Source organism: Brachybacterium sp. J144, from assembly GCF_036321705.1.
Classification (GTDB): Bacteria; Actinomycetota; Actinomycetes; order Actinomycetales; family Dermabacteraceae; genus Brachybacterium.
In genome coordinates this window covers 1-54929 of sequence record NZ_JAZDCG010000036.1, presented here as the reverse complement: position 1 = coordinate 54929, position 54929 = coordinate 1, and the positions used below count along the sequence as shown (strand labels likewise).

The window sequence follows — 54929 nt, the reverse complement described above, 5'->3', positions numbered from 1 at the left end:
GGCTCTTCGCGGTTCGTGGTGAATGACCCTGCTGTGGCGGGTATTCACGCTACGGTTTTCGCGGCGCTGGTCAGCAGGATACGCATCCGGTAGTTCTCGGCGTTGCGGAAGCCACGGCCGATGCGTTTGATGTTCTTGATGCCGGTGTTCGCGGCCTCGACTCGAGCGGTGGTCGCGCCGGTGACGATGAGGACCTCGATCGCGTCCCACCAGGTCACGACGGTGTCGTAGAGCTTGGTCGCCTCGGGCATATTCGCGATCTGCACGAAGTAGCCCATCCGCATCCGTTCCTCCCAGGCCTGAGCCAGGGTGTCGGTCGCCAATAGGCGACGGAGCTGCTCCTTGATGCCCCAGGCGGCGGAGAGCTCGTCGGTGGGGTCATCGGTGCGGAACACCCTCTCCAACCGCTCCCACGCCCTCGGGGTGAGGGTGTCAGCGCCGCGCAGCAGGAGCATCCGGTGCGCCCAGGCCGGGTCATCCTTCCGACCCCGGCGACCGTGATGGGTGCGGGCTAGGCGTTGCCGCACGGCGGTGACCATGTCGTTCCCGAGCTTGACGAGGTGGAACTTGTCGACCGAGACCGCAGCGCGGGGCAGGTAGGTCCGCAGTGCTTTGCGGAACGCGGCCGAGGGATCGATGGCGACGATCTCGATCCGCTCCCGCCAGTCCTCAGAGCGCTGGGCAAGCCAGTCCCCGACGGCGGTGGAGTCCCGGCCGTCGACGACGCCGAGGACCTGTCCGGTGGTCAGGTCGACCAGGGTCGTCATCCATGGCTCGAACCGTCTCCAGGCACCTTCATCGGTGCGGAACCAGCGCACCGACCGGTAGCGGTGCTCATCGATGCCCAGGCGCGTCACTGGCACGTCCTCGGCGGCGGGGAGGACCACTGCGGCCGCCGCCAGCGCGGACTGGACCAGCCACCACGAGACGCCATGGGCCCGGGCGACCTCGGAGGCAGCCCGGCCCGAGGTGAGCACCGCGGAGACGACCTGATCCCGCAGCCGGGTCGTCGAACGCGCACGGTAAGGGACCTGATCGGTGGCTTCCCAGAACGTGCGCCGGGCGCAGGCCGGCTCGAGGCAGAACCAGCGCCGCTTGGCCCACACCACCTCCACCGCCCCGGCCACGGGGACGTCGCGCACCTTCTGGGACCGGCGGGAGTGGACCTTGGTCGCGAGCACCCCGCAGGACGGACAGCCCGGCGGCTCGATGGATTCGATCACCACTCGACGGCCTCCGTCGGGCAGGTCGATCGCGTCTGTGACGCGGTAATCGGGCAAGTTGAAGATCGTGCTCGCAGCATCACGCTGCGAACCAGTATTCTCGTGCACAGGCTCGTGGTCCTCTGAGGTGTGGATGTCTTGACAACACCCATCACAGCAGGACCACGGGCCGTTCTACGCCAGCGACGCGACGCTCTCCTTCACCACGAACCTTGAAGAGCCGGGTACGTCGGGCAGTGCGTCGCCTCCAGTTCCCGATCATTGCGAGGGCCGGCACGACGTCCACTTCCCCGGTCGGTGCCGGCGATCGCTGCCGCGGTGGCTGTCGTGTCGTACTGCTGTCGTAATGCTGTTGCCTTGGTCGTTTTAGTCGTTGACCGCAACCGGGTTCGCGTTCACCGAGAGAACGCAGCTGCGTTCTCCAGCCACTTGACGACTCGTTCGCGGGTGGCGGGTTCGTCGGCTTGTGGGTGGGGGGCGGCGGTAGTGAAACGGTCGAAGTACATGCCGGTCACTTCGTGCAGGGCGGTGTCGAGGGCGACCCGCAGGACGGCGAGGGTGCCGTCGTCCAAGGTGGAGGCGACGGGGACTCGACTCTGCCGGACCATGGTGGTTGGCATGGCGTGTGCAGGGTGGACAACGTTGATGTGCAGGCCGCGGGCGGCCAGCTCGCGGGTCGACATGACCAGGGCGAGCTTGCTGCGACAGTACGCTTCGACGCCTTCGTAGTCTCGTTCGAAGTTGAGGTCGTCGAGGGGGAGAGGCGACTGGCCGAAGGAACCAACCTGAACGATCCGGCCAGCAGGGGCCAACGAGGCCGCGAGGGAGCGCGCGATCAGATGCGGTGCGACGGCGTTGACGGCCATGCGCAGCTCCACCCCGGCGGTGTTGGTCTGACGGAGCGACGGGTCGCTGCCGCCGCCGACGGCCGCGCTGTTGATCACCAGGTCCAACGGGCCGGAGTCTGCGGCGGTGTCGCACATGTCGGCGACCTGGGCCGGATCGGCGAGGTCGCACGCAATGACGAGCGGGCCCGGGGCTTCAGCGGCATGTGCGAACCGCTTGAGGTCATCGGCTCGGTCCGTAGATCGGACAGGGAGGATGAGCCGCCAGCCGCGGCGGGTCAGGTCGAGGGCAATCTCACGGCCGATTCCTGAGCCAACGCCGGTCACAAGTGCTGTTCGAGTGTTCATAGCCTGAAGCCTATCAAGTGCTTTACATCATGCAAGGGCGATATGATTGCTGGATGGGCCTGGCTGCGAAGGATCGTCTTGGGGTCGACGTGAAGTCGACGGAGGTTGCGCTCATGGCGGCCAAGGCTGAGGCGCTGCGGCCTTTCGGTCTCTCGGTGGCGCAGTACGCGGTGCTGCTCACACTGAGGGACCATCCGGGGATCAGCGGTGCCGGCATCGCGCGGGCGTGCCTGGTCACACCGCAGGCCACAGCGGCGACGCTGAAGGTCCTGGAAGAGAAGTCCTTGTTGACCAGAGCCCTCGACGACTGGAACCGGGCCAGTCGCCCGGCGCGGCTCACCGCTGAAGGGGAACGTGTGGTTGCGGCCGCGGATGCTGCGGCCAGCGCCATCGAGCAGCGTGTGCACGACGCACTCACCTCACAGCAGCGGGCCGCCCTTCGCCACCTGCTCGGCCGTTGCCGGGAGGCGATCGAGCGCTGACCCGCTTGGCTTGCTTGCCATCCTCAATGCCACGACCGCACTGGGTGAGTTCCTGGAGGCTCATGATCGAGCCCAACAGGAGGCGCAGCAGCACAAGGAGATTGCAGCGTCGGCCCTGACCATGACCTACGGGGAGGAGCCTGAGTCAGCCTGTCGATACTGCCTGCGAAGAACTCAGCATGACCGCCCAAGCCATCGAGAGCATCGCCGCCCACCGCCGCTAGCGCCCTCTTGCGACGCGCACGTCAGCATCAGTGACGACTCTTGGTGAGCCGTCGCCCGGGTCCAGATCGGGAAGCATCGAACCATCCAGAGCCGGAAGCTCACCGGGCCCGACGACGCGCTCGGACAACGGCATCATCACGATGACGACCGCCGACGGCGGTTCCAATGACCCATCACCTCGCCCAGACGGCTCCCCGTCGCCACTCGCGTCCGCCGTCAATCGTCCGCATCCCTGCAAGCGGCCGGTGCGGATTCGCGCAAGGCGGTGAGCGCCTCGTCCAGGTGGGCTCGCCAGTCGCCTTCGGTGCCGGCCTCGTGCCAGTTCTTGAGCGCGGCGATGACCGGCCACACGATGGCGCTGGCGATCACTCGGGCTTGGGCGAAGTTCCATCGGTCGGTGCCGGCCATCACTGCAGCGATCTCGCCCTACCGATCAGACGCTCGTCACCCCGTCCCTGCCGCACTTCCGGGGTGATGTCGAAACTCACCAACACCTGACCTGCTCCAGAACTGAGCAGTGTCAAGACCGACCCCCATTCGGTGTCGGGCGAGACCTCCATAGCCAGGCCGCGATGGAACGCGCGGATCCCCTCGCGGAGCACCTCCGAGCCACGTGGGCCCAGCAGCTCCTCGAACGTCGAGGGAAGATCCTCGCGCGCGAGCTCCGCCCGCACAGATGAGCCCGATGCCAGCTTCCATCGCGAGAACGCGGGGGCCGGCGTGTGGTGGTGCTCGAACTGCAAGCTCCCGGACCACGACGAGCCGCGCGCAGGGATCGAGCCGCTCGCTGCGCCGTAGAGATCCCCGGCCGACGGCGAGATGATCCCCTCCGCGTACAGGCCGTGGAGGACCTCTCCCAGCGCGAACTGGAGCCGCTGTGCCCGGATCGCCGGGTGAGAGTCGCCCTGCACGGTCGCAGATCTCCCCTGACCATCGACCGGAACAGCCTCTCTGAGGCTCTCGGTGGTGAGGTCGTTCGCGGCGAACACGGCAGCCTCGAGCTCCCGGACCGACAGGGACGGCATCTGGCCGAGCCGCTCGAGGACGAGCGCACGCACCTCGGCAACGTCACGACCTCGGGGAGCGACAAGCTCTGCGGCCACCGGCGAGAGATTCATTCACGCAGGCTACCTCGCAGGTCAGACGGGGCGAGGCTCCGATCGGGAGCCCTTCGTGCGCAGCACGCCGACGGACTTCTGCTTGCCCTCGCGGCGCACCTTCACAACCACGTCCGACCCCGCTCGGACCGCCTTCGCCGAGATCGGAACCCCCGCCAACGCCTTCTTGGTCCCGAGGTTGATCTCGTAGGCGAGATTGTGAGCGGCCGACTTCCGGCCCTCGCTGTACCGGGCGACCTCGCGACTCTGCCCGACAGGCAGAGCGGCCAGCAGACCACGGACGTCACCGCCGGCGATGGGGCGGTCGCCCTCCGCCGTGCGGAGACCGAGCTCGGCGCTGGTGCGCTTGTCCTCCGGCGGCTGCGCCTTGAGGTCACGCAGCTCCCGGCCGCTGTACCCGCGGCCGTCCATCTTCTTGACCTCGGCGATCAGAGCCGGCACCTCGGCGGGGGGCACCTCGGTCGCCGTCCAGTCCGCGTCGTTTGTGTCCAGCTGCACCTCGAGGTCCCGCGAGTGGTGCCAGAGCTTGGTGTTGCCGAGGTAGAAGTAGACGCGATCCTCGTGGTCGACCGCCACGATCGGCCGGCTGTCCGGCTCGCAGTCCTTGGTGAACGTGTAGAACGTCGTCATCTCGCACCTCCTTCACTCCGAGTATATGCCTTTTTCCTGATCGACACATCCCCCACCAGTCCCGTTGCATCACTGTCATCCGACCGTCCTGCGGGATAGAACTCTGCGAGACCCGCGGGAGACGAGACCTTCCGTGACGCCTCGATGCACCGCCGAGCAGCTGCACGGGTGTCCGCACGGGATCGGTTGCGATCGCGCGCGATCTCGTAGTCCTCGTGGATGGATTCCTTGATCCGGACCGACTCCTCGGAGTGGAGCTGCACCTCGACGACTCGATGCTCGGGCGTGCGGGCGATGAGGTGCAGCCCCTTGTAGGAGTTGCCACTGAGGTAGGAGTCCTTGACCTCGATCGGCTCCCATCCCTTGGCTCGCAGGCTGCCGATCATGCGCTCCAGGCCCGCCGGCAGGGCCTCGTGGTGCTCGAGGGCGATCGTGTACCTCAGTGCGTCATCGGATTCGCCTCGCGCGATCGCTTCCACGTCGAGCGGGTGCCCGCTCTGCTGCCGGCTCGCCTTCCCCATTTCGTTGTCGAGCTTGCGAGCCAGGGAGTCCGGCGACTTCATGCGGAACGCGAGGCCGTGGCAGCTTCCCCCGACGTCGGCAGCTGCCGACTGCACCGCAGCAGTGACGGCCGGCTCTTCGGTGCGGACCTCCTCAAGGATCGTCATCGACCAACAGGCGGCCTCCTTGCGGTACCCGGTCGTGCGTTCCATCGTGCCCTCGTCGTCTCGCCAGACGACGTCGTCGATCCCGTCCGCCGGCGCCGGCGCGAAGTGGGCCGCCTCGTGGGAGGTGAGTCGATCGAAGTCCAAGCATCGTCGGCCCCCCTCGGCAAGGGACTTACACATCGCCCGCCCCGAGCAAGAGCTGCATGGACCGGGCGTACTTCCCGCTCAGCCGATCCCGTGTCTCGCTGTCCAGTTTCCTGATCCGCGCCGGGTCGGTGTTGTCCATGAGGTCGGCGAGCTTCACCACGCGCGCGACGGCATGACCACGGATCCGTGCGAAGTACTGCTCGACCGACATCCCCTCAACCTTCGTCACCAGCTCGACCGCCTCCAGCACCCGGGTCGGCATGCCGGCGGCAGCGAGCTCGTCGAGCGTGATCGAGGTGTCCTCGACGACGTCATGCAGCCACGCCGCAGCCACAGCATCCGCCCGCACCTCGGGGCCGGCGATCACCTCGGCCCTCTCGGCGACGCGCCTGGGGTGGTCGATGTAGGCAGCTCCCGCCTTATCGACCTGACCATCATGGGCCCGACGCGCGATCGCCTCGGCCGTCTCCACCAGCTCACTATCCACAGCAGCCTCTCCGTCCTTGTACCCAGCATTCCTGATTGATAGACCTTCTCGGATGACCGACCACGACCCGACACCTCCCGCGGCGAGCCGGCGGCGATTCATCCCTCTCGAGGAGGTCGCCGAGATGTTCTCCATCTCCCGGTCGCAGGCCTACGCCCTGGTCCGCTCCGGAGATCTCCGGGCCATCAAGGTCGGCGGCCGCGGACAGTGGCGCATCGAGCTGGCGGAGATCGACGCGTTCATCGCGCGAGCCTACGAAGAGACCGACCACGAGGCCGAAACTGTTGACACTCCGTACGATACGCTCTAGCCTGTCAACAGTAAGACGAAACCGGCAGGAAGGAGCCACCTCGCTGCCACCCCGACCAACATCTGCTGAACCAATCCCCCGCGCGGTGTCACAACAGGCGCTCTCCGCACCGGTATAGAGGTGACCACTCCCCCAACGAAGGGAACACCTCCCATGGACCCGATCCTGACCATCTACGGCAGGAAGGACTGCCGACTCCGGTGCCCGGCCGTCGTTCGTCGCGCGATCCGCAAGGGGGTCCCGTACAAGTACGTGGACCTCGACGAGCATCCCGAGGACGCCGAGCAGCTGCGGAAGCGTCTGAACGGGGAGGCCGAGCTGCCGATCTGCACCTACGGCGACGACCTCTGGACCGGAGTGCGCTTCGACAAGATCGATGCGATCTCCCCCGCCGACTCCCGACTGAAGACTGCTTCCTGACCTGTACTCTTGAAGGGCCCACTCTCCCCGGTCTTCGTTCTGACAGATGGATTCCTCTGGGAGGGTGGGCTTCTTCGTGCCATCGAGGAGATGACCATGGACCAGCTCACCCTGAGCGAGATCGGCGCCCGTCTCGGCGCCGACCCCCAGGTGCTGCGCAAGCACGCCCGTCAGCCCGGATTCCCTGAACCCACTGGGCGGCGGGGCAACGCACGCCTCTATGACCTCGACGCCGTCCAGCAGTGGGAGGACGCGCGCAAGTCCCCCGCAGGGACTTCGCAGGGCGACGAGGACCGCCTGGTGACGCTCCAGGAGGCTGCCGAGGAGCTCGGGATCTCCTACGGCTCGATCCGCACCTACCTGGGTCGCCACGAGTCGTTCCCCAAGCCCGTCCAGCGGATCTCGAACCGGCCGTACTTCCGACTCGGAGAGGTCCGCGCCTGGAACGCGCGGCGTGCCCGGCAACTGCCCACCCCCTCCGACACCGTGGTCACGGAGATCGATGGGTTGCTGACTCGAGCAGGGGTCGCCGCCGAGCTCGGCATCGAGCCCAAGTCGGTGACGAGGTACGTGGTCGGCGGCATCCCGCAGCTCCGCCCGTTCCCCGAGCCGGCGCGCACGATCGGCCGCACCCGGCTCTGGGACCGCAAGGCGATCCGCGAGTGGGGCTCTCACCGATCCTGACCGGAGCGCTTGACGGCTCCCCAGACCACGGACGCGGCGATCACCACGACGCCCACACCGATCACGATGCGAGCCATGTCCAGGCCGATGCCCGTCGACGGGATCTGGACGATCGCGTCCGAGGCGGGGACCACCACCTCGTAGGCGAGCAGCTTCTCCACGATCCAGTCCCGGACCCGCGGAAGCACGATCGGCAGCGCCACCACCGCCACGAAGGGGGCCGCCAAGATCAGGATGAGCCGATCCCACTCGCTGTCCATCACTCCGCGCTCCCTTCGCATGCCTCGAGCTCGTTCTCGAGGACGTTCTTCTCCGCCGCGGTGACCGCGAGCTCATAGGTGGACTTCACGTCGATCCACTGGACGACGTACATGCAGCGCCCCGCCTCGGGAAGCCACTCCTCCGGGCCGCTGTCTCCCTTTGACCGGTTCGCCGAGGCGTCGACGGCGACCAGGTTCGCGGGGGTGTTCGCGAACTCTTCGCGCCGGTCTTCGTCCCACTGAGCGGCGCCCTGCTGCCAGGCACGGGACAAGGGGACGATGTGGTCGATGTCGACCGTGTTCTCGCCCTTGACGAACGCGATCTCGCGGCCGGTGTAGGGATCCGCGATCCTCGCCTCCAGGACGACACAGCCGTGGGTCCCCGGCTTCGTGGTCACCTCGCCCTCCCTCGCGCCGGCGCGCAGCGTGTCGTTGCGCTGATCGCACCCGTTGCGGTCGATGTCGGCCCAGCGCTGGCCGAACGCCTCGCGCTCGTACCCAGGAGCGGCCTCGAGCTCGGCGACATCGAGTCGCGCCAGCTGCGTCGTCCCTGTCTCGAGATCAGCGGCGTCCACCTGGTCGCGCGTGACCGCAGTCGTCGACGGGCTGCCGGTGGGGAGGTCCTCGAGCAGTGCATCGACATCTCCGCCGGAGACGACGTACGCGCCGACGGCGATCGCCACGACAGCGAGGCTCCCCATCACCTTCGCGCTCGCCCGGCTCATCGCCCGGCTCCCATCAGGCTGTCCCACCAGCGCACGGTCCACAGCGCATCGCCCATCGCCGTGTGCGCGTCATGCTCACGCGGCGGTTCAGCCCCGGCACGCCGCGAGAGGTCGTAGGACGAGGACGGGATCTGCACGTGCTCGCCCCGCGCGTGCAGCACGGGGTAGCTCAGGGTGACGAGGTTGATCGTGTGATGGCGCCAGCGCGGGCGCAGACCGTGCTGGCGCAGCAGCCAGTCCATCGCGCGGGCATCGAAGTCCGGGTTGGAGCCGACGAGCTGCGTGCCCGCCGTGAACAGTTCCACGGCCGCCGCCGCGTCGTGAGCATCCATCAGGGCCAGACCGGACTGATCTGCCGCCGAGTTCCACAGCGGGTGGCGCTCGTAGAACCGGTTCACGCGCAGCGCGTCCGGCGATGCCTTGGAGAGGTCCGGCTGCCGCAGCATGATGTGCAGCCGCTCCTCCCCTGCTTCTCCACCCCGTTTGATCAGAGCGATCTCCCACGGCGTCGGAAGCGGCTCCAGCTGCGTCGTCTCGGTGTCGACGAACACCAGCGGGTGCGTGAGCTCGTAGGTCATGAGTCCTCCTCGTCGGGGTGCTCCGCAGCGCGGCGCACCATCAGTGTCTCGTCGGCATCCAGGGCGATCTCGCCAGCATCGTCGTCGTCCGTGCGCCAGGAGATCGAGATCATGCCTTCGTCCTCGAGGTCGGCGATCGCCGACTCGACGACGACCCACTCGTCATCCAGCAGGACCAGGTCGCCCTCCTGGAGGCGGTCAGAGGCCGTCGGGGTGGCCGGCTCATATCCGTCGTCCTCATCCTCGTCATCGTCGGTGACCAGGCGCAGGTGGCGATCCGGCCGCGGTACGGGCGGTGCCTCCTCTGCGTCTTCCCAGCCCATTTCCTGATCGTCGGGAACGGAGTCAAGGTCGATCACCTCGTCGGCATCAGCGGACGTTCGGAAGTGGGCCTCGACGATGGCGGCCCAGGCGGTGTAGGTCGACTTCCCGTTCTCGTCGATCCAGGTGGCGGCGTCCTCGTCGTCGATGACGATGTCGAACCGCGGGTGGGTGATCTTCGCAGGGAGGAGGCTGCGGAGGATGTCCAGGTCCCCCTTCTTCCGGTCACGTAGGGCGCGGCGCGGGTCCGGGGTCCAGTAGGACTGGGACTCCACCGGGTCGCCGTCGGCGTCCATCGCGATGCCGCGGCCGGGGATCTTCCGGGGGACGCTGGCGCCGATGTAGGGCGCGCCCCACATCATGCGGGCCCCCTCCGGGGAGAGTCGGCCGAGGCTGTGGCGGAAGCCGAGGTTGTCTCGGACCTCGCCGGAGAGGATCTCGGCATCTGGTCGCTGGAGGCCGAACAGGAGATGGATCTTCGCGCTGCGGGCCTTGCGGGCGAGGGAGCCGATCATCCCGAAGATGGGGCACTTGGACGGGCCGCCCTTGGGCTTGTTCTCAGCCCACCAGTGGGTGATGGCGCTGCGCAGGTCCGTGTACTCGTCGAGGACCAGGAGCAGCGGCTCGAAGTCACGCTCGTCCTGCCCGGCGACGATCTGGGCGTAGCGCTTCTCCATCAGGTCCCAGGCGCGCACGATGAGCGCCATCTGCTCCTCGACCGTGACGGCGATCGCCTGCACGTTGGGCCACTTCCGCATCCCGATGAACTCGATCTGCTTGGGGTCGGCGATCCAGGCAGCCCAGTCGCGCTTCGTCCATTCTGTGACGATCCCCAAGATGTCGACGGTCTTTCCTGTTCCCGTCTTACCCGTCGTGAGTCCGTGAGGAACCGTTGATTTCAGATCCCAGACGGTGGTGACGCCATCCTCGGTCACGCCTGTCGGAATCAGATACCGATTTGCATCGGTGATCACTGGGGCAGGATGCACGACGCCTCCCTCGGGGATTGAGGGTCGGATCTCGAAGTGGGCGCGTGCGGGAGTGCTCTCAATGTCCCACCGTGCACGCCACCGCCCCGGAAGCATCGCGGTGATGACTCTCTCGATCTGCTGGCGCTTCATTCTGCTGTGGAGCTTCACAGCGATCTCATCGGGAATCGTGACATCGATCCCCTCCAGATCCTCCCCGCTCCACTGGTATGTGGCCTTCGACTGCTTCCCGAGCATCTCGGTCACCGTCACAGCTGCACGCTGGTGGAGCTGAGCCCTCGGAGAGTCGTCGAGCTCGTCCTCCTCCTGCTCCTTGATGCCGAGCACGATCACCTTGCGCTCACTGCGGTGCGACTCCATGGCGTATTCGACCCCGACACGCGAGTCCACGGTTGCCAGGAGCTGCTGGAGCCACTTGGGGTCGAAGTCCCGGGCGCCGGCGGAGTAGGTGATCTTGATGCGTCCGGGGCGGGGATGGATGAATGCCTTGGGCGCCCATCGCGTGCACTTCACGGCCAGGGTCGGCCCGAGGAGGGGTGCCAGGGCCTCGGTGAGGTCTTCGCGGACGGCGCGGTGCTTGGCCGATCGCCATCGGGCGAACCCGACGAGGGCCAGGGGCGGGATGGCGCAGGCGACGATGCTGGCCGTCGGGACGTCTGTGAGCATGAGGGCGCCGCCGCCGATGATCCCTCCCCCGGCGATCACCCCCGGAGGGATCCCGGGACGTGCGGGGGCTGAGCCGCGCCGCTGTGCGACAGCTGCTTGTGCCATGAGAGGCCTCTCCGTTCGCGATCGGTACTCACCCCTATATCGGTGCCCGGAGGGCGCCGTTGTGACACCGCGGAGCTCACGGGAGCTCCTGAGGGGCGCCCGGGGTCGAGGATCCGGGGTCTCGGTCTTCCGGGTTCTCGTGCTGCCGTGCTTCCGCGTTCCCGTGCTCTCGGGTTCTCGTGCTGCCGTGCTCTCGGCCTCTCGGGTTCTCGTAGATTCGTACTTTCGTTTGGTCGTACGTGATAGGCTCAGCGCGCGACGCCCGACGAAGGAGGGAAGGAGCGCGCTGGACCTCCCACGACTCCCTCACTCCAGCTGGTTTTCCGTCGACGGACAACCTCCATGGGCCCCGCCTCCTGGCGGGTGCAGCGGGTGGGGCGGGCGCCACAGCACACGAAGGGCCCTGCCCGTCTGTGGCGACGGGCAGGGCCCAGGATGCAGCGCTGCGGCGCAGCCGTTCAGTCCTCCGAGATGGCTGTGGTCGCCCACGAGCTATCCCCGCTGCTGCGCGTCACCGTCAGCGTGAGGGAGCCGGCATCGGTGGGGATCTGGACAGTCGCGGTGGTCATGGTCGCCTGCGCGATGCTCGGCTCACCGGTCACTGCGGTCGCCTCGACGCGGTATCCCCAGGTGCGGCCGTCGTAGGCCGGGTGAGCGACAGGAGCCATCGTGTCGAGGAGCTGCTCGTTCCATTCCCCCTGGTCGAGGGTCTTGCCCTGTACCCAGATCTCGGCGGTGGCGAGGGCAGCGGCGGCGGCGCCGTCCTTCGCCTTCTGGTCCGCGGCTGCATTCTCGAGCGAGTCGTCATGCCCTGCTTCTTGCCCTGCTTCTTCTCCCTGGTCAGAAGGGGTGGCGTAGAGCTCAGGCTCCTTCGTGGGGGTAGCGGAGGAGGCCGCGGCCGCGGGGGTCTCCCGAGACGTTGACCCGAGCTCTCGTTCTCCGCCGTTGCGCCCCGCGAACAGGGCGAAGCCGATAATCGCGGCCATCACCAGGAGGACGGCGACCCCGCGCCGGCTCATGCTCCCGCCCCTGCCGCGGCGGCCGTGGGCCGGGCGATGCCGACGAGCTGCGCGCCCTCGAGGCGGGCGCTGCTGATCGTCGGTCCGTTCTTCGAGCGGGAGGACTCGATCATCTGACCGTCACCGATGTACATCCCCACGTGGGAGACAGCGTTGGGGTCCCCCTTGGGCCCCCGTCTGCCCCAGGCCTCGAAGATGAGGTCCCCTGGCTGGATCTGGTCCACACTCACCCGGGAGGCGGCGAGGTTGTTCCACTGGTCCTGTGCGCTGCGGCCGATGTCGACGTTGGCGCCGCTCTTCCAGGCGTACGAGGTGAATGCCGAGCAGTCGATCGCTCCGCCGGTGGGGCCGTTCTGGTCGCCGGATCCCAGCCCGTAGTTGAGGTCCTGCGAGAGGAGACCCTTCGCCGTCTCGATGACGGTCTCGACGTTGCCGTTCACGGCTCCGCCGTCCGCGCAGCCGCCGGTCGCGTCGGTGGAGGAGAGGTCGACGTCGACTCCGGACAGAGCATTCAGGAGCCGGTTGGCGTCGTCGGTGTGCTTTGCATATTCTCCGCGGTACCGCTCGGCGGGACGCTGCACTTCTGAGGCCGCAATCGTGGGAGCCATCGCCTCCCACCCCTTAATATCCTTCAACCCCGGGATATGACCATAGCCGCTGCCACCTCCGACAGATCCGTAATCTCCCGGGTTTTGCGCTGTCACTCCTTCGAAAAAGACCTTGGCGGAGTACGCGGTGTCGTTGACCATTTCAAGGCTTCCGTACCATCCGTCATATGTCCTCTGCTGGAACACTCCGGCGTCACCATCAACATTTGGGAGCTTCGAACTTGGATCGTCGCCGAGGTCGCTTTCCTGCATCCCCGTGATGATGCCGATGAGCTGAGCCCGCCGATCGAGCCCCGCGTCCTTCGCAGCCTGGGCGATGATCGCCGCGTTCTTCACCTGGTTGCTCGAGAACCCGTCGACGACGGGGAGATCACCGACGGCGATGGCTGGCGCCGCCCCCGAGGAGCATGTCGAAGTCGAGGCCGACGATGATGCCGCCTGGACGGAGATCCCAGTGAAGTGCATGAACATCACCGCCGTCCCTCCGACGACACCGGCGAGCAGCACCAGGCCTACGACGAGGATCGTGGCGATCGTCTTCTTCATCTTGCTGTTCCTTCCTCGACTTCTCGGCGACGGTCAGGCGGCGCCCTTGCCGGCTGTGCGAGCTCGAGCACGGTCCCGCAAGGGGCGTGGGACCGGGCGTGGCCGGTGGGACGCAGTCGCTGCACGGCGGGCGCGCATCTTCGTGTTCAGGCGATCCCTGGCGGTGCTGTTCGTGTTGGCTGCGGTCGGCCCGGTGGGCGCCGGCTGTCGGCCTGCCCCGCTCGGTGCAGGTGCGGTCTTCCCCGACGCCGTCTGCTGCGAAGCGGCCCCCGTCGCGCGGCGAGGTGCTTCGGCGGTGTCGGATCCTGGAGTGCGCGTACGGCGGTCCTGAGACGGCGACGGGCGACGGGAGCTTCTCGGCGAAGGATGCTGCTCCTCCGCAGGGCGGTGGTGCCCATCGCTTCGGCGCTGCGGTCTGCGACCCTGGCGCGGGGTCGCCGCGTCCACCCCGGCGCGGTCAGCGGCACGCAGCTCCGCGTCCCGGGTGGCGCCGCCCCAGGTCCAGAACCTGCCCTGCTGGCGGCGCTCCGCCCGCTGCTCGCGACGCTCGACCCGGCGGGCCTCCTTCTTCCGCCACTTCGCCTCGGCCGACCGATGTGCGATGCCGTGGAGCAGCTTGTGGCTGCTCTTGTCGTGGATCCCGGCGCGGTGGAGCATCCCGCTGCCCAACCGTGCGGCCATGAAGCCCGGACGTGTGACATGCCGAGTCCCGGCGCGGACGGGGGCGGTGGCGACGTTCCCAGCACTCCGCCCCAGTGCGGCGGCACCGTGCTTGACGCGGGATCCCAGCTGACCAGCCCCCTGCGCGAGCTTGCTGCCGGCGCGGGATGCTGCTCCCGCAGCTAGGCCTCCTCCGACGTGATGCCGGGCGCTGAGCTGCTTGGGCACGGGCACGTTCTTCGACTGTGCTCGGGCGCGCTCGCGCATCCGGTTCAGGGCCTTGCGCAGCTTCTTGCGCTGCTGGAAGATCACCGCGATCACGACGATCAGGACGAGGTCGACGATGAGGAAGAGAACGATCATGTTCTCCTCCCACTTGGTGAAGAAGTACTGGACCGTGGCGAGGTAGAGCCCGCTGATCAGCACGACGGCCATCAGCGCGAGGAACGACTCGAGCAGGTTGATCGCGATCCCGAGGAACCCCCGGTAGGAACCGCCGGGGCCGACACCACGGAACAGCTCCCACACCGCCTGCACGCCGGCGATGAGCATGTTGGCGACCTCGTAGATGATGATCATCGAGCAGACGACGGCGATCGTGAGCAGGACCGCGATGCCCACCAGGATGATCAGCGTCGTCACCAGGGTCACGGACGAGGGGTTCTTGATCGTCGCCCCGAAGTCGGGGGAGCAGGCGAGCATCGCGTTGGCCAGGTCCTCGCCCGACTTCGTGAGGTTCTCGTTGTAGGTGGCTTCGCACCCTCCCCCGTCGGCGAGCCCCCCGTAGGCGATGAACTGGTGTGGTGCCCGCACGAAGATCGACACGATCTGCTGTCCCATCGTGCCGGATGCCTCCGAGGCCTCGACCTCGCCGATGGCGGCGTCGGGGTTCATCAGCTGGGCGCTGAACTGCTGCGCGGCCTCCTTCGTTCGCGTGAGGAGCCCGGTCGGTCCGGTCAGCCAGGCGACGGGGTTGGTCACGATCGCCGCGCTGATCCCCCACAGGACGAAGCTGCCGAACATGTCGGTGAGGCCGCGGGCCTGCTGACCGACGTACATGCGGACGATGCCCACGACGCAGGCGAGGAAGATCAGGAGCTCACGAACCATCGGGAGCTGATCGAGAACCCCGTCGAGCACCTCGGCGGTCTGCTCGATGGGGTAGATGAGGTAGGTGATCCACCCGAACCCGAGAGTGAGGTCGATGAGCAGCGCCACCGCCCCGACGCCGTACCGGCATGCGTCCCACAGGAACCCGACGGTCCCCGCGGTCATGGACTGCATCGGGTACTTCGTGTTGAGCAGGTCGAGGAGGAACTCGATGTTGTAGTTGCTGATCGAGTACCCGTTCCCGTCTGCGCGATCCAGCGCCTCGAGCGGGTTCGGCGGGGCTGCCAGCGCCGGCGGGGCCGCCACGAACATCAGCACGTAGGCGATGAACGCGATCTCCAGCCACATCACCAGACGAGGGCGAGCGAGGATCGCGCGCACCAGGTTCGGCAGGTAGCACGGGAAGAACGCGAGCTGGATCCGCGTCTGCACCTCACGCATCGGTGACTCCCGCGTGAGGTGTCGTGCTGGCCGCCTCCCGAGAGGCAGCTCCGGCCGGCATCAGGGTTCGGACTCGTCCGATCGTGCCGGTCGCGTCCCGCATCCACGCCTCGCCCCGGCGCTCCGGGGGCACCTCGTTACCGACCTGCGGCGACGTGTTGGTCTGGAGCTCCTTGACGAGCTCCTCGTCCTCAGCATCCAGACCCAGCCAGCGCAGTGACCGCTTGGCCAGGGCCTCGTCCTCCTGCCGGTGGACGATCCTGATCGGGATCAGCCCTCTCATGGTCTCGTCGCCGAAATCATGTTCGGGATCGTGGCTGCCGAGGATGAGCGCGGCGTTGTGCTTGCGCCCGTCGCGGATGAACAGGGTCAGGTCGGCGACCGAGAGGTCGTTCGAGGTGACCATGTGGGCCTCGTCCTCGAAGTACGCGGCGAACCTGCTCTGATCGTCGAAGCAGATCATCCTGGCCAGGCTCGAGATCAGGGTGTAGATCGCGCGGCCGAACCGCTTCTCGATCCTCATGACCTTGTACAGGTGGGCGTTCTGGAGCTCGGTGGTCTTGGGGACCTCGATCCGGTTGGTGCGGATCACGATCGCCGACGACGTCTTCCAGGGCAGCGGGGGCAGCTCGTCGTCGAACAGCGCCCGCGCGAAGTCCTTCTTGGCGTAGACGGCCATCTGGCCCGACAGCTTCTTGGCCTCGTCCTGATCGTCCTGCTTCCCGAGCTGCGTGAGGTGCGCGAGCAGGGCCCCCAGACCGGTGATGTTGTGGTCGTGGAGGTACTCCGGTGTGAGCACCTCGCCGAGGAGCACGCCTTCACCCGAGGTGGGGTCGAGGTCCAGCAGCGTGATGAGGAAGTTCGATGCGATCGTCGCCCCGCGGGAGGCGTCGAAAGCACGGAGGGGGTCGAGGGAGAAGACGGGCTCGGTCATGTCGATGACGGTGGGGCTCGTCAGGGTCTGCACGAAGGTCACCCACTCCCCGATCTCGGATCGATCGGTGGCGATGATCTGGCCACCGTCGCGATCGACGATCGACTTCATGAGGATCTTCATGGTCATGGACTTCCCGGAGCCGAGCTCTCCGGTGACGCCCACACACGCAGACTTGTTGCGCAGCTTCGGCATGTTCGGAAGGTCCAGGTGGACATAGGAGAGCAGCGCGCTGGTCTGGTTCTCGGCGAAGAGAGCGCCGGTCGCGTCTCCGAGCGTCGAGGCCGTGATCGGGACGAGTCCTGCCAGATCCCGGCTGGTGACGATCTGCGCGTACTCGTTGATCTTCGGTGTCAGGGCGCTCCCGGGGACGAAGGACCACCACATCTCCTGCTGGTATCCCGCGGGGAACCCGACCGAGAACCCCTCGTCCTGGAGGACCTTCACGGCGGTGCGCGAGCGTTGGACGACGTCCGGAGCGCTGTCGGAGCAGACCGCGAAGATGACGATGGGCTGGATCTCGACCTCGTTGGGGTCGGAGGCGAGGGCCTGGTCGTACGCGGTGACGGCCTCCACCGCGGCGTCGAGATCGTGCAGCCCGGTGCCGACCTCGTGCTCTCGTTGGTCGAGCTGGTCGTTGATCCGGCTCATGGCGGTCGCGTTGGCGCGCTTGGCGTTGTCGGAGGATCGGGTGCGCATCCGCATCACCCAGTCGGCGCCCGGGATGTAGTTGTCGACGTCCCCGAGGATCTCCGATCCCGGCCAGAGCAGCCCTCCGTCGGGCATGCCGGTCAACGAGAACATCGCCTGGTAGGAGGCCATCCCCTCGGCGAACATGCCCTCGTCGCCGATCTTGACGTAGCGGTGCGCGAACGGGTTCAGCTTGGCGACGCGTCCCTTCTCGTCGGACTGTCCGCCCTCGTCGATGATCGGCTCCCCGACGTGCCGCACCTGCGTCACGGCCTCGAGGTCCTCCCGGGAGTACGCGGTCGCGTCGAAGCCCCGGTACATCAGGTGATAGTCGAGCCACACCTGCTGCGCCACACTGGCGCGCTGCGGTGCGAAGGTTCGAGGGATCATCGCCTCGATGCGGGCAGCCTGCTCCCCTCGGTACTTCAGCTCGTCCTTGGAGACGCCGTGGTGGGGGAGCCCCAGCTTCACCTTCATCCGCTGCACGCCGGCCTGGGCGGGGAGCGTGAACTTCCGGAGTCCCGAGTTCGGCAGCGGGACGGCGAGGAAGTACAGCCGGTCCCCGGCCTCGGTGCCCTCGAGGTCGTCCAGCCTGGCCTCGGCTTCTACGGCCCATGCCTCTCGGTCCTCGAGGTCGATGCCGTCGATCATGCGCTGCACGACGGAGACGGGATCCTGTGCGACGACGACGCTCAGGAGCATCGATTCTCCGGTGAGGACGCGGAACATGGCCTGGTGGGCCAGCCGCGCGGCGTTCTTCTCCCGGTGAGGGCGCATGCCGTAGCTCATGCCCTGGAGCTGCCAGATCGCCCAGCAGGTGCCCTGCCGGGTCCACATGAGATGCCCTGCTCGGATGGATGCGGGGTGAAGCATCGGATTACCTCCGTTGTGCGGATGCTGCGAGGATCTGCTGCACCTCGGTCAGCTGGTGAGGAGTCGGCTGCTCTCTGGGTACGTCCGGCGCCGGGTCATCACGCTCCGGCGGCAGGACGCCTGCGAGCACCAGGGCCCGGTCCTCGACGACGGCCGGAGAGGTGATCTGCTCGGCGGGGTCCTCGTCGAGGGAGCGGCTGGCGCTGTCCCATGCGGCGTTGGTCGGCGTGGAGCCGCGGTGTCGGATCCTGCGCTTGCCGCCCAGCGCGATGTGGGTGCCGGCCTGCGTACCCCAGGAGGGGGCTGTTCCGTAGCCGATGACGCCGGTCACGAGCATCAGCGGGTTGCGGCCCTTGAAGGGGATGCGGCCCGCTGCCACAGCACAACCGGCCGCGACCGCGACGAGCACCACCCACGCGAAGATCGGGATCCACCCCTGCGCCCAGAGCCACATCGTCTCCTTGCCGATCCAGGCTGCTGCGACGAAGACGACGCCCTGGGTGAGGGTGTAGGGGCCGAAGGGGATCTTGAAGTCACCGAGCTTCCCGAGCATGACGGGGATCTTCCGTGCCCGGGTGTAGAAGCGGACGATGACCTGCTGCTCGGCCATGACGTCAGATCACGAGGTCGTCGGCCGGGGTCTCGATCTCCTGCGAGACGCTGGCGGCGTTGAGGTTCCCGAACTCGTCGCCGAACAGCTCCTTGACCGAGTCCACCTGGCTGAGGAAGCCCAGCGCGACGGCGACCATCAGGATGCTGACCACGAGCGAAGCGGTCGAGAACTTCGACTTGACGTAGTTCCACAGAGCGCCGACGAAGATGATGCCGCTGATCGCGGTGAGTGCCGTCGACTTGGCGTCCGCAGCGAGACCGTCGATGGCGTCGAAGATGCCTGCGGCCTGGAGGGTGCCGTCGGAGTAGACGGTGCCGGCGGCGATGATGAGGTCGTTCATGACTGGTCTCCTTCGGTGGGGGTGGGAGTACTGCTGGTGGGGTTGATCGCTGAGACCTCCCAGCGATCGCGCCAGCGCAGATCGACCGTGTAGCCGAGCTGGGTGACGCTGCCGTCCGCCGTGGTGGCAGAGACGGTGATCTGGGTGCGCAGGATGTCTCCCTCGGCCGGGTCGGCGGGGATCTCCTGACTCGTGCGGATGGAGGGGACCGACGCCTCGGCGTAGGGGACCGGCGTGATAGCGGTGATGGCCGTTCCCGGGGCTGTCAGAGGGGCGGTCTCGCCCTGTCCCGCGAGGTACGCCTGCGCGAACGCGGTGAGGGTGCCTTCGACCGCCGAATCGGAAACTCGATCGCCGGGGGCGACGGCGAGGTCTCCTCGACCCGGGGTGGCCACCATCGAGGGCAGGCCCGCGGCCGCGATCGACCCGGTCTCGTCCGTGATGACCGGCAGCTGCCAGTACTGCTGCGTGGCCGGCTGCTCCGCGGTCGCCGGACGCTCGACGGTGACCGTGACGACCCATGTGCCAGCGTCGACCTGGACGGCTTCCCCGGGGGTCACCTCGCCGATCTCGACCGGCTCAGAGGGCAGCGAGATCGTGGTGTCGACGCCCTGCGCGAGGAGCGCGGCGATCTGATCCTCCTGATCTCGTGAACCGCTGAGGTAGAGATCGACGAAGTTCGATGCGAAAGCGGAAACCCGCTGGGATTGTCCGGCGTCCTGCACCTCGATCGCTGCCACTTCCGGAGCCGCGTCGTTTCCGAGCACGTTCGCACCGAGAGCGAGAACTCCAGCACCACAGAACACCCAGATGATTCCTGTCGCAGCTGCCGATTTGAAGCGGTCCCCCGCTGTCCAGGCGTGGGCGATATCCGGCTCGTCGGTCTTGTTCTTGCGCAGCTTCCGTGAGGGCGTAGGCGTCTCCTCAGCAACCTCCTCCTCAGAGGAGGTCTCGATCGGATCGGCGTCAGCAGGAGCGCGGTGGCGCTTCGGGATAAGGGTCAGCACGGGTCCTCCTCGGGGAAGGGGATGCGGGGGGAGCCACCCAAGCCGACCCCCGCACCCCCGCTCTGGGCCACCGTGGCGAGGAGGGCGATGTCGGATCGCATCGCCTGCTCCTCCTCGGGGCAGACCCCGGCGCGCACCGAGGCCCACGCCGTCTCGTTGAGCGGGTCGGCCAGCAGTACGGACAGCAGGGACCGCAGCTTCTGCCGGCGGCGGTGGACCGCTCCCACGGCACTCACGGCCGCACGAGAGGCATCGAGCTCGAGGGTGGCGGTCATCGGGGTCTCCTCTTCTTCGGTGGTCACCCCTATATCGCTGAGCCGGACCCCGGTTTGTGACAGCACCGGTCGATCTTTTTCTGGTCCCCCCGCACCACCCGAAGCTGTGCGGCCCTGACCTGCACGTTTACCGGGGGCAAGAAACTCGTTGTTCTCGAGTCCCCTGGGGGCAAGATCCAGGGCAAGAGCTCCTCACCAGCGTGAAGCCATCTGATCGCCTCACCGCAGGAGCCACCATGACTGCCGATCCCACGCTCGACGACATCACCGCCGGTCTCGCGGACGACCTCGCCGCCATCCTTGACGAGCCGCTGACGGCTCCGGTCGAGTCAGCCCACACCGTTCGAGGCCTCTTCGAGCTCCTCGCGCGCCGTGAGTACGCGACCAACGACCGGGTGCTGCACACGCTGCTCTCCCGACTCGACGACGACCCCCAGGCCCGTCGGCTGCTGCTGCACGCGATGCGGCCGGCACTGTGCTCCGTGGCCCTCAAGCACTTCCACGCGAGTGCGCTGCCAATGAGCACTGCGGACGCGTTCTGCGCCGTCGTCGACGCGTTCTACGACGTTCTCGACCGCCCCCACATCCGTGCTCGCACGCAGCGGGTCGCCGTCCGGATCGTCAGCCAGCTCAGTGACGAGCTCAAGCGTCCCTCCGCACTCGACTTCCATCGCAGCACCGATTCTTGGGACAACATGGTTGTGCTCGAAGGTGCAATGCATTCCGAGCAGTCCCATGCGCCCGAAATGAAGACCGCCCACCGTAGCCAGCTCGACCTCCTGGAAGGGCTCGCCTGGGCCCGTGACCACGAAGTGATCACGCTCGAGGAAGCTCGATTTCTCATCTCCGTGTATTCACCGGACACGGGTCTTGAGGAGACCGGGAACCGTGCTCCTGCGGCAGTCCGCCAGCGCGCCCGGCGTCTGGCAAAGAGGATCGCCGAGGCCTTCATGCAGGACGCCGATCTCCTGCCCGAGCTCTCCAGCGAGGTGGCCTGATGGCCTCGCACGGGACGAGAGCTCGTTACCAGGCGGGCTGTCCGTGCTCCTCGTGCCGCGCAGCCAACGCGGCCTACGACCGGGCTCTGCGCCGGGGAGAACGCGCTCACGGCACTGCCAAGGCCTACCGCGAGGGCTGCCCCTGCGACGACTGCGCGGCGGCGTACACGCAGTGGGCGCAGCAGGCGCCCGAACCCAAGAGGATCTCGCGCTCCGAGGTCACCCATCGGCTCGACGAGATGGAGCACCTCATCGCCGGCAGCGTCTGGCCTCCTCACGCCGCCCACCGCGTCGGCTGGTCCCTCGAGACCGCCGAGCGCGCCGCCGCTCGACACGGTCGCCACGACCTCGCCGCCCGCCTCGCTGCCGCCCGCCGGCAGCACCTCAGCCCCAGCGCCTAGGAGGAACACCCATGCCGCGCACCTCGACTCCGCAGCAACCTCACGACGACCCACCGCAGATCTCCAACACCGACGCCCCGCCTGACGATTCCCCATCTCCTCACCCCGACCAACTGGACCTGTTCGACCTCCTGGAAGTGATCCCCCGATGACGCCCGAACGCGCGACCTTCACGCCCAACGACACCGACACCGCAGTCCTGATCTCTCCCCCTGGGCAGCGAAGCAGCCCGCGGTGGGCATTCATCACGCGCGGATCCGCCCGCGAAGCGATCGAGCGTGGCCGGCTGCACCGCGAGCAGCTCCAGAGGGCCAGGCACCGCCGCGACATCGGGATCCTCGTCGGCCTCGTCGCTGTCGGCGGCGTCCTGTTCCTGCTGCGCGAGCTCGGGGTGGTCGTCCACGTCATCGCGTGGGTCGCCGCCTTCGTCGGCGGCCTCTTCATGCTCTCCAGGATCGTGACGGACCCCCGACCCAGCCACCCCGCCTCCGAGGACGACGTCCAACAGGAGATCTCCCGGTCCCTCACCGAACGTGATGCGCTCAGCGTCTGCTCCGTCGAGCTCGCTCGCCAGCTGACCGCGGCGCAGCACCACGCCCTCACGACCGCTGACACGTTCGGGCTGACGAGAGAAGTGCTCGAGCTCCTCCAGGAGCAGTTCGAGGCGCGGCGACGCGAGGAGGAGAAGCGCGTCAAGCGCCACCGTCGAGAGCAGGCCCTGGCGATCGTCGACGAGCACTCCGCCCCACACGAGCAGTACCCGCAGATTTCCTGAGATTCGTATTTTCGTCTTCTCGTTCTTCCGGTATGCTCCAGACTGTCAACACCCGACGAAGGAGCCACCCATGCCCTCCAGAGCCACCCGATCCAAGACCCCACCCGACCCACGGGTCATCTCCGTCGTGAACGAGAAGGGCGGCGTCGGCAAGACCACGACCGCCGTCGAGATGGGCGCCGTCCTCGCCTCCACGGGCAAGCGCGTCCTGCTCATCGACACCGACCACCCCCAGCACTCCCTGAGGGACTGGGTCGATCAGGTCGGCCTCGACGACACCCCGTTCGATGTCGCCAGCATCGAGCATCCCGACGAGCTCGCCGCTGTCCAAGAGGTCGCCGCCGAGTACGACTTCGTGCTCATCGACACCCCGGGCACGGTGGCGATGCGGAACCTGGTCGCGCAGTACATCGCCACCAGCGACTTCCTCATCGTGGTCTCCGAGGTCGACGGGATGGCACTTCGCCCCGCCGACCGCTACATCGACGACTTCGTGATCCCCTCCGGCAAGCCGTACGCGGTGCTGCTGACCAAGTGGGATCCTCGCCGCCCCCAGAAGCTCACCCGTGCCCGGGAGTTCTTCGAGAGCGTCGACAAGCCGACCTTCACCTCCGTGATCCGCTCCTACTCGCTGTTCGCCGATGCCTACGAGGACGGCGTCTACGTGACCACCAGCCCCCGCCGCGGCGAGTCCGCTCACAAGGCAGCTGGGGACTACGAGCGCGCGGCGCTCGAGCTGATGTCCACGATCGCCACCCTCTGAGCCCGAGAACAGGAGCCACCCACCATGTCTGCCAAGCAAGTCAACCTCCGCGAGAAGCTCGGCCGCAGCACCACCCCGCAGCAGCCTCTCCGCCCCACCTCCGCCCCGGCATCGGCAGCTCCGATCCCGCCGATCGACGAAGACGACCTCGTGCGCAAGGAGGTCAGGGTCCGTCCCGATCAGGTCACCCGCCTGGCCAACCTCCGGCGTCGGATCAACAAGGCCCGGGCCGCAGCGGAGAAGGGGCTCGACCCCAGCGAGAAGAGCCCGTCGATGACCGACCGCATCCTCGCCCGTGTCGCCCTGGACTACCTCCTCGAGCACGAGGACGACCTCCAGGGGTGGACCGAGCAGGACCTCCTGAACAGCCTGCGCAACGCCAAGGACTGACCCCGAAAGGACCCCTCACATGCCCCTCCTCACCAAGATCAAGAAGAAGGCGGACGACTCCGCCGCGGCGGGACCCGAGCAGCCGGCCATCCCCACCGCCGCGGCCACCACGCCCATCCGCCAGCGTCGACGGCCCGCGTTCATCGCCCTCGGCGTCGCTCTGATCATCGTCTGCGCCCTGGGAGCGTTCTGGCTCGTCGATCGCCTCTCCACCACGACCCAGGTCGTGGTGGCCGCCGCAGACGTCCCGGAGGGGCAGAGGCTCACCGCCGAGGACCTCACGGTCACCGACGTCACCGTGCCCAGTGGTGTCGCCACCATCCCCGGAAGCGACCTCGACACCCTCGTGGGCCAGCGATCCGTCGGGCAGCTCGAGAAGGGCACTCTCCTCGCTCCGAGCGACGTCAGCACCGACCCATTCCCAGCCGCCGGCACCGCCGTCGTCGGCGTCCGCGTCAGCGCCGGGCAGATCCCCACCAACGACGTGGACCCCGGTGACCCGATCCAGATCGTCGGAACCCCCCGGGAGGGCGATGACCCACCCACCGGTGACGCCCCGGTGATCACCGGGACCGTCCAGGCCATCAGCGCCCCCTCCACGGACGGAGTGGTCGTGGTCGACGTCCTCGTCTCCAGCGACCAGTCCGCCACCCTCGCCGCCCTGTCCGCCACGGGCCGCATCAGCGTCGTCCTCGTCCCCGAGGAGGAGTGACATGCTGATCTCCCTCGCCTCCGCCTCCGGATCACCTGGGGTCTCCACGACCGCCCTGGGCCTGGCCCTGGTCTGGCCCCGCGACGTCATCCTCGTCGAGGCCGACACCGTCGGTGCCTCCGCCACCCTCGCGGGCTTCTTCGCCGGATCTCTCCCGCCCCGCTCCACGATCCTCGACATCACACCCGGGGCCGACTTCGAAGAGCAGCTCATGGCGCGGTCCATCGCCCTCACCGACAACCAGTCGCCGATCCGCCGTCTGGTGCCCGGCATCAGCAACCCGCTCCACGGCCCGCAGCTCTCGACGAGATGGGATGCGCTGGCCCTGGCCCTGTCCGACCTGGAGCGCGCCGGCATCGACGTCCTCGTCGACATCGGACGGATCCACTCCCCGCACCTCGCCGGCCCGATCCTCCAGACCTCGGACATCACCGCCCTGGTGCTGCGCCCGACGATCACCGCGACGCTGACTGCTCGCACCACCATCAAGAACCGCCACCTGGCCGAGGAAGCCGGCCTCTCCTCCCCCGCATTCCACCTGGTCACCATCTCCGCGCCCGACACCTACTCGGCCGGGGAGACGAGCAAGGCGCTTCACCAGCCCGTGCTGGGCTCTCTGCCCTGGGCACCGAAGCACGCGAGCGTCTTCGCCCACGGCAAGCCTCGCCCCCGCGGATTCGACACCAGCAGCTACGCCCGCGCCCTGCGCTCCCTGTCCGGAGCGATCAGCTCCGCCGGGCAGAAGCGCCGCGACGCCATCCAGACCCTGCGAGGAGTGACCCGATGACCCCCCAGCAGCCCCATGACCTCCCCGACTTCGAGAGTCTCGCACTCGTCGATCTCGAGGACAGCCCCCTCAGCGCCGCGCCCCTGGCGCCCCTGGCCCGGCAGGCTCCTCCCGCCCGCGACGCTGCGCCAGCAGCCCCCGCAACCGAACCGGCCCCCTCGTCCGCGCCCTCGACGCGATTCACCGACTGGTCAACCATCACGAAGATCCGTGCCGACGTCGCCAACGCACTGGCGGAGGAGACCATGCCGGGCAGCGACGAGGAGGATCGACGCGCTCGCGCAGCCTCCCTCATCGGTGCCTTCATCGACGACGAGGAGTCCCGCCGCCTCGACTCCGGGCTCGTGCAGTGGACAAATGCAGAGCGGCGCGCCATCACCCAGGCCGTCCTGGAGTCCCTGTTCGGGTTCGGACGCCTCCAGCCCCTCCTGGACGACCCGACCATCGAGAACATCGAGATCTACGGCTACGACGACGTGCTCATCCAGCGCACCGGCAACACCTTCGAGCAGGCAGACCCGATCGCCGAGTCCGACGCAGACCTCCTGTCCATGCTGAGCTTCTACGCCGCCCAGCAGTCCAAGTCGTTCGACCCCGCACACCCGCGGCTGCACATGAGCCTTGGCCCCACCGCTCGCCTCTACGCCGCCGGGTGGGTCGTCGCGAGGCCGATCGCCACGATCCGTATCCACCGCCTCGTCGATGTCACCCTCACCGACCTCGTCGACCTCTCCCTCATGCCCAGCGAGCTCGCCCGGTTCCTCCGCGCCGCCGTCCGCGCGAAGAAGAGCATCATGGTCGCCGGGGCGCAGGGCGCAGGGAAGACCACACTCCTGCGAGGACTGATCAACGAGATCGACGCCTGGGAGAAGCTCGCGATCCTCGAGAGCGTCGCCGAGCTCCACCTCGAGCAGCTCGGCAAGGAGCGTCACCGACGTCTCGTCCCCCTCGAAGCAGTCCCCGGCAGCGGCGAGAAGGACGCGAACGGCCGCCCGATCGGCGAGATCACCATGGACGACTGGGCCCGCGACACGTTCCGCATGAACCTCGACCGGATGATCGTCGGCGAGATCCTGGGGCCCGAGGTGATCGCCATGTTCGAGGCGATGCAGACCGGAGCCGGCAGCCTCTCGACCATCCACGCCAAGAACTCGGCCGCGGTCCCCGAGCGCGTCGTCACCCTCGCGCGGAAGGACGGGCGCGTCACCGAGGACTTCGCGCGCAGGCAGGTCGCGGAGAACATCGACCTGGCCGTCTACGTCGACCTCGTGAAGACCCGGAACCCGTGGACCGGGGAGTCCTCCCTCACCCGCCGCATCACCGACGTCACCAGCTACACCCCCGGAGAGGGAGGTCTCGTTGCCTCCACCCAGCTCTGGGGGCTCCAGGACGGGCAGATCACCCCGAAGATGTCCCCGGAGTGGATGGACGACCTCCGCCCCTACCTCGACGAGGAGGCGGCCTGATCATGATCCCGATCCTCGCCGCACTCCTCACCGTTGTCGCCGGTTCGGCCATCTGGCTGCTGATCGCCGGCCTTCGACCGGTGGCGGCGCCGTCCAGCACCCCGCGGCGCAGCCAGCTGACGCGACCCCAGCGCAAGCAGCTCCATCTGATCGCGATCGGCCTGGTCATCGGGCTCCTGCTGTGGATCCTCACCGGGTACATCGCGGCCGTCATCGCCGCTCCCATCCTCGCGCTCCTCGCGCCGCAGCTCATCCCCCGATCCACCGAGAAGTCCACGATCGCCCGGCTGACCGCGATGGAGGAGTGGACCCGGTCGCTGGTCGGCCTGCTAGGAGCCACCGCCTCCATCGAACAGGCGATCATCGCTTCCCGCAGCTCTGCACCCAAGGCGCTCAAGGAGGAGATCGGGATGCTGGCCGCACGCCTCCAGAGCGGCATCCCCATCGAACAGGCCCTCACCCAGTTCGGAGACGACCTCGACGACACCACCGGTGACCTTCTGACCGGATCCCTGATCCTCGGAACCCGACGCCGCGGCGCCGGTCTCGCTCGCCTCCTGGAGGGCACAGCGGAGACGATCGCCGACGACGTCGCAGCCCGACGCCAGATCGAGGCCGACCGCGCCAAGCCGCGCGCCAACGCCCGATTCATCACCGTCATCGCGGTCGTGGTGATCGCCGTCGAGTTCCTCTTCAACCCGGCCTACGTGGAGCCCTACCGCACCGCCCTCGGTCAGATCATCCTCATCGCCCTGGTCGCGCTCTTCCTCGCCGCGCTGTGGTGGATGAACATCGTCGCTCGTGATCCCAAGGGGCAGCGGCTCCTGCGACCCACCGGAGATGCCTCATGACCCCCCTGGTCCTTCTGCTCGGCGGCGGTATCGGCGCCGGCCTGTACCTCATCATCCGAGCCCTCACCCCGGCACAGCCAGCCCTGCCCGCGGCGATCTCGCGCCTCACCGCCACCACCAGCAGCCAAGCCTCCTCCCTGCCGCCCGCAGACCTCCAGGAGCGCCTGGGCGTGTGGGCTGAGCGGGTCGTCACGCAGCTGCCGATGATCGTCACCCCCGACCGGGACCTCGCGCTCATCGGCTGGTCCACCCGCAAGTTCTACGGACAGAAGACCCTCGCCTCCCTGGTCGGATTCGCGTTCCCTGCCGTGATGTCGCTCGCGGCCTACCTCGCGCAGATCACCCTCCCGATCCCCGTGACGCTCGGCGTCATGCTGATCCTCGCCGTCGTCTTCTTCTTCCTCCCCGACATCGAGGTCCGCCAACGTGCTGCGAGCCAGCGCACCCACTACCGGCGCATCATCGCCGCTTACGTCGACTTCGTCGCCCTCGCTCGGATCTCCGGTGCCGCCGCAACCCAAGCCATGAGCGACGCCGCCCGCGTCGGCGACAACGAACTGTTCGTGCGGATCCAGCAGATGATCGAACGATCCCGCCTGCGTGGGACCTCCGCCTGGAACGACCTTCGCGAGCTCGGCGACGAGATCGGTGTGAAGGAGCTCCACGAGATCGCGGACATCGTCCGCCTGTCCGGAGAGGAGGGAGCCTCCATCTGGGAGAACCTCCGCTCCCACGCCCACTCGATGCGCAACGCACAGCTCCGCACCGAGCAGGGAGCTGCCAACGCGCGCTCCGAGTCGATGACGATCCCTCTGACCGTCCTCGTGTTCGCGTTCGTCGGGCTGCTCCTGGCCCCATCCCTGCTGACCCTGGCCACCTCCTGACCCATGGGTCACCGGGTGACCTGGTGCGGGTGCCTAGCGCAGCGCCCCCTGAGAGAATGTTGAATGGGTCATGTCACAAGGGGGCACCCGCACCACCGATATAGGGGTAACACCACGGTCTCACCGAAAGGACCACCATCATGGACACCTTCCTGAAGCTCATCCTCGAGTCCCTGCTCAGCTTCACCCGCGAGCACATCCAGCGCGCCCGCCAGACCGCTTCGGTCGGCGCCAACACCGTCGAGTACATCCTCATCGTCCTCGGCGGCATCGCGATCGCCGGGCTCGTCATCGCCGGGATCACCGCCTTCGTCAACGGGAAGATCGGCGAGCTGGGCTGACCCAGGAATCATGAAGCGGAACGAGGCAGTGCTGCTCGGCCTCGGCGTGCTGCTGCTCGCCGAGGCCATCATCGGCACCCTGACGATGGGGATCCCCCGGACCCTCTGGCTCCTGGCCGGCACGATCGGCGGACTCAACCTCCTCGCCCTCTGCGCCTTCCTCCTCATCGTCGCAGCAGACGCCCTCCGCGTCCGTACGAGGAGGGCGGCGGCGATGTCCCGCTCAGGTCTCGAACGCGGCCAGGCCAGCGAGGCCGTCCTCATCGTCCCCCTGATTCTGGGGGTGATCTTCGTGATCATCCAGGTCGGCATCTGGGCTCACGCCCGCAACGTCGCGGTGTTCTCCGCGCGTGAGGGGGCGACCGCGGCCGCCGCCTACCAGTCCGGCCAGTCCCCGGAAGCAGCCACCCAGGCAGCGCTGGCAGGCAACTCCGACGGCGTCCTGCGGTCCTACTCCGTGACGTCCACGCGCACCGACGACTCGATCACCGTCACCGTCCGTGGGCAGTCCCTCTCGCTGATCCCGATGGTGCAGCTGCCGGCCATCGAGCAGAGCGTGACCGTCCCCGTCGAGACCTACGTTCCCTGAGGGGTTCCCAACCAGCCCGATACGAACTACACTGTCAACAGTTTCGCTTTTGGAGGTGAGGACAGATGACACGCAAGGATCTCGAGCGCGGCGCCTCGAGCGTGGAGGCCGCGATCCTCGCCCCCACCCTGATCCTGCTGCTCGCCCTCGTCGCCGCCGTCGGCAGCGTCGCCCTCGGCGAGCAGAGCGTCACCACCGCCGCACACTCCGCCTCCCGCGCCGCCTCGCTTGCCACCAGCCAGGACGACGCAGCCGCGCGCGTCAGCAGCGCGTTCACCGCCGAGCTGTCCCAGCAGGGAAAGAAGTGCACGGACCTGTCCGTCGACGTCGACGCCGGCGCGTTCACCACCTCCCCCGGCGAGGTGGCCGTCGTCCACGCGACCATCACCTGCACCGTCCCCTACGCACAGCTGATGCCCATCCCGGGCCTGCCCGGCACCAAGACGATCACGGTGAACACCACCAGCCCCCTGGACACCTACCGGGAGCGCTCATGAACACCCTCCGCAGCCGCCTCGAGCGCGGCGAGGTCTCCGAGCTGGTCGCCGTCGTATTCGTGGCCATCGTCCTGGTCATCGGCCTCGTCGTCGACGGTGGCGCCAAGATGACCGCCGCCAGCGAGGCCTCCTCCATCGCGCAGCAAGCCGCTCGCGTCGGCGGACAGCCCCTGGACTCGCTGCCCGCCGACGGCGGGACCGCTCACCTCGACGCCGGCAGCGCCGCGGCCGCCGCACAGTCCTACCTCGACCAGGCCGGCGTCGACGGATCCGTGCGCATCATCAACGACTCGACCATCGAGGTCACCGTCACCAGAACCGAAGGCACCACGTTCCTCGGCCTCATCGGCATCAACACGGTCTCGGCTACGCGCACCGCTCGCGTCGATCTCATCCACGGACAAGCAGAGGTGATCCCATGATCAAGCCGCTCAAGGCCCTCGGAGCGCTCCTCGCCCTGGTCGCCCTGCTCGCCGGGATCCCCGCCGGGCTCCTCGTCTTCTACGGCAACCCGATCCCGACCGCGCTGCCGACCGGCAGCGACATCGCGACGCTGCTCACCAGCCGCGACACCCTCGGGGCGCTGCTGTTCGTCCTCGTGTGGATCGGGTGGATCGCCTGGGGGACCTTCGCCCTGTCCGTGGTCATCGAGCTCGTCGCCCGTGCCCGCCACATCCAGGCCCCGCAGATCCGCGGCCTCGGCGCCCAGCAGGGCGCAGCAGCCCTGCTGATCGCCGCGATCGCCGGGGGCGTCGGCGCCCCCGCCGCGATGGCCGCACCCGCACCGGCCGAGCACGCCCCCGCCGTGCAGACGGAGATCCTCACCATGCCCACCGAGACCCCCGCGACCGAGGACCACGCCGCACCGGAGGCCACGGACAAGGACGCAGCCAGCGGGGACCTCGTCGTCACCGTGCAGCCCGGGGACTCCGCCTGGGGCCTGGCCGAGAAGCATCTCGGCGACGGCCTCCAGTACAAGAAGATCATCACCGCGAACGACGGGCGGGTGCAGTCCGACGGATCCACGATCCACATCGGCAACGACCTCTGGCTCGAAGAGGGGTGGGAGCTGGTGATCCCCGGTGCCGGCACCAGCGAGACCGCGCCCGCAGCGCAGCAGGAGCAGACCATCACCGTGCGCGAGGGCGACACGCTCTCCTCGATCGCTCGCGAGCACCTCGGGGACCCGGAGCGCTGGCCCGAGATCGCCGACGCCTCCGCCGGCATCACCCAGCCGGGCGGCTACACCCTCCAGGACCCCGACCAGATCGACATCGGCTGGACCCTGATCATCCCGGCCACCACCGCCCAGGAAGCCGCTGCGGGCCCGCAGGAGGCCGAGGAGGACCCGACCGAGCCCGTGGACACCTCGGCGCTCGACGAGGCCGTCACCGCCGCCACAGACGCTGCTGAGGGCGCATCCGCCGCCGCGGAAGCGAACACCAGCACCGAACAGGCCGAGAAGACGGGCGCCGCCGAGGAGGCGCCCGTCGAGGGTGCGCCGGCGGCACAGGCCGAAGCGCCCGCCCCCGACGCGGCACCGTCCGCCGAGACGGAGGACACGATCACGGTTCCGTGGACCGGGGTCGGATCGATCCTCGCAGCGAGCATCCTCAGCGCCGTCCTCGCCCGTCGGCTCTACACGCAGCGCAAGCGTCGGGCGGACCAGAAGATCCCCGCGGCCGCGACCGTGGATCTCGACCAGGTCCGCCTGACCCGGATCGAGGATCCCACCGCCCTGGGGTTCGTCGACCGCGCCCTGCGCACCCTCTCCGCGCTCCAGCTGCGCGACGGCCAGACCCTTCCCGACGTGCGCCTGGCGCGGCTGACCGACAGCCATCTCGAGATCTACGCCGCGGCCGGCCACGCCCTGCCCGCCCCGTTCGAGGCGACCGAGGATCCCGCCACGTGGCTGCTGCCCCGCACCGCCCCCCTGGCCGACGACGAGACGATCGGCGACATCGTCGCCCCCTACCCGGCTCTCGTGACCATCGGCACCGATCACGAGGGCCACCAGATCCTCGTCGACCTGGAGCACCTGGCCGCTCTCGGCATTCACGCCAGCGCCCGCACGTCCATGCCCGTCATGCGAGCTCTCACCGTCTCCCTGGCGACCTCCCAGTGGGCCGACGACCTCTCGATCACCACCGTCGGCGTCTGCCCCGAGCTCGAGGATGCCCTCGGCTCCGGTCGCATCACCTACCGCGACACCGTCACCGACCTCCTGGACACCCTCGAGGCGAAGCTCGCCCACGACCAGGCGACCCTGGCCGAGCTCGGCCACGACTCCGCGCAGCACGCGCGCCAAGCCCAGGACGCCACCGACCTGTGGGCACCCGAGATCATCATCATCGGCACCGACCTCTCCCTCACCGAGAAGGGCCGCCTCCAGCGGATCGTGGACGCGCAGCCCCAGATCGCCGTCGCCGTGATCTCCAGCGACCAGCACACCGACCTCTCCGAGTGGCGGATGCACATCGAGTCCCTCGAGGCCGCGCGCCTGGAGCCCCTCGGCCTCGAGCTCACCCCGCAGCACCTCACCGACGACGACTACGAACGTGTGCTGCGAGCCCTGAACACCGCCAGCAGCGTCGAGCCCATCACCCCGGTGGACCAGGCGACCGACGACCTCGCCGAGCCCGCGCCCACGGACGCTCAGGAGCCGCAGCTGCGCGCCGTCCCCTCCGTCCGCCCCGCCGCTTCGATCCTCACCGCCGAGCAGCGCACCGCGGAGCCCGTCCTCCCCACCGACCACCCCTACGTCCGAGTGCTCGGCCCCGTCGAGGTACTCGGTGCCACCGGCCCCCTCGAGGAGAAGCGCCTCGCCCAGCTGACGGAGGCCACCGCCTACATCCACCTCAACCCCGGCCGCTCCTCCCACGACTTCATCACCGACCTCTGGCCCACCAGGCGCCCCGCCGACAGCGCCCGCCACCAGCTGATCTCACGGCTGCGCAAGTGGCTCGGCACCACCCCCGAGGGAGACCCGTACATCCCCCGCGCCGCCGGCGACGCAGGAGGCTACGTCCTCGAGCACATCACCTCCGACTGGGCCACCGTCGAGACGATCGCAGCGGACCCGACCGGCACGAGCACCGAGGACCTCGCGGAGGCACTCAAGCTCGTCCGCGGCTGCCCCTTCGAGGCAAGCGGCCGCCGCTACCGCTGGACCATCACCCTCCAGTACACGATGCTCAACGCCGTCCTGGACATCGCCCACGAGCTCGCCCGACGCGCCCTCGACGCCGGCGACACGGACACGGCCCTCTGGGCAACCCAGCAGGGCCTCCTCGTCGAGTCCCTCCACGAGCAGCTCTGGCGCGATCGTCTCCAGGCCGCCTCCCACGACCCCGACCTCCACCAGAAGATCACCCACGAGCTCGAGGCCGCGATCGCCGCCCTCGACGACGACTACGACCTCCTCCCCCAGACCGAGGCGCTCATGTACTCCCCGACCACCCACCGCATCGCGATCTGAGGCAGCCATGACCACCACCCACCATCCCCGACCCCGAGGAGACCGCCCGATGATCCGACAGCGAGCACTCAGCGCGATCGCACTGGCCGCCCTCCTCGCCACTCCCCTGGCCGCCTGCACCAGCAACACCGGCGAGGAGGACCCCACCACCACGACCACCAGCCAAGAGGCCCCGCCCACCGCAGACCCCGCCGACGCCACACCCCAGGAACGCGTCGAGGCCTACCTCGATGCCGCCGACGAGGCAGCTGCCGAAGGCTGGAAGGACACTTCCTACAACGACGAGTACCTCGTCCCGGAACTCGCTGAGAAGTCCAAGGCGGAAGACGAGGAGAACGCAGGCACCGGCGCGATCATCACAGGAGAGCGGGAGCTCTCCGACTGGACCGTCATCGATGAGACCGAGACGACCGCAACGGTTGAGTTCTGCGAGGACGGCTCGAACATGAAGGCCACCAAGGATGGGGAGCCTTACGAAATCAACAACGCGCTCGGGGAGTACGTCGGGCAATACAAGGTCACTCGCGAATCAGGGGATGAGCCGTGGATGATCGAGCAGATCGGGTACTACGAGGAGGGAACGACATGCGCCGATCACTTCGCCGGCTGACAGTCGGCACAGCAGCCGCCACAGCTCTCATGCTCGCCACGGCGCCCGCGTGGGCCGACGGCGGCGTCGACTTCAAAGGTGGCGGCTCCGGGGGGGACGTCGTAGTGACCGCGGAGGACTCCGGCAGTGGGGGCGGCAAGTCCTCCGGAGGTGGCGGTGGGAAGTCCTCCGGGGGCGGGAGCTCCTCGAGCAGCGGGAAGTCGTCGGGCAGCGGGGGCGGTGGGAAGTCCTCCGGGGGCGGTGGAGGAGCCGGGGCCACGTCCGTCAGCAACAGCGGACGGACCAGTGTCGGGAACTACTCGAGCGGGTCACCCTCATCGGTGGCCTCGAACCGACCGGACAACGTCGAGATCCTCGACGACGGCTCACGAGCGACGTACTACCCCGAGGGTGCGTACGTGCAGGGACAGAACGGCGGGGCCACCGCCTTCGTCGACGGGATGACTCAGGGCCAGCCGGATCCTGCGGATCCGGCGCCGGCGGCTGCTGCTCCGGATCCGGCTCCCCAGGGAGGCGGTGAGCCGGCAGCACCTCAGGTGGACCCCGCCGAGCTCGCGCAGACCGCGGTCTCCCAGATGGGCCTAGAGGCGCCGGAGATCTCCTCGACGCCCAACAACCCCGACACGCTCGGCGCCGTCGGGCTGCCTGTCTGGTTCTGGGTGGCCAACCCCGGGGCAACGACTACCGGCCCCAACAGCACCAGCGCGACCGCGGGGGCCGTCACCGTGAACGCGACCGCAACGTTCGAGGGGATGACGATCACCACCGGCGATGGCTCCACCATCGAGTGCGCCGGCCCCGGCACCGAGTACCCGGGCAAGGGCATCTACGAGTCGCCCGACTGCGGCCACGTCTACGAGCAGATGAGCGATGACCAGCCCGACGGCCTCTACACGGCGGAGATCACCGCCCACTGGACCGTCACCTGGGACAGCAACGTCGGCGCCGCGGGTGAGATCCCCGTGGACCTCACCACCAGCAAGCAGCTGCGCATCGGCTCCTACCAGACCGTCGTCACCGGCGTCTCCTGATCGTCCTGGCCCCGCGCGCTTCCCCCTCCCCCTGGCAGCGCGGGGTCAGGACTCGCTGTGTTTCCGCGCCGCGCGAGCAGGGGGCACCTCGCGGTCTACAGGTGCACGGGCCAGCCGAATCGGCGGCCCGCGCGGCGGGCGAGGGTCGCGACGTCGGGGTGATCCAGGCCCCGGGTGAACGCCGGAGCTGCCGGGAAGTGGCGCGCGGCTGCGGGGAACAGGACGATGACAGGGTCTCCGGTCCAGGTGGAACGGGTGAGCAGGCCGCTGATCGATCCGCCGAGCTGCTCCCAGATCGCCCGAGCCCAAGCCCGGCACGTCGAATGCGGTGCCGACAGCAACGCGTCGGTCGCGCCGTTGCGCATCAGGAAGTCGCTGCCCGCGAGATCCAGGAGCTCCAGGGGCCTGCTGGGTTCCCAGGCGGTCAGGGCCCGGTCCGGGGACAGGGTGATGATGCCGTTCTGGGACACCTCGACGAACGCGGTGTCGGGATCCGCCGCCGTGTAGGCGACCGCCGGCGCGAGCCCCCGGAACGGGGACCCGGCCGCGGTGTGTAGCTGGCGCGGCTCCGGGTGGGGATCCCAGCGGCACGTCGAGACCGGTCCGAAAGCACGCAGCTCGTTCCAGGCGGCAGGGTGCGCTCCAGCGACCGCGTGGATCCTCCACAGCGGCGCCGACCAGGTGACGACGTCATGCGGACCGAGCCGCAGCGGGGCCTTCGGGGCACGGGGAGCCTTCGGGAGCGATCGGCTCACACGTACCCCAGATCCTCGACCAGGGTCACGACCGGGTCCACCGGGCCGTCACCAGCCAGCCACTCGACCGGGCTCATGCCATCCAGGTCCTCGTGGGGCCGCGTCATGAACCGGGCGACCGCCAGCGGGTGCGCGTCCCGCGGGAACGCGGGGATGATCCGGCGCAGGCCCGGCACCACACCCCCGGCAGAGGTGAACTGCCAGCGCGGGAACCGCAGCCCGGCCGGATCACCAGGGTTCGGTGCGTAGAGATCGCCGGAGAGGCGGGACCGGCGCACGTTGGCCTCGGCGCGGCCGAGGAGAGCAGCGACCTCGCTCGTCGACAGCGCGCCCTCCAGTGCCGCAGCATCGAGCGCGAACCGGTCGCGGGCGAGCTCCAGACGGGTCGCCGCACGACCCTGCTCGCTGAGATCCTCCTCGCTCATCCCCGCGTGGCTGAGCAGGAACTCCCGCTCCCCCGCCGTGAGGGGCGCCGAGGACCCTCCCGCAGCCTCCTGGAGCACCTCGAGGAACGCGCGGGCGCTCATCGGGTCCCCGCGGCGATGCAGTGCTCGCGAGAGTTCCCCGGCTGGATCCATGATCGCGCTACTCATACACGCAATGATACGCCCTACATGGCTGTATCGCCTAGGGGTGGATGTGCTCCCGCGTACCAATCACACGTCGCCGCTCACCGAGGTCCGGCGCACTGACGGATAGCTGAGCTCGCCCTCGGCGGATCGGTACGCGAGCGGTTCCGCCGCAGCTGGCTCTGCCTCGTCGAGAAGCTCGCGGATCGTCGCCGCGAGGCGCTGTGCTCGGGATGCATCGGCGCCGTACTCCTCTCGGGCGATCTCGAGCTCTCGGGCCAGATGAGCAATCACTTGGCCCTCTGTCGGGTGCTCGTCGTAGTGGCGCTCGATCAGGCGCGCCAGTCGGCGCAGCTCTCCAGCCTTGTCGAGCCGACGCTCATCTCCCTCTGCTTCCCACGACCATGCCTGCTCGGAGTGAGCAGCCTGGAGGATGACGCGACAGACGACGCCCGCATCGGGATAGTCGACGAGGTCATAGATCGCGGCGCCCTCACGGGCCTTCTCCCGGGCGGTCCGGATCGCTCGCGTCGCGCGGTCGCGGTGGAGCGCCGAGGGCTGCCAACGGGGGTCGAACTTGCGGAGGTCCGGGGCGATCAGCTGTGCAGCGCGCAGATCATCATCTGACGGGATTCCTGTGCTGAGCGCCTCGTCCAGCAGGTCGGCGTCTGCCCTGGTGAGTCGGTACGTCATAGCTCCTCCAAGCGGTCGTTGCTCTCGACGCTATCGGGCGGACCGCTGAATCTCCAGCAATCTGTGGATCGACTTTCCGGGGAATGACCAGGGGAAACGTGCTTCGTTCTGTACGCTGAACGCACGATCGCCCCTCAGGAGGAGCACATGGCACGGAGGACCCAGGTCACGCTGATCGACGACGTCGACGGAACGGAAGCCACGACCACGCTCGGCTTCGGTCTCGACGGCGTCACCTACGAGATCGACCTGAACGAGGAGAACGCCACGAAGCTGCGCGAGGACTTCGCGCAGTGGACCGAGCACGGCCGCCGTACCAGTGGTCGCGCTCGTCGGGGCACCGGCGCCGTGCGCAGCTCGGAGACGAAGCGGATCCGGCAGTGGGCACACGAGAACGGTCTCGAGGTCTCCGACCGCGGCCGCATCTCCTCCGAGGTCCGGCAGGCCTACGCCGCCGCGACCGCGAAGAACTGAGGGGGCTCAGTCCGGCTCGGCCGAGCTGTCACCCGGGGCTGCGCGCCAGTGCCCAGGCACCTGGTGACCGCCGCGAGTGTGCGGACGCACGTACACGGCTCCGGGCGCGCCCTCGACGGCGTCCCCCTCACCTGGTCCGGTGGCGGCCTCGCGCGCCGGCTCGGTGGGCTGGTCTGCGCCAGATGAGCTGCGAGGCCCCAGGCCCGCATGACCTTGGAGTGCTGGATCCGTGACCGCGGCGATCTCCTGCATCGACGTCTCCCACGACAGGCCGTGGGCATCGCGCTCGAAGGCTGGCCGGAACCGGTCCGGGACGACGAACCGCGGCGGGAGCTCGACGGTGACCGAGGGCACCGTCGGCCGGGACAGCGCCCGGTCAAGCGCCGGTTCAAGAGCACCGGGCGCGGGCGGCGCGTAGCGGGCCAGGAGCGCGAGGTCGACGACGTCGCGCTCCCGGCTCGAGGGACGCCCGTTGTGGACGCTGTAGAGGGCGACGAGCTTCTCCGCCATGTGATCGGCCACCGGGATCACACGGACCCGCTCCGGCCACCCTCCCTGTTTCGGGGGGTCCACTCGGCGGCCCAGCGGCACCAGCTCTCCGAGCTCCTGGCGGTCGCGGACGACCTGCACGTCCAGCTTCACGTTCCCATGCACTTTGCCGCCGAACCGAGCCTGGAAGGAGAGGGAGGCGAGGTCCTCGACGTGGCCCGGTCTGGACTTCACCAGCTCGAACTCGAGGAAGTCCGGATCCTCCGGTGCGGTCTTCGCCGCCTGCTCGAGCTCCGCGATCGCGGTGTCCCGCGAGGTGGCGGCGAGGGCCCCGTCGATGTCCCGGGTCGTGCGTGCGACGTCCGGGAGGCGGGCGAGCATCGCGTGGCCGCCCTTGAGGACCCACTGGTCGGGGAAGGCGGTCGCGAGCCGGGCGATGAGGCGCTGGGCGAAGAACTCGGTCATCGCGCTCTGCCCGCCGCCTCCCCGGGCACTCTCCTGGATGGCGCTGGCCAGGCCACGCGAGGTCGAGTAGGCCACCTCAGGCTGCCCCGGGAAGGTACATCAGGGTGTCCTCGGCCGAGGGTCCCAGCAGCTCGCGCGCTGTGCTGGGCGTCAGCAGCCCCTCGTCGAGGGCGTACTCGACCCACCGCGATCGATGCTCACCGTCCATCGGCCAGCGCCCCAGGTCGTAGGTGGTGCGCTCCACCGACGTCACGGGCATGCCCTCGATGATGACGACGTCCTCGGGGGCGAGCTGCGCCGTGTGGGCGATGAGCCGCGAGAGGCGCCGGCGGCGCGGGACCGTCACGTGGATCTCCTCGGGGAGATCCGGAGCACCGTGCAGCTCGGCAGCGGCGTGATGGCTCAGCACCCCCGAGTCCGCGCCGAGAGGATCGGCCACGATCTGCTCGAGCCACCGCTCCGGATCTGTGCGTTGCAGCGCCGCCCGCATGTGGCCGAACCGCAGATCCTCCAGGGCGGGGATGACGTACAGCCCGCCCCCGAGCGGAACAAGAGCACGCCGCGTGTCGGCCAGGCGTGCGATCGAGTTCGACGAGAGCCCCTCGGCCACGAGCTGTGGGCGCGTCACCAGCCCATGGTTGCCTGCGGCGAGGTCGAGGGCCGCGACGAAGTCATCCAGGAGTGCCATCCCTCCATGGTGCCCCTGTGTTCGCACATGTGCAATAGATGCGCCAGCTAGCCGGTGCGGGTTTCGTTGGCGCTGCCATCGTGTCCGCCACGCCCGGGGCGCGCGCGGTGACCCGGGATTCTGGTGGGTCGTCGGTGCCGCTTCGTAGGCTGGTCCGCCCTACGGGAGGAGGTGAGTGGTCAGATCGGAGAGGTCCTGGTCCTGGTGGTGGCACTGGTGACGGCGCTGCTGAACCTGGCGGCAGGGGTGCTGCGGGTGCGGGAGACGCTGGGTGCGCGTGATCGTCGGGTCGTCGGCGGGCGGCACCGACGTTGAGCCGGCGGGAGGGGTCGATCGTGAAGATCGACCCCTCCGTGTGCGAGAGCGACCAGGATCAGGCGGGTTCGGTGAGTTCCGGTCCGTCACCGCGCAGCGGTCGCACGGGGTGGAAGGCGAGCTGCTCGGTGAGCGAGGTCGAAGCGGCGACCATTGCGTCGACGAGGGTCTGGGTGCCCTCGACACCCGGGTCGATCCAGTCGGCTTGCGCCTGGTCGGGAAGGATCAGCGGAGCTCGATCATGGAGCTCGGCGACGGGCCCGGTGGAGGGCCGCGTGAGGATGGTCGCGGTGAGGAGCCAGTCGGCGGTCTCGTCCCCCTTGGGCTTCCACCAGGAGTACAGGCCGGCGAAGTTGAGCGGCTGGTCGAGGTGGATCCAGTGCGGGGTCTTCGTGCCGTCCTCGGCGGTGTGCCACTCGTAGTAGCCGGCGGCCGGGATCAACGCCCGCGAGCTCTTGAGGGGCGCGCGCCAGGTGCGCTTCTCGGCGAGGCCCTCGGAGCGGGCGTTGAAGGTGGGGAAGCGCTGCTTGACGTCGGGTGCCCAGGGCGGGACGAGGGACCATCGGGCTGCCGCGGAGCGGCGCTGCACCTCTCCGTCCTCGGAGAGCGTCTCGAGCAAGACCGGGATCTGCTGGGTGGGCTTCACGTTCCAGCTGGTGAAGGGGTCCCACTCACGGAAGTCGCGGCCGGTGTCCCGGACGAACTCGCTGATGCGGTCGTTGACCCGGTCGTCGATCGCGAAGCGTCCGCACATGTGTTCCTCCTCGAGAGGTGCTGCCGCGATCGTACTCGTCGGCCCCTTCCTGCACCCCGGGCGCCCGGGCGCTTGTCCGGCCCGGAGCGCACACTGAGGCGATGAGCGCGCATCACACGCCCTACCCCGCTACGACCGCTGGGCAGTCGAGAGCAGAGCTGCGCCCAAAGCACCCCCGGTACTTCGCACACGAGGATCTGCTCGCCGCAGCCGAGTCCGTCGTTGCCGGCTACAACCGCTCCGTCACCGGCGGGACCCCGGTGTCCCTGACCCACAGCTGGCGTGACCCCGACCTCCCCGACGAGTCCGTCCAGATCACCGTCGGCGATGAACATCTGCTCCTCACCGTCGACGAGTGGCTGAACCGCACCGAGCTCGCCGAGCCCTACGTGATGGCCTGGGTCTCTTCCCGGGTCCGCCTCGAGGGCGCCCAGGCCGTCAGAGGTCGCGGCCGCGCAGAGCCAACCTGGCACGACGCGATCCGTCGCGCGAACCCGGGCCGTCGCTGAGCGCAGTGGCGCGCCGCGCTGCTTGCTCATGACCAGCGAAACTATAGCTAGCTCAAATCATTAGTGCTAGGGTCCTCGTATCGTCAGCATCGAGTGTGAGGACACCCCATGAGTAACCCGTTCGACCCGTTCGTCGACGCGATCCGCCGCGTCTTCCCAGAACCCCCGCTGACCTCAGCTGCTGCCGCCCATGAGCTCGGTGTGAAGCCCGCACGGGTGCACCAGCTCGTCGAGTCGGGCGAGCTCCAGCGCGCCAACGTCGGCGGCCGCGACCTCTTCGTGACTGCGGCCAGCGTCCGGCGCCGGAAGAAGCGCTCCGCGCAGCGCGGCGGCGAGGGCATCACCACGCTGCCGCTCAAGGAGATCCCCGTGGTCGACGAGCCTCGCCCGCTGATCTACGACCGCCTCGCCGAAGGGTTCAGGTATCCCTCCGGCACGCCCCGGAGGCACCGCGTGCACCTGCGAGCATGGGGCGGGGACGACGGATACGCCGTCGTCCTGGTTGCCGGGACCTCAGACCATGACATCGCCCTGCTGAACGGGCCGGCGGAGGAGACCGCCGGCGGTGCCAGCGCCCTGCTCCCCCAGCTGGATCTGTCCAAGACCGCCTTCGTCGCACTCGACCGGAACGTGTTCCGCGGCGATGACGCCTACGCGCTCATGGACGCGACCTTCACCGTGCGCGAGGTCGTCGATCGCTACGACCGGGTCTTCGCAGGTCGCGTCTTCACAGAGCCCGTGTGGTCGCACTACGACGACGTCGCCGAGATCGTCCCTCACCTCGGGCAGCGGCCCGTGATCTTCCACCGGTCCGCCTACACCGAGGCGACGGTCGAGCAGTACCAGCGCACCGGACGCCCGGTCACCGTGCCGTGGGATCCGGATGGGTACCTGCGACGCGAGAAGCAGCTGCGCCTGATCGAGGGCCGCGAGGGGCCGGTGTTCGATCTTCTGCGCGACCTCCTGCTCGATGAGAGCCGCCTCTTCATGAACCACCCGATCAGCTCGAGCTACCCCGCATCGGAGCAGCGGGAGATCGACGACCTCACGTACCCGTGGACGCCGCAGGGCAGCATCCTGCGTCGCACCCACGCGTCCCCGGCCCTCGCAGAGGCCGTGGACAAGCGGTTCGCCGACTCCCCAGAGGGACTGCGATTCACCCCCCAGGAGACCGAGGACGCCTGGGCGCTGCTCACGGACCTCGCTGTGGAGAGCAGCGAGCATCGAAGCGCGCCCGATCCCGACCTCGAGGCCCTCGCCTCCGGGAGCCGGCAAGGACTCCTCCCTCGCACCGACTTCGAGACCGACTCCGTCCAGGAGTGGAGCCGACTCTCCGACCACCTGGAGGAGAAGTACCCGCTGCACCCCTTCGCGGAGCGCTACTTCCATATCAACCCGCGGGACGAGGTCATGACCACCTACCTCGAAGGATTCACCCGCCACGACCAGACCACCGACCTGGCACCCCACGAGCGCACGCGCCTCGAGCACCTGGGCCGCCATTCGGTCATCGAGGCCATCGGCCGAGACATGTTCGGGCGCCCCGCCCTCCTGAGCAGGCCTCGCGACCTCCCGGAGCTGACGGTCATCGAGGACCTCCGGGAGATCCCGCAGCTGCGCGAGGACGACGAGATCATCGGCGGCATCGACAACGAAGGCACCACCGCTCTGCTCGTCCGCCGTGACGGGCAGCTGATCGGCATGATCCCGCTGCACAGCCACCTCTCGGGCGGCCACACCTTCGGGTACGGGGGCACCGGGCCTGGAGATGCGGCGACATCCATCGCGCGGGCCCTGCGCGCCTCGGGCTTCGAGGAGTCGCGATTCCACCAGACCATGATCAACCGCCGCACCTCCGATGAGTCCCTGCGCAAGGGCGCCCGGTTCCACGTCGTCGTCCGCGACCTCCTCGACAGGGCGTGAGGGTGCCATGTACACGATCACGCCGGCGCTCTGGCCGGCGCTCGTCGCGTTCCTCGCTCTCGCGGGACCGATGCTCGTCACCGATGCGCGCAGCTTCCGGCTGCCGCTCCCCCTGAACCTGGGGCTGCTCGCCTCCGCGGTCGTGCTCCTGCCCATCGCCTCGATCTGGCTCGGCGTGAGCCACCTCGTGACCGCGGCGATCACCGCCGCGGTCCTCACGCTGCTGCTGCTCGTGGTGTTCGCGATCGCGAAGGGCGGGCTCGGCTTCGGTGACGTCATCCTCATCGCCGGGCTCGGACTGTACGGGGGGTACGTCTCCCCCGCCCTGCTGCTGGTCGGCCTGTGGCTCGGGACGCTCGGCACGCTCATCTGGGCCGTGGCCCGGCGCCGGCGTGGGATCCCGGGCCAGACACCCTTCGGGCCCGGGCTGATCCTCGGGACCGCAGCCGTCATGCTCATCCCGATCCCGATGTCGGCGTGAGGTGCGAGGATCCGACCACCGCTGGCAACGGCGCGTCAGTCGTCCTCTCGGGTTTTCGGTTCTCCGTGTTCTCGTGTTCTCGTGTTTTCGTATTTTCGGTGTTTCGGGATCTGCGAATCCTTCCGTTTCTAGCTTCTGACCAGGAGAGACGCCCATGTCGATGAGCCACACGCAGTACGCCCGGTCCTTGGGGATCGCCCCCTCGGTGATCGTCGAGCTCATCGAGGACGACTCCCTGGACCTGTTCACGGTCGAGCGCAAGCACGCCGCGACCTACCACCTCGAGCACCCCCTCCCCGCAGAGACCGAGGTGATCGCTGCCGCCCGGGCGCTCTACGAGCGACGCCTCCGTTCGGCACTTGCCGCGACGAAACGCCTCGAGACCGAGGTCGAGGCCGTCCGCAACGATCTGCTCGAAGCGCTCGAGCATGGACTCGACCCCGTGCTCCCCCTCGGGAACGACGCCCTGTCCACGGGCGGACCGGCCAACCCCCGCTCGCCGATCGACTCCGCGCGCTCGGATCTCTCCTACGCGCTGATGCTCGTCGCCGTCGCGCACGACGGGCTGCACGACTACGACCGCTCGAAGCGGCTCGCCGTCGACGACGCCTAGGCCCGCCCCGTCCGAGTAGCGCGGTGCGCTTCGAGGCCGATCACCCCTGGGATCTCTCCGACCGCAGCGCGACGGTTCAGCTCCGCTCGATCGTCCTCGAGGCGAGCCAGGTGGCGGCGGAACCTCTCATAGGACCAACCCAGCGCCCTGGCCACGTGCGTGCGCGCCCTGCCGGCGTCCACGAGCTCGAGAATCAGCTCGTCACGTACGCGGTTGCAGATCTGTCGAGCTCCCACGACCGAGAGCCACAGGCCCCAGATCTCCTCGGCGCGGATCAGAGGGTTCGGAGGACAGGTCCCGAGCACGCCGCTCACCCAGCGAGCTGCATCGCTGCTGACATCGACAGGCTGCCCCTCTCGGTGCAGCCGACGGATCCAGTGCTCATCCTCCCGCAGCGCCTCTGCCGTCGCCTCCAGGCCCCCTTCGGACGCAGCGGCCATGACCTCAGCCGCGTGCGCGTCCCACACGACACGCTGTGATCTCGCGATGCGCTCCTCCACCTCGGCGAGGTACCCCAGGTCATCGAGCGTCGTCACCTCCGACGTGCCCCCATGGGTGCCGTAGAGCTGGAAGGAGTAGTCGCTGGTCACACGGAAGTGACGCCCCGTCGGCGCGTGGTGCTCGCGGTGCAGCACGAACTCTTCACGCCAGCGCTCGAAGCGCGGGGTCGGTGTCCGGGGCCAGGGCCTAGCCATCCCTCCATGATCGCGGACCACACCTGAGGGCCGAGCACCGAAACACCGAGAGCCCGGAACTACGAAGAACCGGGAGTACGAGAACACGGGATCCCGAGAGAACGGTTCTACGAAAGCACGAGAGTACGAAAATACGAAAACACGAGCATCAGGGTCTCGGCAAGACCGGCGCTCGTAGATTCGTACTTTCGTGTTCCCGCACTCCCGACCATCCAGGCCCAAACTCCTGTGCCACCTCGACGGCCTCCTGCACAGCCCGCCGGAGGAGCAGGCCTTGGGCGCCGGGGCGCGACACGCCGACGGAGAGACTTCCGGACGAAATCTTCGAACCGCTCCGACGCCCGGCTCACAGATCCCACCGTCGCCGCGGGCCCCCGGAGAGTCCGGGCCCTGACCTCTCGCGAGCCCGCCATCAACCCCTCGGATCGTCGATGCGACTCCTCCGATCACCCTCGAAGAAGTCGGGGGAGAGGCGTGTCTTTTGCGGTGCTCGCACCCCGCTCGCACCCCCGCTCGCACCCCGCTCGCACCACCAAGTGCGAGCACATTTCGGGCCGTGACCTGCGGGTCCCGGTCTGCTCGCACCGCTCGCACCATTTCGGCCGGGATAGGGGTCGGGTGTGTGTGCGTACGCGCGGGCGCGCGCGAGCAGAGGAAGAAACCGAAAATACGAATACCTGCGTCGATGTCACAACAGGGGGGTCCGCGCACCGATAGAGGGACATGAAGGATCTCCGCGCCTCCCAGCCATGGACCGACACGCCGCAGCAGCATCTGTGCCAGAATCCGAATCACATCCGTGTAGTTTTGGCACAGATCGCCCTGGAGGAGGAGTCATGGCCCATCCCGCTGTCGAGCGCGAGCGCCTCGTCACACGGCCCCCACGCGCCCTCGCCCGCATCGTCGCAGAGCGAGCCGCCGATGAGGGCGTCTCTGTCTCGACCTACCTCACGGAGCAGCTGGCCCGCCTCCACGACTTCGAGCTCCCCGAGTACCGCACGCACCGTCCCTCCCGGCGCGACGAGGGGGAACGAATGTCTGCCTGACATGCAGGAAGCCCCTCACCTGGCAGTGAGGGGCTTCCGGAGCCTGAGTCCTCCGACGCTTGCCGGCTGCAAGAGGACCGTTGACCTACAAGATCAAGCCGAATCTGATTCCGCTTGAGGATCACTCTGAGGATACTCCATGACCCTCTCCCTGCAAGGACCCACGGGCGGTGACACGCCGCAGCCGCAGGCGTCACTGCACCGTGTGCGCGATGCTCTCGCGCAGCGTGGCGACCCGATGAAGGGTTCCCACGCGGACTTCAAGGCGCTGTGCCCGATCCACGACGACAACGAGGCATCGCTGCACGTCAGCTACACCCCGGGCGATGACGGCCGGGTCCTGCTGACCTGCTTCGGATGCCACGGGGACGTCCGGGACATCGCCGCGGCTCTCGGCCTGTCGATGGCTGACCTCTTCGACCGCCCCCTGCCCCCTCGGGAGCAGCGTGTCGGGCGCTCCGTGAGCCGTCGCACCACCGGCCGCCGGTGGGGTCGGATCGGGCCGCTGCCCACGCCGATCGCGGCCCCGGAGCGCGAGCCCGAGGAGGAGCTCGACTGGAAGACCGTCGTCACCTACGACTACGCCAAGCCCGACGGGGAGATCGTCCAGCAGGTCATCCGCAAAGAGGCCACCACCAGCGCCGGGAAGCGCAAGAAGACGTTCACCCAGGCCTACTTCGGACCCGAGGGGAAGGTCTCCAAGAAGCCCGCCGGGTTCGAACCGACGTGGTACCGGGCGCCGGAGCTCGTCGACGCGCTGGCCGATGACGAGCCGGTGTGGATCGTCGAGGGGGAGAAGGACGTCCACACTGCCGAGTCGCTCGACGCCGTCGCCGCGACCAACGCCGGCGGCGCCGGATCGCTCACGGACTCGATGCTGGACCTCCTCGAAGGCGGAACCGTCCGCATCGTCCTGGACCGTGATGGCGCCGGCTACCAGCGCGGCGTGCAGCTGCTCGAGGCGCTCGAGGGGCGCGCCGAGGTCCAGGCGTTCCTGCCGCAGACCACCGAGGACCACAGCGATCTGACCGATCATGTCGAGGCCGGGGGAGGACTGGAGGACCTGATCCCCGTGACGCTCGCGGAGCTGCACGCCTGGGCCGCGGCCTCCAAGCTCGACAGCCAGCTCAAGCGAGTCGCGGAGACCGACAGGGAGGTCCGCGCGCACCTCGAGCAGGCCGAGCACCGCCAGGAGAACGCTCCGAAGGCCGCGGAGACCCACCGCAAGCGCGCGACCCGGTGGACGATCGAGTCCGAGGTCCGCGTCGATGCGCTCCTGGAGACCAGCACCACGGTCCAGCGGGCCGCAGCGGTGGCCGGCACGCCCTGGGCGGCAGAGGCTGCGCGCCACGCCGATCGGGTCGTTCACGAGGCCGTGCAGATTGCGCGGGAGCTGCACGAGCTCACCGGTCGCGACATCCCCCCGATCCTCCAGGTCGGCGCCGAGAAGGTTCCGCCGCCGGCCGCGACAGCGCCGTCGGCGCCGCAGGTGCCCGATCTGGAGCCGGCCCCTGAGGTGCCGGCCACGACGTCGGCGTCGCGGCTGCGCGCGATCGGCGGAGACCACCCGGCCGACATCAACGCCCCCCGCTACGTGCTCGAGTACGGGCACATCTGCAAGGAGGAGTGGAAGCCGGCGAAGGGATCCGAGGACGGCCACACCCGGCACCTCAAGTCGATCCTCAGCCTCGACGCTCGGATCATCTCCCGCGACTCCAACGAGCTGCTCGGCGAGGACGACTACGTCGACGAGCCGCCGCTGGTCGAGCAGACCGACACGACCCCCGACTCGGTGCAGGCCAAGGCCACGAAGCTCGGCGGAGTCCGCCGCTTCACGATCGCCTACACCCACCCCCGCTCCCGCGAGCAGATGATCATCACCGTCTCCGCGGACGATGCCGTCTCCAGCAAGTGGCTCGAACAGCTCGACTTCCCCGTCGACTACCTCTCCACGACCAACGGGCGCGCCGAGGTGTGGCGCGCCATCAACCAGGTCTCGGCCACCCAGGAGAACCGCACCGTCTACCAGTCCACCGGCTGGCGGAAGACCCCCCAGGGATGGCTCTACGTCCACGCCGGCGGGGTGATCACCAAGGACGGCCACCAGCCCGCTCCCGTGGACCTCTCCGGGCCGCTGACCCGCATCAACCTCCCGGCCCCCAGCACCGACGTCGACGAGCTCCGCGAGGCGTTCGCGAACATCGAGCAGATGCTCGACCAGATCCCGCAGCGCGTGATGCTCCCGCTGCTCGGCCACATGATGCGCGCCGTGATCGGCCACAACCCGATGGTGCCGATCATCGTCGGTGTCCCCGGCACCCTCAAGAGCTCGATCGCCTCGTGGTTCATGGGCCTGTACGGCCCGAAATGGAAGCGGAACCGGCCGGGCATGTCCCTGGCCGGCACCGGCGCGACCCTCAACGCCGCCCGCATCCTCATGGCCCACTGCAAGGACGCCGTCTTCTGGCTGGACGACGCCGCCCCCGACGCCGGCGTCTCCAACGCTCAGCGGATCATCAAGCAGGTCACCCGCATGATCGCCGAGCGGATCGGCCGCGATCGCGCCGAGCGCGACGGTATCGGCACCGTCGCCGGCCCCCAGCCGATCGCGTCCGGCCTGATCACCTCCGAGCTCGCCCCCGAGGCAGGGTCCGGGCAGCAGCGCACCTTCCCGATCCCGCTGCGCAAGGGCGAGATCCCCGTGGACCTCATGCGCGAGCAGTCCCGGCCCCGACAGCGGATGCAGCGCAGCCTGCTCATGGCGAGCTTCGTCCGCTGGGTCGCCGAGAACGACCCCGCCGAGCTGCGCCAGCAGGCCGACGAGGACGCCGACGTCTACCTCCACAAGCTCTTCGACTCCTACCTCGACGCGCGCCTGGACGAGCGACCCGGAGCAGCGCTGTCCCACATGTGGGTCGGCGCCAAGCTGTTCTTCGAGTTCCTCCTCGACGTCGGCGTGCTCGACCAGCAGGGCGCGGACGCGTGGATGAAGACCCTCGACGGCGCCCTGTTCGAGGCGTGGCAGGCCACCGTCGACCCCGACATCCCCACCTCCACCGGTGGCCGTGTCCGCGAGCTGCTCCAGTACGCGCTGCACGACGGTCTCGGCTACATCTCCGACGTCCAGGACGGCGGCGCCCCTGACGGGCCACTCGCCACCCGTCTGGGCTGGAAGCGACTGCCCGGCGCCGGCCGGGACGGCGTGGACCGTCTCGAGGCACGCGGCAGCCACCTGGGATGGATCAACATCGACGCCGTCGGAGAGCCCGAGGTGTACCTCGACCGCAACGCCCTCACCGGGGTGCTGCGCCAGGCCAAGTCCGCCCTCGACAGCTCGATCGAGCTCGACACCGCCACCGCCACCCGGGCGCTCTACGACGAGGGGATCCTCAGCTGCGACGAGCCCGCCCCCGGCAAGGCCCCGAAGATGACCAAGACGCGGCGTCTGCCCTGCAACAACGTGAGCAAGCGCGTCCTCGTGATCCCCTTCTCGAAGCTGTTCCCCGATGAGGGCGACGACGGCGACTCCCGCCTGCTGGGCAAGTCCGCCCCCCAGGGACCGACCCCGCTCACCCGCCGCTCCGGATCGCCCGTCTCGCCCTCCACTCCCGCGCCGGCCCCCCAGCCGGCCGCGGCACCGGCCGCCGCGGTCGTGCAGGCCCCACAGCCCGTCACGATCACCTCTCAGCCGGCCCCGATCGCCCCGCAGCCCGTGACGGCTCCCGCAGTGCAGGCGCCCACGCCTGCACCCGCGCCGCAGCCGCAGCGCACCGTGCAGGCCGCCCCCGCGACGGAGCTGATCGGTCCCGCCGCGGTCCTCGACGTCGACGCGATCTACACCCCCGACGAGAAGCGGCACGCCCTGCCGGATATCGAGCACCTGGGCCAGATCGCCGAGCTCGCCCCCACCCTCGGCATCGGGTACCTCAACGGACGCAAGGCCGAGCCCGGCCACCTGTGGCTCACCCACGCCTTCGCCCTCAAGATCGGCCTCCCCGTAGACCAGCTCGGCGACAACCCCTCCAAGGCTCGCGACCAGCTCGTCAAGGCCACCACCGACCACGAGCTGATCACCCGCGCCGAGGCCGCCGGGTACCGGGTCGGCGGCACCAAGGGCCGGGCCATGAACGCCTGGACCCGACTGTTCCGCGGCGAGGACCGCGAGCCCATCGCTCTGCTGGGCCTGATGTCCGCGCAGGCCGAGGGCTACCCGCTGATCAGCGATGACCCCACGCCCCCTGAGCTGCTCGACCGCGTCTCCCTGATGACCAAGGTGCTCGGCCGCCCGCTGAGCTTCCACCCCGGCCAGTACGGCATCGACCTCATGGTCAGCCTCCGGGTCCAGCAGAAGGGGAAGGCAGCCCTCGAGGAGTTCCAGCCCATCGACATGGTCGAGCCCGCCCGCAACCGCTTCACCGAGATCGACATGAACTGGTCGAGGAAGCCGAGCGCGGACGAGCGCAAGCTCAAGTACATCCACGCCTACGACCGCGGCGGCAGCTACCTCGCCGGCGTCGGCTCCCTCGAGGTCGGCATCGGCCGGCCCCTGCACCGCACCAGCAACCTCACGTTCGACCCCAAGGCCTACGGCTACTGGAAGATCGTCGTCCCCCCCAGCGACAACCTCCTCATGCCCAACCCGTTCGTCCCCGACGGGCAGAAGCAGCCCGAGGATCCGATCTGGGTCACCACCCAGCGTCTCGCCCTGGCCTACGAGCTCGGCGGGGAGTGCGAGATCCTCGAGGCCTACCTCTGGCCCGCCTCCCGCCGCGGCGTGATGCAGAAGTGGTACGAGCGGATGCGTGACGCCCTGGCCACCCTGCGCGCGATGGAGAACGAGGACCGGCTCCAGCACCCGAGGGACGAGGCCGACATCATCGACCTCACCAACGTCCAGGCCGTCCTCGCCGCGGTCAAGGCGGTCTACACGCAGTCCATCGGCATGATGGGCTCCGACCTGCACATGGAGGGGCGCCAGGGCTTCGCCCCCGATCGCCGGCACCACATCATGGCGCGGGCCAACGCGAACATCGCCCGGAAGATCGCGAAGATCGCCGAGGCCACCGGCCGCTACCCCGTCGCGGTCAACGCCGACACGATCTGCTACCTCTCCGACGACCCGGACCCGGTCAGCGCCTGGCCCGGAGCGCCCGAGGATCTCGGTCGCGCGGTCAGCAAGCTCCGCCCCGAGGGCTCTGCCCCCCTGAGCGAGCACCTCGAGCACCTCGAGGGTCGCGGCTGGCTCGGCAAGACCAAGCTGATCGACCCCATCGACTGGAATCCCACGAAGGAGCGATGACCCATGGCCAACTTCAGCCTGTTCCAGGGACTCACCGGCCGCCAGGGCACCCCCGCCGGCGGTAGCGTCCGCGACATGATCGTCGCGGCCTTCGGCACCACCAAGCGCGGAGGCCCGAACACGCGTGCCGCTGCCGAGCAGCTCGGCGTCTCCCAGCGCAGCGTCCAGCGATGGCTCGCGGGAGAGAACCGGCAGCAGCGCAACAAGCCACGCGCCGACCACCTCTCCACCCTGCGCACGAAAGCCCGCCAGTCGGCCACGACGAAGAAGGGCCGCAAGGCAGCCCTCGACTCCTCTCGTTCGCGGTTCTCCAACCGGAAGAGCGCCCGACTGACCACCCACGGGATGCAGGGCCCCGAGGGCGGCGGGAAGGGCTACGCCCGCCAGCGCGCCGTCACCATCGAGCTAGGCGCCGATGACATCGACGCGATGTTCGACGCCTACGAGCAGCGAGGTGACGCCGGCGTCACCGAGTGGCTCGAACGCCACCACTCCGACCACTACGTCCCCGGCTGGACCTTCGAGAACATCGACCGAATCGGTCTCGAATGATGACCACTAGCGACCAGAGCGACACTTCCCCTCGTCCATTCTCAGATCTGTGGCAACCTCGTCGCCCCCAGGCTGAGGCACCCGCACCCCGACGGAAGAGGCCGAAGCTGTCCTTGGAGATGCGTCTGCTCTCCTCGCTAGGAACTTCCTCGAGATGGCACTCCCGTGAGGCAATCCGGTACTTCACCTCGGACGACGATAACGAACTGCTCCACGCCGCAACCTCCACGGGGATGGCTTCTGAGCTCCTTCTCAAGTTGTTCATCGGCAGAACTTCCGTGGCGCTACTAGCGGACAAGGGTCACGCAGACTCTCTGCTACTGCTGGCAAACCATCCAGCCACATCAGACATGCCCCTGAGCGCTTTCCGCTCCATCGCGGCCGGACAGGCCCTCACGCTTGCGAAGAAGATGGGGCTATCAATCCCTGGACCTTCCGGCGACTTCGCCCCGTTCGTTGTCCGGAACTCCGCAGCTCACCTCGCGACCGTCGACACCGACGAGCTCACGAAGGCTGTTGAGCTCCACTCGACCCTCACCAAAGAGCTCTTCGACCACCTGAGCATCGACCCAAAGTCGTTCTGGGGAGACGAGAACTGGGGAGCTGTCGAGCAGCTCATCGAGGATAAGCACAACAAGGATAAGGCCCGTTACACAGCAAAGCTGTCTGCCGCAAAGCAGAGATTCGAAGAGCTATCTCAGACTCTCGGACCGTCCGTTCTCGAGGCCTTCCGCGCCACTAGGAAACCCCGTGTGTCGATCGGATTCTCTATCGGCACTGATGAGTCGGTAGCGTTCGACTGCCCCGCATGCGGATCAGTTGGGCAGCTCATCTACCACGTTCAAGACGAAGGGTCGATTCACTATGAACCAGGCGGCGGAGCCTGGATGGACCAATGGGCAGATCCAGCATTCTTCGAATGTCCGATCTGCGAGCTTGAGCTAGAGCAGGATGAGGTATACAGACTCCCTGGCGCGGAGGATTACATTCCGGATGGTCGTGAGGTCGAGGAAGACGAGCTCCATCAAATGGACTACGACGAGGACATGTGGCGTGACAGATAGGGCATGAGGCGCCCTTCGGTGGCTTCTGTAACCATCCGCCGACCTATCGTCCGCTGCGCAGTAGGAACGACAGCAGCCGGCGGTTGACGCTACGGGCGTGTTCCTCGTCCTCGGTGAACCAGGCCCCCAGCTCGGTGACAAGCTCCCGAGCCGTGACGAGTCGGACGGGGCCGTCACTGCTGTCATTGGACAGCCTCAGCGGCTCCGCCTGGGACTTGGGGTGCACCACGATGTAGCCGCGCACGGCAACGCTGCGCAGCCGATGCTTGGCCAGGAGCGCCTGGTAGAGGCGGACCGCGGTAGGCATGTGCGCCGGGCGGTAGTCCCAGGCGCCGGAAGTGCCGACCCGGATAGCGTCCTGACCGCCGACCAAGGCGTACTGGCCTGGCTTCCAGGCCTTCGAGTCGATGAACGCGACCTTGTCGCCGCACGCCACCGCATGGTCGACGTCGGCTCCGCTGCTGGTCCCCGGGAACTCGATGCTGTTGACGAGGCGAACTCCAGGGATCGCCCCGAGGAACCATGCGAGCTCCGCCGCAGTGAGCCGTTCCCCTTCGATCCCATCGAGGGTGGCATCCAGGCTGAACCGACCTTGACCATCGGCGAGGTTCTGGCCCGGCTCGCCCCACGAGAAGCCCTGCGGAATGTCCCGCCGGCGCGCACGGAGAGGCTCGCGCACCGCGAGGTCGTAGACCGCCCACAGGGTCGCGAAGATCCCCAGCAGAGACCCGATGGTGCCCAGGACGGGCCACTGCCACACCTGACCCTGTACAACGGCCACGAGGGTGGCCATGGCCCCGCTCAGCAGCGCGAAGGCCAGCAGCAGCACGGAGGTGACCTCTGGAACTCGGCGGATCCACCAGATCCGCAGGCCGGCCCAGAGAAGACCCGGAAGGAGCAGCACGACCAGCGGGGACAGCAGGTAGGACGCCACCACGAGGACCAGTCCGCCGGCGCCGATCAGGGCCGTCTGCCACCAGCGCAGTCCGCCGTGCGTGATCACCGCCGAGGACCTCTCGACACCTTCGAAGCTGCGCAGCCAGGGCATGCGGCTGATGTCGTGGCCCTCCCGGGGGAGGGGCCCACCGTAGACATCGTCCGGAACCCGCTCGCCCCAGACCGTCGGCGGCTCTTCGCTGGCCGCACCTGCTCTCGTCTCCGGCTCCGGCGGAGGAGGTGAGCTCGACGGTGCCCCACCGCGAAGAGACCGGTCGTACTCCGCACGCCGACCGGGCTCGGAGAGCACCTCGTGGGCATGCTGGAGCAGGAGGTAGAACGAGCGCATCTCATCCCCGGCTACGTCCGGGTGCATCTTCCGTGCCCGCTTCCGGAAGGCTGCCTTGATCTCCGCCGGATCGGCGTCCGGCGCCACGCCGAGGACCTCGTACAGGGTCGGCTCCGATGTCGGCATGGTCAGACTCCTCCTCGGCCGGATCTTTTGGCAGGCACCTCAGGGGGCGGCTTCATCGTTCCTCACCCCGCCCCGGATCACGCAGGGAAGGTCGGAGCTCGTCATAGAGCACCTCGAGCGGCCGCAGCCGCGCCCCGGTGATCCACCGCTCCGACCCTCCCGATGTACCTGCGATCCTCACCCGCCAGGGGGAGATCTCCCGCAGCACAGCGATCTTCACCAGCTGCGCCTCGAAGCGGTTCGCGGTGACCAGGGAGCGCACGTTCTGCGCCCCCGGCTCCGGATGATCACGCCGCGTCCCCACCCGCGTGAAGCGGACCAGGGAGAGCCCCCTGATGCTCTCCTCGACCCAGACCCGGTGCGGTGAGAGCCAGTCCTGCTCCCTCCAGGCGTCGAAGGGGACCCTTCGGGCCTTCAACCGCGCCAGTGCCGCAAGCGCGTTAGCGCCCTGGAGCTCCTCCCGCTCTACGTCCTGAGCGGTCGGGGCTAGCTCCCGCAGCAGAGCCTCGAGGCGTGCCGGAGGGATCGCTGCTGGGGCTCCTCGCCAGCTTCCCTTGCGGTGCAGCCACCGGCGGAGCGTCGAGGGGTGCACCCCGAGTCCTTCCGCGAGGGCCTTCCTGGTGCGGGGCAGCCCTCCGCGGTGCATGCACACGGCCTTGAGGAGGACCTCGAGACGCTCCGGGGTCCAGACCTGCCTGTGGGTGTTCATTCGGCCCCCCGCCGGAAGGTGCCGGCCGCGGCTCCGGTGTCCGACTCCTTGACCGCGATCCAGGCATCCAGACGGTCCTGGGTCAGACCCCAGCTGCGCCCCACGCGCACCACTGGAGGGAAGGCGGGATCCCGGTACTTCCACCATCGAACGGTCTCGGGCTTGACCCCGAAGATCTCGGCGATCTCCGCCACAGGGTACACCTTCACAGCTCACCTTCCTTCTAACGGTTACGAACAGAGTACGCGAGCAAACCCGGCTGAACCAGACTCATAACACGGGAGTACGAAAATACGAATACCCGAAAGAGCGAGAAGCCGAAAGAGCGAACACCGCCAGGCGAGGGGCACGCAGCGCCAGCAGTCAGCGCTGGTCAGCGCCTAATCCGGGCCAATGCGGGACAGGGTCACCTAGCGGCCCTCACGAGCGGCGAAGCCGCTCGCCGACCGCGATGAGGCGGGGCCTTGGCCCCGCCTGGGTGCCGGTGATGGCGCAGCCAGAGCCA

Annotated in this window: 60 protein-coding genes; 31 read left to right on the top strand and 29 right to left on the bottom strand. The window is 68.6% G+C overall.

Annotated features, from left to right (window positions below):
• Positions 1–44: 44 nt before the first annotated feature.
• Together V1260_RS15320 and V1260_RS15315 are read right to left on the bottom strand one after the other, a co-directional pair.
• Positions 45–1331, bottom strand: coding sequence for an ISL3 family transposase (locus tag V1260_RS15320; protein WP_329746494.1), 1287 nt, complete (start codon positions 1329–1331; stop codon positions 45–47).
• 287 nt (positions 1332–1618) lie between these two features.
• Positions 1619–2416: an SDR family NAD(P)-dependent oxidoreductase gene (locus tag V1260_RS15315; protein WP_329747682.1), complete on the bottom strand. Its 798-nt coding sequence runs from the start codon at positions 2414–2416 to the stop codon at positions 1619–1621.
• 53 nt (positions 2417–2469) lie between these two features.
• Here V1260_RS15315 and V1260_RS15310 point away from each other — a divergent pair, with 53 nt between their 5' ends.
• The gene (locus V1260_RS15310) at positions 2470–2898 is read left to right on the top strand and encodes a MarR family winged helix-turn-helix transcriptional regulator (protein WP_329747681.1); all 429 of its coding nucleotides are present in this window, start codon (positions 2470–2472) and stop codon (positions 2896–2898) included.
• Between the two features lie 441 nt (positions 2899–3339).
• Here the strand turns inward: V1260_RS15310 and V1260_RS15305 are convergent, their stop codons facing one another.
• The 5 genes from V1260_RS15305 to V1260_RS15285 all read right to left on the bottom strand — a co-directional run bounded on the left by V1260_RS15305 (position 3340) and on the right by V1260_RS15285 (position 6158).
• A complete protein-coding gene (locus V1260_RS15305) occupies positions 3340–3531 on the bottom strand; it encodes a hypothetical protein (protein ID WP_329747680.1) in 192 nt (63 codons plus the stop codon).
• Positions 3531–4241 (bottom strand): hypothetical protein, encoded by a 711-nt coding sequence (locus tag V1260_RS15300; protein WP_329747679.1) that lies wholly within the window; start codon positions 4239–4241, stop codon positions 3531–3533. The genes V1260_RS15305 and V1260_RS15300 overlap by 1 nt, the downstream gene beginning before the upstream one ends.
• 21 nt (positions 4242–4262) lie before the next feature.
• A complete protein-coding gene (locus V1260_RS15295) occupies positions 4263–4871 on the bottom strand; it encodes a hypothetical protein (protein ID WP_329747678.1) in 609 nt (202 codons plus the stop codon).
• Positions 4868–5584 carry a hypothetical protein gene (locus V1260_RS15290; RefSeq protein ID WP_329747677.1) on the bottom strand — a complete coding sequence of 239 codons (717 nt, stop codon included), beginning with the start codon at positions 5582–5584 and terminating at the stop codon, positions 4868–4870. The genes V1260_RS15295 and V1260_RS15290 overlap by 4 nt, the downstream gene beginning before the upstream one ends.
• 127 nt (positions 5585–5711) lie before the next feature.
• On the bottom strand, positions 5712–6158 hold the full coding sequence (locus tag V1260_RS15285) for an HD domain-containing protein (RefSeq protein WP_329747676.1): 447 nt from the start codon (positions 6156–6158) through the stop codon (positions 5712–5714).
• Positions 6159–6225: 67 nt separating this feature from the next.
• On the opposite strand from V1260_RS15285, the gene V1260_RS15280 reads away from it, so the two are divergent.
• From V1260_RS15280 to V1260_RS15270, 3 genes are all read left to right on the top strand, one after another.
• Positions 6226–6483, top strand: coding sequence for a helix-turn-helix transcriptional regulator (locus V1260_RS15280; RefSeq protein ID WP_329747675.1), 258 nt, complete (start codon positions 6226–6228; stop codon positions 6481–6483).
• Between the two features lie 153 nt (positions 6484–6636).
• Positions 6637–6903 (top strand): glutaredoxin family protein, encoded by a 267-nt coding sequence (locus tag V1260_RS15275; protein WP_329747674.1) that lies wholly within the window; start codon positions 6637–6639, stop codon positions 6901–6903.
• A 96-nt stretch (positions 6904–6999) separates the two neighbouring features.
• Complete coding sequence (locus V1260_RS15270) at positions 7000–7587, top strand: helix-turn-helix transcriptional regulator (protein ID WP_329747673.1); 588 nt, start codon at positions 7000–7002, stop codon at positions 7585–7587.
• Here the strand turns inward: V1260_RS15270 and V1260_RS15265 are convergent.
• The 12 genes from V1260_RS15265 to V1260_RS15210 all read right to left on the bottom strand — a co-directional run bounded on the left by V1260_RS15265 (position 7575) and on the right by V1260_RS15210 (position 20347).
• A complete protein-coding gene (locus V1260_RS15265; protein WP_329747672.1) occupies positions 7575–7847 on the bottom strand; it encodes a hypothetical protein in 273 nt (90 codons plus the stop codon). The genes V1260_RS15270 and V1260_RS15265 overlap by 13 nt on opposite strands.
• Positions 7847–8572, bottom strand: coding sequence for an HNH endonuclease family protein (locus V1260_RS15260; RefSeq protein ID WP_329747671.1), 726 nt, complete (start codon positions 8570–8572; stop codon positions 7847–7849). Before V1260_RS15260 ends, V1260_RS15265 begins: the two co-directional genes overlap by 1 nt.
• Positions 8569–9150: an exonuclease domain-containing protein gene (locus V1260_RS15255; RefSeq protein ID WP_329747670.1), complete on the bottom strand. Its 582-nt coding sequence runs from the start codon at positions 9148–9150 to the stop codon at positions 8569–8571. The genes V1260_RS15260 and V1260_RS15255 overlap by 4 nt, the downstream gene beginning before the upstream one ends.
• Positions 9147–11231, bottom strand: a complete 2085-nt coding sequence (locus V1260_RS15250; RefSeq protein WP_329747669.1) for a hypothetical protein — start codon at positions 11229–11231, stop codon at positions 9147–9149. The genes V1260_RS15255 and V1260_RS15250 overlap by 4 nt, the downstream gene beginning before the upstream one ends.
• A 458-nt stretch (positions 11232–11689) precedes the next feature.
• Complete coding sequence (locus V1260_RS15245) at positions 11690–12250, bottom strand: hypothetical protein (RefSeq protein ID WP_329747668.1); 561 nt, start codon at positions 12248–12250, stop codon at positions 11690–11692.
• Positions 12247–13404, bottom strand: a complete 1158-nt coding sequence (locus V1260_RS15240; protein WP_329747667.1) for a C40 family peptidase — start codon at positions 13402–13404, stop codon at positions 12247–12249. The genes V1260_RS15245 and V1260_RS15240 overlap by 4 nt, the downstream gene beginning before the upstream one ends.
• Positions 13405–13437: 33 nt before the next feature.
• Entirely contained in the window at positions 13438–15615 is a 2178-nt protein-coding gene (locus V1260_RS15235; RefSeq protein WP_329747666.1) for a hypothetical protein, read from the bottom strand.
• Positions 15608–18112 (bottom strand): ATP-binding protein, encoded by a 2505-nt coding sequence (locus V1260_RS15230; RefSeq protein ID WP_329747665.1) that lies wholly within the window; start codon positions 18110–18112, stop codon positions 15608–15610. The genes V1260_RS15235 and V1260_RS15230 overlap by 8 nt, the downstream gene beginning before the upstream one ends.
• Before the next feature lie 4 nt (positions 18113–18116).
• Positions 18117–18722 (bottom strand): hypothetical protein, encoded by a 606-nt coding sequence (locus V1260_RS15225; RefSeq protein WP_329747664.1) that lies wholly within the window; start codon positions 18720–18722, stop codon positions 18117–18119.
• A gap of 4 nt (positions 18723–18726) precedes the next feature.
• A complete protein-coding gene (locus V1260_RS15220; RefSeq protein ID WP_329747663.1) occupies positions 18727–19065 on the bottom strand; it encodes a hypothetical protein in 339 nt (112 codons plus the stop codon).
• Complete coding sequence (locus tag V1260_RS15215) at positions 19062–20072, bottom strand: conjugal transfer protein (protein WP_329747662.1); 1011 nt, start codon at positions 20070–20072, stop codon at positions 19062–19064. Before V1260_RS15215 ends, V1260_RS15220 begins: the two co-directional genes overlap by 4 nt.
• On the bottom strand, positions 20066–20347 hold the full coding sequence (locus tag V1260_RS15210; RefSeq protein ID WP_329747661.1) for a hypothetical protein: 282 nt from the start codon (positions 20345–20347) through the stop codon (positions 20066–20068). Before V1260_RS15210 ends, V1260_RS15215 begins: the two co-directional genes overlap by 7 nt.
• Positions 20348–20583: 236 nt before the next feature.
• On the opposite strand from V1260_RS15210, the gene V1260_RS15205 reads away from it, so the two are divergent.
• The 17 genes from V1260_RS15205 to V1260_RS15125 all read left to right on the top strand — a co-directional run bounded on the left by V1260_RS15205 (position 20584) and on the right by V1260_RS15125 (position 34920).
• Positions 20584–21345 carry a hypothetical protein gene (locus V1260_RS15205; RefSeq protein ID WP_329747660.1) on the top strand — a complete coding sequence of 254 codons (762 nt, stop codon included), beginning with the start codon at positions 20584–20586 and terminating at the stop codon, positions 21343–21345.
• On the top strand, positions 21345–21746 hold the full coding sequence (locus tag V1260_RS15200; protein ID WP_329747659.1) for a hypothetical protein: 402 nt from the start codon (positions 21345–21347) through the stop codon (positions 21744–21746). Before V1260_RS15205 ends, V1260_RS15200 begins: the two co-directional genes overlap by 1 nt.
• A gap of 148 nt (positions 21747–21894) precedes the next feature.
• Positions 21895–22521 carry a hypothetical protein gene (locus tag V1260_RS15195; RefSeq protein ID WP_329747658.1) on the top strand — a complete coding sequence of 209 codons (627 nt, stop codon included), beginning with the start codon at positions 21895–21897 and terminating at the stop codon, positions 22519–22521.
• A gap of 70 nt (positions 22522–22591) precedes the next feature.
• Positions 22592–23284: a ParA family protein gene (locus tag V1260_RS15190; RefSeq protein WP_329747657.1), complete on the top strand. Its 693-nt coding sequence runs from the start codon at positions 22592–22594 to the stop codon at positions 23282–23284.
• Positions 23285–23308: 24 nt separating this feature from the next.
• Positions 23309–23674, top strand: coding sequence for a hypothetical protein (locus tag V1260_RS15185; RefSeq protein ID WP_329747656.1), 366 nt, complete (start codon positions 23309–23311; stop codon positions 23672–23674).
• Positions 23675–23693: 19 nt separating this feature from the next.
• Complete coding sequence (locus V1260_RS15180; protein ID WP_329747655.1) at positions 23694–24386, top strand: SAF domain-containing protein; 693 nt, start codon at positions 23694–23696, stop codon at positions 24384–24386.
• Position 24387: 1 nt separating this feature from the next.
• Positions 24388–25173 carry a MinD/ParA family ATP-binding protein gene (locus tag V1260_RS15175; RefSeq protein WP_103384967.1) on the top strand — a complete coding sequence of 262 codons (786 nt, stop codon included), beginning with the start codon at positions 24388–24390 and terminating at the stop codon, positions 25171–25173.
• Complete coding sequence (locus tag V1260_RS15170) at positions 25170–26639, top strand: CpaF family protein (protein ID WP_329747653.1); 1470 nt, start codon at positions 25170–25172, stop codon at positions 26637–26639. The genes V1260_RS15175 and V1260_RS15170 overlap by 4 nt, the downstream gene beginning before the upstream one ends.
• Before the next feature lie 2 nt (positions 26640–26641).
• The gene (locus V1260_RS15165) at positions 26642–27490 is read left to right on the top strand and encodes a type II secretion system F family protein (protein ID WP_329747652.1); all 849 of its coding nucleotides are present in this window, start codon (positions 26642–26644) and stop codon (positions 27488–27490) included.
• Complete coding sequence (locus tag V1260_RS15160; protein WP_103384578.1) at positions 27487–28374, top strand: type II secretion system F family protein; 888 nt, start codon at positions 27487–27489, stop codon at positions 28372–28374. Before V1260_RS15165 ends, V1260_RS15160 begins: the two co-directional genes overlap by 4 nt.
• Positions 28375–28514: 140 nt before the next feature.
• The gene (locus V1260_RS15155; protein ID WP_103384577.1) at positions 28515–28715 is read left to right on the top strand and encodes a hypothetical protein; all 201 of its coding nucleotides are present in this window, start codon (positions 28515–28517) and stop codon (positions 28713–28715) included.
• A 10-nt stretch (positions 28716–28725) separates the two neighbouring features.
• Positions 28726–29304 (top strand): TadE/TadG family type IV pilus assembly protein, encoded by a 579-nt coding sequence (locus V1260_RS15150; protein WP_329747651.1) that lies wholly within the window; start codon positions 28726–28728, stop codon positions 29302–29304.
• Between the two features lie 65 nt (positions 29305–29369).
• Positions 29370–29801 (top strand): TadE/TadG family type IV pilus assembly protein, encoded by a 432-nt coding sequence (locus V1260_RS15145; RefSeq protein WP_103384575.1) that lies wholly within the window; start codon positions 29370–29372, stop codon positions 29799–29801.
• On the top strand, positions 29798–30223 hold the full coding sequence (locus tag V1260_RS15140) for a pilus assembly protein TadG-related protein (protein WP_329747650.1): 426 nt from the start codon (positions 29798–29800) through the stop codon (positions 30221–30223). Before V1260_RS15145 ends, V1260_RS15140 begins: the two co-directional genes overlap by 4 nt.
• On the top strand, positions 30220–33279 hold the full coding sequence (locus V1260_RS15135) for a LysM peptidoglycan-binding domain-containing protein (RefSeq protein ID WP_329747649.1): 3060 nt from the start codon (positions 30220–30222) through the stop codon (positions 33277–33279). Before V1260_RS15140 ends, V1260_RS15135 begins: the two co-directional genes overlap by 4 nt.
• 49 nt (positions 33280–33328) lie before the next feature.
• A complete protein-coding gene (locus V1260_RS15130) occupies positions 33329–33889 on the top strand; it encodes a hypothetical protein (RefSeq protein ID WP_329747648.1) in 561 nt (186 codons plus the stop codon).
• A 320-nt stretch (positions 33890–34209) separates the two neighbouring features.
• Entirely contained in the window at positions 34210–34920 is a 711-nt protein-coding gene (locus V1260_RS15125; RefSeq protein ID WP_329747647.1) for a hypothetical protein, read from the top strand.
• 95 nt (positions 34921–35015) lie between these two features.
• On the opposite strand, the gene V1260_RS15120 is transcribed toward V1260_RS15125, so the two are convergent.
• The 3 genes from V1260_RS15120 to V1260_RS15110 form a co-directional block, all read right to left on the bottom strand.
• Positions 35016–35675 carry an RES family NAD+ phosphorylase gene (locus tag V1260_RS15120; RefSeq protein ID WP_103384548.1) on the bottom strand — a complete coding sequence of 220 codons (660 nt, stop codon included), beginning with the start codon at positions 35673–35675 and terminating at the stop codon, positions 35016–35018.
• Complete coding sequence (locus tag V1260_RS15115) at positions 35672–36268, bottom strand: hypothetical protein (protein ID WP_329747646.1); 597 nt, start codon at positions 36266–36268, stop codon at positions 35672–35674. Before V1260_RS15115 ends, V1260_RS15120 begins: the two co-directional genes overlap by 4 nt.
• 63 nt (positions 36269–36331) lie before the next feature.
• Positions 36332–36937 carry a hypothetical protein gene (locus tag V1260_RS15110; RefSeq protein WP_103384550.1) on the bottom strand — a complete coding sequence of 202 codons (606 nt, stop codon included), beginning with the start codon at positions 36935–36937 and terminating at the stop codon, positions 36332–36334.
• Positions 36938–37084: 147 nt separating this feature from the next.
• Here V1260_RS15110 and V1260_RS15105 point away from each other — a divergent pair, with 147 nt between their 5' ends.
• Positions 37085–37411: a histone-like nucleoid-structuring protein Lsr2 gene (locus V1260_RS15105; protein WP_103384551.1), complete on the top strand. Its 327-nt coding sequence runs from the start codon at positions 37085–37087 to the stop codon at positions 37409–37411.
• Positions 37412–37417: 6 nt separating this feature from the next.
• On the opposite strand, the gene V1260_RS15100 is transcribed toward V1260_RS15105, so the two are convergent.
• Together V1260_RS15100 and V1260_RS15095 are read right to left on the bottom strand one after the other, a co-directional pair.
• Positions 37418–38365, bottom strand: a complete 948-nt coding sequence (locus V1260_RS15100) for a nucleotidyl transferase AbiEii/AbiGii toxin family protein (RefSeq protein ID WP_329747645.1) — start codon at positions 38363–38365, stop codon at positions 37418–37420.
• A 76-nt stretch (positions 38366–38441) separates the two neighbouring features.
• Complete coding sequence (locus V1260_RS15095; protein ID WP_329747644.1) at positions 38442–39053, bottom strand: hypothetical protein; 612 nt, start codon at positions 39051–39053, stop codon at positions 38442–38444.
• Between the two features lie 171 nt (positions 39054–39224).
• On the opposite strand from V1260_RS15095, the gene V1260_RS15090 reads away from it, so the two are divergent.
• Entirely contained in the window at positions 39225–39368 is a 144-nt protein-coding gene (locus V1260_RS15090) for a hypothetical protein (RefSeq protein WP_329747643.1), read from the top strand.
• 58 nt (positions 39369–39426) lie between these two features.
• Here the strand turns inward: V1260_RS15090 and V1260_RS15085 are convergent, their stop codons facing one another.
• Positions 39427–40122 (bottom strand): SOS response-associated peptidase, encoded by a 696-nt coding sequence (locus V1260_RS15085; protein WP_329747642.1) that lies wholly within the window; start codon positions 40120–40122, stop codon positions 39427–39429.
• Between the two features lie 101 nt (positions 40123–40223).
• Here V1260_RS15085 and V1260_RS15080 point away from each other — a divergent pair, with 101 nt between their 5' ends.
• The 4 genes from V1260_RS15080 (at position 40224) to V1260_RS15065 (ending at position 43648) form a co-directional block, all read left to right on the top strand.
• A complete protein-coding gene (locus V1260_RS15080; protein ID WP_329747641.1) occupies positions 40224–40631 on the top strand; it encodes a hypothetical protein in 408 nt (135 codons plus the stop codon).
• Between the two features lie 108 nt (positions 40632–40739).
• Entirely contained in the window at positions 40740–42554 is a 1815-nt protein-coding gene (locus tag V1260_RS15075) for a hypothetical protein (RefSeq protein WP_329747640.1), read from the top strand.
• A gap of 7 nt (positions 42555–42561) precedes the next feature.
• Positions 42562–43035 carry a prepilin peptidase gene (locus V1260_RS15070; RefSeq protein WP_329747639.1) on the top strand — a complete coding sequence of 158 codons (474 nt, stop codon included), beginning with the start codon at positions 42562–42564 and terminating at the stop codon, positions 43033–43035.
• A 154-nt stretch (positions 43036–43189) separates the two neighbouring features.
• Entirely contained in the window at positions 43190–43648 is a 459-nt protein-coding gene (locus V1260_RS15065) for a hypothetical protein (RefSeq protein ID WP_103384519.1), read from the top strand.
• Here V1260_RS15065 and V1260_RS15060 read toward each other — a convergent pair.
• Entirely contained in the window at positions 43645–44343 is a 699-nt protein-coding gene (locus V1260_RS15060; protein ID WP_329747638.1) for a hypothetical protein, read from the bottom strand. The two genes, V1260_RS15065 and V1260_RS15060, sit on opposite strands and share 4 nt — an antisense overlap.
• Before the next feature lie 836 nt (positions 44344–45179).
• On the opposite strand from V1260_RS15060, the gene V1260_RS15055 reads away from it, so the two are divergent.
• The 4 genes from V1260_RS15055 to V1260_RS15040 all read left to right on the top strand — a co-directional run bounded on the left by V1260_RS15055 (position 45180) and on the right by V1260_RS15040 (position 52304).
• Complete coding sequence (locus tag V1260_RS15055; RefSeq protein ID WP_103384534.1) at positions 45180–45389, top strand: hypothetical protein; 210 nt, start codon at positions 45180–45182, stop codon at positions 45387–45389.
• A 139-nt stretch (positions 45390–45528) separates the two neighbouring features.
• The gene (locus V1260_RS15050) at positions 45529–50688 is read left to right on the top strand and encodes a hypothetical protein (RefSeq protein ID WP_329747637.1); all 5160 of its coding nucleotides are present in this window, start codon (positions 45529–45531) and stop codon (positions 50686–50688) included.
• 3 nt (positions 50689–50691) lie between these two features.
• Positions 50692–51240, top strand: coding sequence for an XRE family transcriptional regulator (locus V1260_RS15045; protein WP_329747636.1), 549 nt, complete (start codon positions 50692–50694; stop codon positions 51238–51240).
• A gap of 119 nt (positions 51241–51359) precedes the next feature.
• On the top strand, positions 51360–52304 hold the full coding sequence (locus V1260_RS15040; RefSeq protein ID WP_329747635.1) for a hypothetical protein: 945 nt from the start codon (positions 51360–51362) through the stop codon (positions 52302–52304).
• Positions 52305–52347: 43 nt separating this feature from the next.
• Here V1260_RS15040 and V1260_RS15035 read toward each other — a convergent pair whose 3' ends face one another.
• The 3 genes from V1260_RS15035 to V1260_RS15025 are packed head-to-tail and all read right to left on the bottom strand — an operon-like array spanning position 52348 to position 54633.
• On the bottom strand, positions 52348–53715 hold the full coding sequence (locus tag V1260_RS15035; protein ID WP_329747634.1) for a J domain-containing protein: 1368 nt from the start codon (positions 53713–53715) through the stop codon (positions 52348–52350).
• A gap of 52 nt (positions 53716–53767) precedes the next feature.
• On the bottom strand, positions 53768–54424 hold the full coding sequence (locus tag V1260_RS15030; RefSeq protein WP_329747633.1) for a hypothetical protein: 657 nt from the start codon (positions 54422–54424) through the stop codon (positions 53768–53770).
• The gene (locus V1260_RS15025; RefSeq protein ID WP_103384529.1) at positions 54421–54633 is read right to left on the bottom strand and encodes a terminase gpP N-terminus-related DNA-binding protein; all 213 of its coding nucleotides are present in this window, start codon (positions 54631–54633) and stop codon (positions 54421–54423) included. Before V1260_RS15025 ends, V1260_RS15030 begins: the two co-directional genes overlap by 4 nt.
• Positions 54634–54929 lie beyond the last annotated feature (296 nt).

Excerpts from the sequence above, each read along its gene's own strand:
- V1260_RS15315 (WP_329747682.1), bottom strand. The coding sequence starts at position 2,416 with ATGAACACTCGAACAGCACTTGTGACCGGCGTTGGCTCAGGAATCGGC.
- V1260_RS15295 (WP_329747678.1), bottom strand. The coding sequence starts at position 4,871 with ATGACGACGTTCTACACGTTCACCAAGGACTGCGAGCCGGACAGCCGG.
- V1260_RS15145 (WP_103384575.1), top strand. The coding sequence starts at position 29,370 with ATGACACGCAAGGATCTCGAGCGCGGCGCCTCGAGCGTGGAGGCCGCG.
- V1260_RS15180 (WP_329747655.1), top strand. The coding sequence starts at position 23,694 with ATGCCCCTCCTCACCAAGATCAAGAAGAAGGCGGACGACTCCGCCGCG.
- V1260_RS15245 (WP_329747668.1), bottom strand. The coding sequence starts at position 12,250 with ATGAGCCGGCGCGGGGTCGCCGTCCTCCTGGTGATGGCCGCGATTATC.
- V1260_RS15205 (WP_329747660.1), top strand. The coding sequence starts at position 20,584 with ATGACTGCCGATCCCACGCTCGACGACATCACCGCCGGTCTCGCGGAC.
- V1260_RS15175 (WP_103384967.1), top strand. The coding sequence starts at position 24,388 with ATGCTGATCTCCCTCGCCTCCGCCTCCGGATCACCTGGGGTCTCCACG.
- V1260_RS15260 (WP_329747671.1), bottom strand. The coding sequence starts at position 8,572 with ATGAGCCGGGCGAGCGCGAAGGTGATGGGGAGCCTCGCTGTCGTGGCG.
- V1260_RS15030 (WP_329747633.1), bottom strand. The coding sequence starts at position 54,424 with ATGAACACCCACAGGCAGGTCTGGACCCCGGAGCGTCTCGAGGTCCTC.
- V1260_RS15290 (WP_329747677.1), bottom strand. The coding sequence starts at position 5,584 with ATGGAACGCACGACCGGGTACCGCAAGGAGGCCGCCTGTTGGTCGATG.
- V1260_RS15265 (WP_329747672.1), bottom strand. The coding sequence starts at position 7,847 with ATGGACAGCGAGTGGGATCGGCTCATCCTGATCTTGGCGGCCCCCTTC.
- V1260_RS15085 (WP_329747642.1), bottom strand. The coding sequence starts at position 40,122 with ATGTGCGGACGCTTCGCGATCGACGACCGGGTCAACGACCGCATCAGC.
- V1260_RS15160 (WP_103384578.1), top strand. The coding sequence starts at position 27,487 with ATGACCCCCCTGGTCCTTCTGCTCGGCGGCGGTATCGGCGCCGGCCTG.
- V1260_RS15210 (WP_329747661.1), bottom strand. The coding sequence starts at position 20,347 with ATGACCGCCACCCTCGAGCTCGATGCCTCTCGTGCGGCCGTGAGTGCC.
- V1260_RS15035 (WP_329747634.1), bottom strand. The coding sequence starts at position 53,715 with ATGCCGACATCGGAGCCGACCCTGTACGAGGTCCTCGGCGTGGCGCCG.
- V1260_RS15255 (WP_329747670.1), bottom strand. The coding sequence starts at position 9,150 with ATGACCTACGAGCTCACGCACCCGCTGGTGTTCGTCGACACCGAGACG.
- V1260_RS15250 (WP_329747669.1), bottom strand. The coding sequence starts at position 11,231 with ATGGCACAAGCAGCTGTCGCACAGCGGCGCGGCTCAGCCCCCGCACGT.
- V1260_RS15230 (WP_329747665.1), bottom strand. The coding sequence starts at position 18,112 with ATGCTTCACCCCGCATCCATCCGAGCAGGGCATCTCATGTGGACCCGG.
- V1260_RS15080 (WP_329747641.1), top strand. The coding sequence starts at position 40,224 with ATGAGCGCGCATCACACGCCCTACCCCGCTACGACCGCTGGGCAGTCG.
- V1260_RS15155 (WP_103384577.1), top strand. The coding sequence starts at position 28,515 with ATGGACACCTTCCTGAAGCTCATCCTCGAGTCCCTGCTCAGCTTCACC.
- V1260_RS15270 (WP_329747673.1), top strand. The coding sequence starts at position 7,000 with ATGGACCAGCTCACCCTGAGCGAGATCGGCGCCCGTCTCGGCGCCGAC.
- V1260_RS15055 (WP_103384534.1), top strand. The coding sequence starts at position 45,180 with ATGGCCCATCCCGCTGTCGAGCGCGAGCGCCTCGTCACACGGCCCCCA.
- V1260_RS15165 (WP_329747652.1), top strand. The coding sequence starts at position 26,642 with ATGATCCCGATCCTCGCCGCACTCCTCACCGTTGTCGCCGGTTCGGCC.
- V1260_RS15130 (WP_329747648.1), top strand. The coding sequence starts at position 33,329 with ATGATCCGACAGCGAGCACTCAGCGCGATCGCACTGGCCGCCCTCCTC.
- V1260_RS15225 (WP_329747664.1), bottom strand. The coding sequence starts at position 18,722 with ATGGCCGAGCAGCAGGTCATCGTCCGCTTCTACACCCGGGCACGGAAG.
- V1260_RS15300 (WP_329747679.1), bottom strand. The coding sequence starts at position 4,241 with ATGAATCTCTCGCCGGTGGCCGCAGAGCTTGTCGCTCCCCGAGGTCGT.
- V1260_RS15200 (WP_329747659.1), top strand. The coding sequence starts at position 21,345 with ATGGCCTCGCACGGGACGAGAGCTCGTTACCAGGCGGGCTGTCCGTGC.
- V1260_RS15040 (WP_329747635.1), top strand. The coding sequence starts at position 51,360 with ATGCGTCTGCTCTCCTCGCTAGGAACTTCCTCGAGATGGCACTCCCGT.
- V1260_RS15195 (WP_329747658.1), top strand. The coding sequence starts at position 21,895 with ATGACGCCCGAACGCGCGACCTTCACGCCCAACGACACCGACACCGCA.
- V1260_RS15240 (WP_329747667.1), bottom strand. The coding sequence starts at position 13,404 with ATGAAGAAGACGATCGCCACGATCCTCGTCGTAGGCCTGGTGCTGCTC.
- V1260_RS15235 (WP_329747666.1), bottom strand. The coding sequence starts at position 15,615 with ATGCGTGAGGTGCAGACGCGGATCCAGCTCGCGTTCTTCCCGTGCTAC.
- V1260_RS15140 (WP_329747650.1), top strand. The coding sequence starts at position 29,798 with ATGAACACCCTCCGCAGCCGCCTCGAGCGCGGCGAGGTCTCCGAGCTG.
- V1260_RS15305 (WP_329747680.1), bottom strand. The coding sequence starts at position 3,531 with ATGGCCGGCACCGACCGATGGAACTTCGCCCAAGCCCGAGTGATCGCC.
- V1260_RS15070 (WP_329747639.1), top strand. The coding sequence starts at position 42,562 with ATGTACACGATCACGCCGGCGCTCTGGCCGGCGCTCGTCGCGTTCCTC.
- V1260_RS15100 (WP_329747645.1), bottom strand. The coding sequence starts at position 38,365 with ATGACCGAGTTCTTCGCCCAGCGCCTCATCGCCCGGCTCGCGACCGCC.
- V1260_RS15170 (WP_329747653.1), top strand. The coding sequence starts at position 25,170 with ATGACCCCCCAGCAGCCCCATGACCTCCCCGACTTCGAGAGTCTCGCA.
- V1260_RS15310 (WP_329747681.1), top strand. The coding sequence starts at position 2,470 with ATGGGCCTGGCTGCGAAGGATCGTCTTGGGGTCGACGTGAAGTCGACG.
- V1260_RS15060 (WP_329747638.1), bottom strand. The coding sequence starts at position 44,343 with ATGGCTAGGCCCTGGCCCCGGACACCGACCCCGCGCTTCGAGCGCTGG.
- V1260_RS15075 (WP_329747640.1), top strand. The coding sequence starts at position 40,740 with ATGAGTAACCCGTTCGACCCGTTCGTCGACGCGATCCGCCGCGTCTTC.
- V1260_RS15095 (WP_329747644.1), bottom strand. The coding sequence starts at position 39,053 with ATGGCACTCCTGGATGACTTCGTCGCGGCCCTCGACCTCGCCGCAGGC.
- V1260_RS15280 (WP_329747675.1), top strand. The coding sequence starts at position 6,226 with ATGACCGACCACGACCCGACACCTCCCGCGGCGAGCCGGCGGCGATTC.
- V1260_RS15105 (WP_103384551.1), top strand. The coding sequence starts at position 37,085 with ATGGCACGGAGGACCCAGGTCACGCTGATCGACGACGTCGACGGAACG.
- V1260_RS15220 (WP_329747663.1), bottom strand. The coding sequence starts at position 19,065 with ATGAACGACCTCATCATCGCCGCCGGCACCGTCTACTCCGACGGCACC.
- V1260_RS15045 (WP_329747636.1), top strand. The coding sequence starts at position 50,692 with ATGGCCAACTTCAGCCTGTTCCAGGGACTCACCGGCCGCCAGGGCACC.
- V1260_RS15275 (WP_329747674.1), top strand. The coding sequence starts at position 6,637 with ATGGACCCGATCCTGACCATCTACGGCAGGAAGGACTGCCGACTCCGG.
- V1260_RS15115 (WP_329747646.1), bottom strand. The coding sequence starts at position 36,268 with ATGAGTAGCGCGATCATGGATCCAGCCGGGGAACTCTCGCGAGCACTG.
- V1260_RS15185 (WP_329747656.1), top strand. The coding sequence starts at position 23,309 with ATGTCTGCCAAGCAAGTCAACCTCCGCGAGAAGCTCGGCCGCAGCACC.
- V1260_RS15135 (WP_329747649.1), top strand. The coding sequence starts at position 30,220 with ATGATCAAGCCGCTCAAGGCCCTCGGAGCGCTCCTCGCCCTGGTCGCC.
- V1260_RS15050 (WP_329747637.1), top strand. The coding sequence starts at position 45,529 with ATGACCCTCTCCCTGCAAGGACCCACGGGCGGTGACACGCCGCAGCCG.
- V1260_RS15065 (WP_103384519.1), top strand. The coding sequence starts at position 43,190 with ATGTCGATGAGCCACACGCAGTACGCCCGGTCCTTGGGGATCGCCCCC.
- V1260_RS15110 (WP_103384550.1), bottom strand. The coding sequence starts at position 36,937 with ATGACGTACCGACTCACCAGGGCAGACGCCGACCTGCTGGACGAGGCG.
- V1260_RS15150 (WP_329747651.1), top strand. The coding sequence starts at position 28,726 with ATGAAGCGGAACGAGGCAGTGCTGCTCGGCCTCGGCGTGCTGCTGCTC.
- V1260_RS15190 (WP_329747657.1), top strand. The coding sequence starts at position 22,592 with ATGCCCTCCAGAGCCACCCGATCCAAGACCCCACCCGACCCACGGGTC.